Raw genomic sequence first — 57,671 nt, forward strand, 5'->3', positions numbered from 1 at the left:
AACTATTAATATAAAAATTCGGAGTCCAAAATAATGGCTTTTAAATATAAAATAACAATAATCATATTTTTGCTATCTTTTATTTTTTTTGTAGTGTATGAGTTTTTTATTCCCGTTAAAGTCATGGGAGTACATAAAGATACGTATACCACCTCTATTCTGGTTGAGGATTTTCCGATAACTGATTATGGAAAAATAATATGGTGGAAAAATAATCAAGATGTTTTAGATAAAAAGTATAATTTATTTAAAGCTAAAGATAGCTCCTTCTATATTTATATATGGAATTATGGTGATGGATATTTAGAAGAAGGAAAATACGATCGATTATGTTTTACTGAAATTAAAAGTAACAAAAAATGTATAGAAAAAGATAAAGTGATGTCAATAATGTATTCTTTAAATGAAGAGGAAATTAGGATCGGTAATTCTGCATATATTAAAGATAAAAATGGTTCTTTTATAAAGAAAGACAAGGATGCTAATACAACTATCACAGTAGTCCCTAATGCATAACTTGGTCACAAGTGGTGATAATAGCTTATTCACATTTTATGCTTAAAAATATATTTTGCTGTTTATATTAAAAATATAACGCTAAATCTTTGTGAAACAATGCGAAGTTATCGTGTTTCGTCTCCATGTTTGCCCAATAGCTTCTATGAGAATTTTTTATTAATTATTGAGTTAAGTAATATTATCCATTGCAACTGGGCGCTGTTTTTCATCTAAGTAGTAGTGAATGCCGGCCTCAATATTATCTTCACCTTCATAGAAAACGTTAAAGCGGGTGCGTTTTCCATCGTGATAGGCAATCACAGCACTACCGTCTTTTCCTAAGCAGAATTGCTGAAGATGCCCTGTTGAGATACACACGCTGTTATCCCCAGATACAGAGAGTGTGCAGTTATCTCCTGTGTTGATAGCAATGGCGTTATCGCCAGTAACAGTAATATGTGCTAAATCACCAGTATTGGTTATTTTTGTACGGGATTGAGTCGCATTAATAAAGTTTCTTATGCCACTATTGGCAATATGCGCCCCTTGACCAGAAGCGTAAATTTTAACATCGTTGCCACTATTACAAATACGAGAGCGTCCTCCTAAGCTACCAATACGACATTGATCTGCCGTATTACTGATCTTTCCAGCAAATCCGCTGTTGATTAATTGGTTACTATAACCAGTGTTAGCAATACTGTTTTCATCACCGGATAAGGCGACAATATTATCACGACCACATAATGCAAGGGCGGTGTTAAATTGTTGGCTTTTGACAATCAGTTGATGCCATTCGGTAGAAAACTGGATGTTTTCGTCGCTAGATTGCGGTTGGTGATAGGGTAAACGTTGTAATGTCACACCGGTTTGTTTTTCATTGCCTAACAGGGACAAGATGTTTTCTATCACTTCTTGTTCCTGTTTGGCAAAAGAGGACTGACTAAAATGACGCAGATAAATATATTGAATTAAGCTTTCTATCCATTGTGTTTGACGTTGTTTTATCAATTCATTATGGATAGCACGGTAAGTACCTCCATGGGGAAAATAACGCAAAAACCAACGATAAAGTGAACTTGAAACATGCAGTTGGCGTAAGTCTTCTTTGGTTAGTGTGATATTTTCCTGTGAAGGGACTGACATATAAGCTCCTTGATCCATCTATTTATTAGTGTCTATGGTAGCCGTCAACCATACTGCGAAAGGTTTGGAATGGCGTTCTTCCGGTGGTACACAGGTAAAGGTGACCAAAGATAAAAAAGACACTACACACGGCTAGTATTTGGTGAATTATTAATAACCAAGCTTTAAATAGCACAGCATCAGCAGGGATAAACATGGGATTTTGCAGTAAGATCCCAGTGATTAAAAGTAATGGTACTAATGCATACATCACACCTAAATAAGCCATTTGTTGCAGTGGATTAAATTTAACCTTGGGAGTGGCTGGAAAAGGATGATCTTCCCCCTTAATAATGCCGTAAAGATAAAAACGCGTTTGCATTAATACTCGTTGCAACCAGTTTTTACTGTCAATACGGTAAAATTTACCATTGCCACCAACAAGATTAATTAACACAAAGGACAACCAGCATACTAAGAGTAGATAACCACAAATTTCATGCACATTGACGAGTAACGCCGTGTCATGTGCCGAGAGTAGGGCGAAATGGTTAATCCCGCCACTGAGAAGGAGTAAGATAAATAAAGTTGCATTACTCCAATGCCATAAACGTACCGCTTTTGAGTAAAGATAGAGTTTCTCTTCTTGATGATGCTCTCCATGGGGTGTGGCAAAGCGGTAACGTAAAAAACCATGAAGTGCGAGTACAAGTAGCATGCCGACAAATAATACGCCGGCAACAATTAACCAAAGTGGCAAATAGTCCGGTGTATAGATTAAGACATACTGTTTGAGTGAGGCTTGAAATTGTGCTGCATTTGGCATGATATTTATTGCACTCATACGTTATCTCCCCCTTGTACATGAGGTCCAACACGTCGATAAAGATGCGGTTTTCCTACTCCATCAAGTTGATAGAGATAGTAGTCATGTGTTTTTAGCCATTGCTGAATTTGTGGGCTATCTTCTCTACCAAAGAGTAGGGCGTTTTGTGGGCAAGCGCTGACACAAATCGGTGGGAACCCTTTTTGTAATCGAGACTCAAGACAAAAGTCACATTTATCAGCAACATGTGTTACGGGATTAAGATAACGAACTTGGTAAGGACAGGCTGATATGCAATAACTACAGCCAATACATTTCTCTTTATTAACGCGAACAATACCATTGCTTTCATCGCGCCAAGATGCGCCCGTAGGACAAACCGAGATACAAGGAGCATCTTCACACTGCTGACATGAGTGTCTAAAAAAATGGTACTTATCGTTATCTTCTTTTAAGCTTAATGGAATGTGTGCAATATCCATTCGCGCCATTCCGGTTGGTACTTTATTTAATCGACGGCACGCTGTGGCACAAATATTACAGCCATTACAGCGTGTTTCGTCATGGATCATGGCATAGCGTATCGGTTTTTTATCTGTGGCTGCCGCTAAGGCACTCCCCAGTGGCGCACTGAAAAAGATCACAGAACCTATACCTGCTACAAATTTACGGCGAGAAACACGCATTATTTTTGCTCCTCAATCTGATGCTGTTGTAATACCCACAGAACATTTCGTCGACAGGGTAGAGCACTAAGGATTTTCATATTGTTCTACCTCCAGCCATTCTGTTAATCCTCTCGCCTTGCCATAACTCATTAGGGTGCTACTAAATAGGTAAGGGGCATTGTTAGAGGCGAATATTTGCTGAATATCTTGAAAATCAGGGTGAGTTTTCATCAGCGTCAATGCATCGTCTATTTCTGCAGCGGTGTAATAAAAAGGCTCCAACATCAACATGCTTTGCTTCAATGGTCGAGGGTAGGTTTCGCATTCAAAGCGAACTAAACCTGCAATGGCAGTACAAATATCGGTATATCTATTGAGAAGCTGTAATTGTGCATAGTTATCTGACATAACAGTGTCAGAATAGAAATAATCCTCACCATTATGTGTTAAATAAGTAATATCAACGAAAGCGTCCTCTTTCAACGCGACTCTTAATTGCATTACCTCTTCTTCAGAGAGTGAATAAGGCGCATCATACAGCGTGGAAATAGCTAATAGTTCACCTTCTTTTGAACATTGACGGATTGCATTGGCTAGGTGTTGTTCAGCCGATAATTGCGCGATATCTTCAATTTGTTCTTCTGTAGTATCCGTTAAGGTGTGAGTACCATGCCCAATACCTCTCTCTGATAACGGCAATAGCCAACGACGAAGAGAAATATCCGGTTGTTCTAAAGTAATATCAGCATCATGAGCAATATCAGGTGGTATAGAGGCTGATGCATTCTGTTTATTCATCATGATCTCCTTTACCTATTAATTGGGTAATAAGCCACGTGATGCTAAATCGTCAGCAACATCTTGTAATCCAAGGCGTACTAAAGTTGCTTTTGTTGGACAGCCTAATTGTGGATCCCAGCCCATTTCTTCATAAAATAGGGTGAGAGAGAGTTGCATATCTTCTCTATCCATTTTGTCTGTCCCTTCCGTAAAGACAGGAATATCAGGATCTTTATCAAATACCCATGAACAGATTTGGTCATGCTCATTACGCATATCCATTGTGTTCATTAACTTAACCGTGTAAGCACGATGTAAAGTGAAGATGCGTTCTGAGGCTAAATCAAGATCTTGAGAAGTGGTTGGTTCACCGGTAATGGCAGTGAAAAATTTTGCTTCCATATCTAAATCGCCACGATAGTTGCGGCTTTTATGAGGTGATACGGTCATTGGCCATACCCAGTTACATAATGTCACGGCATCATGTAGGCAACTACGCAAAATGGTCCATTTGGTATAGGCAATTTTTGCTTTATTAATCGGCGTGTAGTTTTTGGTTTCATCAAAAGCATCACCAGAGCCAAATAGTTCACCTGCAATCTCTTTTTGTAATTTTAGCGGTAAACCACTACCGATATAGTTGATATGAGTATGTGTCATCGCATCGCGGTTAAACATACAGTTGACGATGGAGCCTACTTGAGCAGAAGCTTCATTTGCATGGTGAATAGGGAAACCCATCGGTGACCAAAGTTTATTTTTCTTATTACCCCAATATTCCTCACCTAAATTCCAGCGTTGTGCAATTAAATAAGAGCCATCAGCAAGGTGACTAAATTCACCTTTACGATGGGCTAAGCGGTAATAGAAATCTTTGATAAATGCGGGATCACCTTCTTCAAGTTTATCCCAAGGAATATCGTTATACTCTTCTTCAGAAAGAACGCGTTTAAAAACGCCGTGGGTATAGCAATAAGTAAAGTCACGATGAAGCTGACCGTAGTTGCACCATAAGCCCATATCATCAAAAATATTGAGGCCGACAAGATTACCAACAACATTGGCATCGCCTTTTTTCTCAATATCTTTCGGGCCATTAGGGAAAATGGTGGTATGAACAAAGTTGGCGACACAAGTGTTTCCGCCTGTTTGAGGTACGCCAAATTTTTTCGCTTGCGGGACATTAAGTTGTGACATACAGCGAATAGGGCATGAGTGGCATCCCCCCATTTTTACCGTGTATTGTTCTGCTTCTGGGCCAAGATCGAAGGTTGATTTCATGGTTCTAAAGCCGACAGTATTGGCATTGCCCGGTGGGATCTCCCCTGTTTCAATGGGGCCACCTTCAGCCGCTCCCCAATAAAGCCCTTTACGTGCAGTCCAGCGTGAACCCGGATGTGAATACTCTGCCCAAGATTGCGGGGTACTTGGTACGACGTGATTATTATTTGCGCCAATGAGTTGTGTCATCATATAGTCGTTAAGCTCTTTTAACGCTTTACGATCGGCAACATTAACGCCACGGCTTCCTTCAACCACAATCGCTTTTAATTTTTTAGCACCAAGTACGGCACCAATTCCAGCACCACCACTGTGGTTACGACTATTGATAAGTCCTGAAAGAGGGACAAGGTTTTCACCTGCAGGGCCAATAGCAGCAACACACGCTTCAGGGCTTGTTTGAGCACAAAGTTCTTCTGTTGTTTGACGAGTTCCTTTTCCCCATAAAAAAGAGGCATCTTCAATGGAAACTTGGTCATCATCAATATGGATCCACACGGGTTTATCTGCTTGACCTTCAATGATCAACGCATCATAGCCGGCAAATTTCATCCATGCGGCAAAAAAGCCTCCCATATGGGCATCAACCACTAAATTACCGCGAGTAAAGGTTGAAAGAGAGGTGATATTGACGCGAGAGCTACAGGGTGCGCCTGATCCTGTTAGCGGGCCTACCGCAAATACCACTTTGTTTTCTTCATCAAAAGGTTTTACACCGGGTGCAACTTCTTCATACATAATTTTGTAGCCAAAGCCCATACCACCAATTAAGGATTTGTATTGGCTTGAGCTTTCGCGAGAGATGGCACCGGTAGTTAAATTAATTCTTAGTATATTGCCAGTCCAGCCGTTAATCATAATATTGCTTCCTAATCTAAAGAGGGGTCAATGAGGTGATTGCCAAGAAAAATCAAACGGTAATTTCTTTCCATTCAATAATGTGTAATGCCCCTGTTGGGCATGCTGAGGCGCATTCACCACATAAATTACATTTACCGGATTTTTTCGTTTGTGGATTGACGGTTGCCATCATCCACGGGCAAGCTGTTGTACAAGCGGCACAGCCGATACAACGACGAGTATCAACGACAATACAGCCAAACTCTTCTTGATAACGGATAGCTTTTACTGGGCAGACGTTCATACACTCGGGTGTTTTGCATTGGCGACAAGTATCAGTGGTAAAGTTTAAGTCGCCATATAAGCCCCCTCCAGAGCCAATGCCTTTATCACCAAAATAGAAATGACGATGGATTTTAGTACGGGAGAAGAAAGAGCCAACGCTACCATCATTCCATGTTGTACATGCTGTTTCACAACGATGACAGCCAGTGCAACGGGCACGATTAGTCACTAATACACCTTTAGGTGTGGTTGTCAGTTGAATAACGCCACTGTCTATTTCTTCTTGCTTACAACCTAAAAGAGAAAGTAGTGCGGGTGCTATGGTGATCCCTGCCAGCCCTTTACCGGATATTCGCAGAAACTCTAGTCTTGATAGTCCAATATCTAATATAGGACGATGATGTGTATCAGACATTAATATTTATCTCCGCTTAACTAATTTAAATAAGAAATAATTTGTGATGATAAATGTGTTCTTTTCTCTACTTGTTTTTCGTTGTATATAAAATATAATAACGATTGGTTTAGAATAGACATAATAGTTATCAACACTTTTTATTACTGAAAATAGCTTGTGGTGAATTGTTAAATATTTGTATTTACAATATGTTACATTCGGTTTTTACGTATTTTTCATTAACCATTATGATATTGTGGTTATTAAAAAATTTATTCTGTGACTGCAATCATAGAAATAAAATTAATTATCGTTAGTTAAAAAATTAAATTAAGTGATTATTGTTCTTATCTGTAATTACGAAGGATAATTAATATTGTTTATATATATTCTATTATTTAAATAGAATATAAAGATATTTGTTCTTATATTACGTTTGAAATTATTGTTTTAATGATGAATTGATATTTAATATTAATTATTTATTTAATGAAAAATGAATCTTGATTATTATTAATAAAAAAAGATATTAATAAATTGTAAAACAGTGACGAGATCATTTTTATAAAAAAAGAAACCTTGTCTAATAAAGAGAAGGTTTCTTTTGCCAATGGTATTATATGATTTTATGGTTAGTAGCCCACGGCTTTACCTGCTGGACGTCGAACATCATTTGAACCATAAAGATAACCTTCGCGTATCGCCCCTGAAACAGCAGAATCATTACCTGACGAAGCAGGGATCACTCCTTGTTCTCCTGGAAGGCCGACCATAATCAATTCAGCCGCGCCCCATGGCGTTTGTTCGACCATTTTATATCCCATGGCAGAAAGTTTTTCTAAGGTATCTTTTGATAATCCTCGTTGTTCATAATAAACCTCATCAGGTAGCCATTGATGATGAATTCGAGGGCTATTGACGGCTTCTTGGGGGGACATACCAAACTCAATAATATTAAGTGCCGTTTGTAAGGTGATTGAGATAATACGAGAGCCTCCCGGTGAGCCTAATACAAGAAAGGGTTTGCCATCTTTAGTCACAATGGTTGGACTCATTGAGGACAGTGGACGTTTTAATGGGGCAATACTATTTCGTTCACCTTGTACTAAGCCATAAAGATTTTTTTCGCCAACTTTAGTTGTAAAATCATCCATCTCATTATTGAGGAAAAAGCCAGTCCCCGGGGCGATAACGACAGCACCAAAACGACCATTGATGGTGTAAGTGGTTGAAACGGCATTACCATCTTTATCAATCACCGAATAATGCGTGGTTTCAGGGCTTTCATGAGGTGCAATACCGGGTTGTACCTTTTCTGATGGGGTGGCTTTATTCGGTGTAATTTGTTGGCGAAGCTCTGCGGCGTAGGCTTTACTTAATAACTTTTCTGTTGGATTGTTTATAAATTGCGGATCGCCAAGAAAGGTGTTTCTATCCATATAAGCATGACGCATAGCTTCTGTGAGCGTGTGAACATATTCGGCAGAGTTAAAACCCATCGATTTCAGATCGTAGCCTTCTAAAATATTCAGTGTTTGGCAAATAGTGACGCCCCCTGAACTGGGAGGAGGAGCAGAGATAAATTCATAACCTCGATAAGTACAGGTAATGGGAGGTGTTTCGGTAATAGTGAAGTTCGCAAAATCTTCTTTGGTTAATAACCCATTATGCTGTTTTGAAGCTTGTTCTACTTTTTTAGGGATTTCCCCTTGATAGAAAGCATCAGCACCTTGGTTGGCGATAAGTTCAAGTGTATTGGCTAAGTCTGTTTGAATGAGGCGATCGCCAGGCTGCCATGGTGTTCCATCAGGCTTTAAGAAAATTTTTGCTGATTCAGGATCTTGTTTAAATCGCTCTGTGGTGGTGTCTAATACGTCAGTATCAGCACGGGTTAAAATATAGCCTTCTCTGGCTAGTTTAATAGCGGGAGCCATCACTTCTTGGCGTGAAAGAGTGCCATATTTTTCTAATGCTGCATCAAGTCCTTTCACTGTACCCGGCACCCCTGAGGCAAGATAGCCGTATAGGCTTGCCTCTTTAATCAAGTTACCGTCTTTATCTAAATACATATTTTTAGATGCTGCCGTAGGCGCCGTTTCTCGAAAATTAATAAAGGTATTGGTGCCATCAGCAAGGTGTATAGTCATAAAACCACCACCGCCAATATTTCCACAACAAGCATTTACCACAGCTTGTGCATAGCCAACAGCAACAGCTGCATCAATGGCATTCCCTCCTTTTTGCAAAATATCTTTTCCTACTTGTGAGGCTAAATGTTGTGAAGAGACCACCATACCTTGTTGTGCTTCAACCGCTGGCTCATAGGCGGCATAGAGTGCAGGTGAAAAAAGTGTGGTAAGTAACAGCAGGTGCGTTTTTTTTATAGTAATCATGATTATATCCATTAATAACAGTGGGTTAGTTTCAATAGAGATAAGTGAAAGTAGGTGTGTATACGCTAGTATTAATGTGGTTAACAATTACGTAACAATAAGTATAGAGAGAAGTTATTAATGACGAGAATTTTTTTTGAAGAGATGATCACAAAATCATCTTTAAGTGAATAAATAATAATGTTATGTACAAATAGTAATCTTAATAAATTGAGTTGAAAGGCAAAAGAATAGATGGAGTATTAATAAAAAAGCCTGTTTTCACAGGCTTTTAGCAAATATTTGTTTAGCTTACTGGAATATTACAGTTTGCCTGAGTTCGCTTTCAGATATTTAGCAACACCGTCTGGAGATGCGCCCATACCTTCTTGGCCTTTTTCCCATTGTGCAGGGCAAACATCACCATGCTCTTCGTGGAATTGTAGTGCATCAACCATACGGATCATTTCGTCAATATTACGGCCTAATGGCAGGTCGTTTACCACTTGGTGACGAACGACACCTTCTTTGTCGATCAGGAATGAACCACGTAGTGCAACACCCGCTTCTGGATGTTCGATACCGTATGCTTTAATGATATCGTGTTTGATATCAGCAACCATTGGGTATCTTACTTCACCAATACCGCCATCATCGATAGCTGTTTTACGCCATGCGTTATGTACGAATTCTGAGTCCATAGAAACGCCGATGATTTCAACACCACGTTTTTGGAACTCTTCAAAACGGTGATCAAATGCAATCAGTTCTGAAGGGCAAACAAAAGTGAAGTCCATTGGCCAGAAGAAAATAACCGCAGGTTTGCCTTTGATAAATGAATGCAGGTTGAAATCATTAACAATTTCACCGTTACCTAAAACAGCAGCTGCTGTGAAATCTGGGGCTTTGCGAGTAACCAGAACCATAATGTACTCCTGTAAATTGAAAGAGTTTATACTCGTCATATTTCAAGTTGTCGCGTTGTTGACTGCGTTCATTCGCACTAGTCACATACCTTTGTATGCCCCTAGTGACTCATTCACTTGCCATCTAGCTACATCTCGAACTATTTAGAGTAATTTAAGGGGATGCCCTGTTTTTAAATTTAGGGTGATGCCCTGTTTTTAAATGATGCATACAGCATAAATAATCAATCGTTATTGATAAAATCATACAGAACAATCTATTTGATAGGTTATAACGATGAATTTTATACAACAAAAATGACTTATTTATGACTCCTTGTATAACTATCTATTCTAATCAACTTTATAAATGAATACTACGCTTGTTAACGGATCGTTACCAATAAAAAGATAAATTGACGTAGTCTCTGTTTGCTCGATTCAATGTAATGCTTAACCATGACAAACAGATGAATAAAAAGAGCCTTAATGTATCAGTCATCCAGCTGATGATGTTGTGCTCTTTCTAACAATTGTGGATAAAATTGCCAAAAAATCTCACTTAACTCTTTATAATGCGTTTCTAGTGCAATATAAGAGCCTGCAAGCGCACTTAAACGCGGTCTTCTTTTTGCCATGCCTTTTAACGTCTGTGCTATATAAGTTTTATCAGCATAACGAGTCAACCACGCTTGGGGCCATAAATATTCATTGAGCTCTTGAAATTTTTCCGGAGTTCGCCATAAATCCGGTTCAATGGTATTGCGCACATAAGTAACAAATTCCAAGAGCGGTATGTCAGGTTCAAATTTATCCCAATGTAGTGAGAGAAAATGATCCCAAAATATATCCAAAGTAATGGGTGCAACGCGGCGGTATTCATTCGGAAAAAGTTGTCGAGCTTGTTTAACTAATGGATGAGTATCAGTCAGCACATCAATACGCCTATGCATGTGAATGCCGTCAATTACCGCTTGGCTGTAATCGTTACTCGGCGTACCTTTTACATAGTCCGCCATCATATTGCCTAATAAGGAGCTTTTCGCTCTAAAGGCGAGGTGTAAGTGAGCAAGATAGTTCATTGTACTATCATAGCGCTTTTTAAATAAAAAAGTGCTTCTTTGTTGCACTGATTAACATGCAGCACTAGACTAGTGCGCCTGTTTTTTATGAAAGTAGTCGTTTAATTATGCGTGTATCCGATTTTAGATTTGACCTGCCTGAGTCCTTAATTGCTCATTATCCTCACCCCCAACGTAGTGGGTGCCGATTATTATCCCTAGAGGGGAAAACGGGCAATTTATCTCACGGTGTCTTTACGGATGTATTAGATAAACTCAATGCCGGTGATTTACTTGTATTTAATAATACTAGAGTGATCCCCGCGCGTATTTATGGTCGTAAAGCCTCCGGTGGCAAGATAGAAGTATTAGTGGAGCGTATGCTAGATGAACATCGTGTGTTAGCCCATGTTCGTGCATCAAAGTCACCCAAAGAGGGCGCATCACTGATTTTAGGGGAAGACGAAAGTGTACAAGCAACCATGATTGCACGCCATGATACACTATTTGAAATCCGTTTTGATGATGAAAGAGATGTGCTGACTATTTTAAATAGTATCGGTCATATGCCTCTTCCTCCTTATATTGATCGTCCAGATGAAGGATCCGATAAAGAGCTTTATCAAACGGTCTATAATGAGCGTCCCGGTGCAGTAGCTGCACCCACAGCCGGATTGCATTTTGATGAGCCGTTATTAGAAGCACTACGTAACAAAGGCGTTGAGATGGCCTTTGTCACTTTGCATGTTGGTGCTGGCACTTTCCAGCCTGTTCGTGTGGATAATATCGAAGAACACACTATGCATTCCGAGTATGCTGAAGTCCCTCAAGAGGTGGTAGATGCCGTGCTCGCTTGTAAGGCACGAGGTAATCGGGTGATTGCCGTGGGTACAACGTCTGTTCGCTCTTTAGAGAGTGCGGCTAAAGCTGCCAAAGATGCATTAATTGCTCCTTTTTTTGATGATACGCAAATTTTTATTTATCCAGGTTACCAATATCAAGTTATTGATGCTTTGATAACTAACTTCCATTTGCCAGAATCAACCTTAATTATGCTGGTTTCCGCATTTGCTGGTTATAAAAATACCATGAATGCTTATAACGTAGCGGTTGAGCAAAAGTATCGTTTTTTCAGTTATGGTGATGCGATGTTTATTACGCGTAATCCTTTAGCTATCAATGAAAAAGTGGGTGAAGAGTAGGGCTTTATTCTATTTTTTAACGTTTTTTTTCATTTTATGACCGGTTATGTCAATTTTGCTGCTTGATCTCTTTGACTAAGCACAGCTTTTGTTGATGTAACATATACAGCCGTCTAACAAATGATTAGAATGTGCTGTTTTTATTATGCATTGGACTGTTTTTCTGATGCTTGGAGGATGAGTGAAATACGAATTAGATAAAACAGATGGTCATGCCCGTCGTGGTCGTCTTAAGTTTGAACGCGGTGTCGTTGAAACACCTGCATTTATGCCTGTAGGGACATACGGTACAGTTAAAGGGATGACACCTGAAGAAGTTGAAGCCACAGGTGCACAAATCCTTTTAGGCAATACTTTCCATTTATGGTTACGTCCTGGTCAAGAGATCATGAAATTACACGGTGATTTGCATGACTTTATGCAGTGGAAAGGGCCAATTTTAACCGATTCAGGTGGTTTCCAAGTCTTTAGTTTAGGCGCAATGCGTAAAATTAAAGAAGAAGGTGTGCATTTCCGTAACCCAATTAATGGCGAAAAGATTTTCTTAAGCCCAGAAAAATCAATGGAAATTCAGTACGATCTTGGATCAGATATTGTGATGATCTTCGATGAGTGTACGCCATATCCATCAGATTGGGATTATGCTAAAAATTCCATGGAGATGTCATTACGCTGGGCTAAACGTAGTCGTCAACGCTTTGATGAATTAAACAACAAAAATGCATTATTCGGTATTATTCAAGGCGGCGTTTACGAAGATTTACGTGATATCTCAGTGAAAGGGCTAGTGGAAATCGGCTTTGACGGTTACGCTGTTGGGGGCCTAGCTGTTGGTGAACCTAAAGAAGATATGCACCGTATTTTAGAACATGTTTGTCCACAAATCCCTGCGGATAAACCTCGTTATTTAATGGGTGTAGGTAAACCTGAAGATTTAGTTGAAGGTGTTCGTCGTGGTATCGATATGTTTGACTGTGTGATGCCAACACGAAATGCACGTAATGGACATCTGTTTGTAACAAATGGTGTCATTAAAATTCGTAATGCTAAACATCGTTCAGATACATCAACTCTGGATGAACATTGTGATTGCTACACCTGTAAAAATTATAGTCGCGCTTACCTACATCATCTTGATCGCTGTAACGAAATTTTAGGTGCAAGGCTGAATACCATCCATAATTTACGCTATTATCAGCGTCTAATGGCTGAAATTCGTCAAGCAATTGATGAGTCACGTTTCGAAGATTTCGTGCATGAGTTCTACGAACGTATTGGTAAACCAGTTCCACCGCTAAACAGCAGTGCGAGTAAGTGCGATTAATGTATACGAGAAAGCCCAATTCTGTGTATGATATTGGGCTTATAACTTGAGTATCGTCGATATCGACAACAATGAGGAAAAAGTGAATGAGTTTTTTCATTTCTGATGCTGTTGCTTCTGCTGGACAAGCAGCACCTGAAGCAAGCTTTATGTCTATTTTACCGATGTTAGTGATCTTTATTTTAATTTTCTATTTTATGATCCTACGTCCTCAGCAAAAACGTACTAAAGAACACCGTAAACTGATGGAATCTATCGGTAAAGGTGATGAAGTGTTAACTACTGGTGGTTTAATCGGCCGCGTTGTTAAAGTTTCAGATAACGGCTATATCGTTGTTGCTCTGAATGAAACAACTGAAGTAACTATCAAACGTGACTTTGTTGCCGCTGTATTACCAAAAGGCACAATGAAAGCTATTTAATTTGATTTCCCCAAAGGGAAAAGGGAACTGCCGTGCTAAACCGTTATCCTTTGTGGAAGTATCTGATGTTGATATTCGCTATCCTCATCGGTCTGCTTTACGCACTTCCTAACCTATATGGTGAGGATCCGGCTGTTCAAATCACTGGCGCGCGGGGAACCGCCGCCAATGAGCAAACACTGGATCAAGTTCGATCTTTATTAGATAAAGAAAAAATTGAAGCGAAATCAATCGCCCTTGAAAATGGTGCGATTTTGGCTCGTTTCAGTAACCCTGACATTCAGTTACGTGCCCGTGAAGCGTTGTTACCTGCGTTAGGTGACAAGTTCGTTGTTGCACTTAACCTTGCACCAGCTACGCCAAAATGGTTAGAAGCCATTGGCGGTGAGCCGATGAAATTAGGGTTAGACTTACGTGGTGGTGTTCACTTCTTAATGGAAGTTGATATGGAAACCGCGTTAGGTAAACTTCAAGAACAAAATGTTGATAGTTTACGTACTTTATTACGTGACGAAGGCATTCCATATTCTTCTATCCGCAAAACGGATAATTATGGTGTTGAAATCCGTTTCCGCAACGCTGATGACCGTTCTAAAGCATCAGATTATCTTGCGCGTCGTAACCAAGATCTCATTTTTAGAAATGGGGATAATAACTCGTTAAAAGCTATTTTTACCGACGAGCGTTTACGTGATGCGCGTACTTATGCGGTACAACAAAATATCACCATCCTACGTAACCGTGTCAACCAATTAGGGGTTGCTGAGCCATTAGTTCAACGCCAAGGTGCTGACCGCATTGTTGTTGAATTACCGGGTATTCAAGATACGGCTCGTGCGAAAGAAATCCTAGGTGCAACAGCAACATTAGAATTCCGTTTAGTGAATACTAATGTTGATCCTTCCGCCTTAGAAACAGGACGCATCCCGGGTGACTCAGAAGTGAAATACACTCGAGATGGTAGACCAACCATTCTTTATAAACGTGTTGTATTGACGGGTGACCATATTACCGATTCAACGTCACAAGCCGATGAGTACGGCCAGCCTCAAGTAAGTATTTCACTTGATAGTGCTGGTGGCTCTATTATGTCTAACTTTACCAAAGATAACGTCGGTAAACCGATGGCTACTCTTTTTGTAGAGTATAAAGACAGCGGTAAACGTGATGAAAACGATCGCGCAATTTTGGTAAAAAATGAAGAAGTTATTAACGTGGCTAATATTCAAACCCGTTTAGGTAATAACTTCCGCATTACTGGTATCTCTAATGCGAATGAAGCACGTCAATTATCTCTGTTATTACGTGCTGGGGCATTGATTGCACCTATTCAAATCGTTGAAGAGAGAACCATTGGGCCAACATTAGGTCTTCAGAACATAACTCAAGGTTTAGAAGCTTGTTTATGGGGTCTGATAGCCTCTGTTGCCTTTATGATTATTTATTATCGTAAATTTGGTGTGATCGCGAGTACGGCGCTATTAGCAAACTTGGTGTTAATTGTGGGGGTCATGTCATTATTACCCGGTGCAACGTTAACCATGCCTGGTATTGCGGGTATTGTCTTAACCCTTGCGGTTGCGGTCGATGCTAACGTACTGATCAACGAGCGTATTAAAGAAGAGTTACGTAATGGTCGCTCAGTACAACAAGCTATCCATGAAGGTTATAAAGGTGCCTTCTCCAGTATTATTGATGCGAACTTAACCACGTTAATTACTGCCGTGATCCTTTATGCAGTCGGTACTGGCTCCATTAAAGGGTTTGCTATCACAACTGCTATCGGGGTTGCGACATCCATGTTTACCGCTATTGTGGGTACACGTGCGATTGTAAACCTGCTGTATGGCGGTAAACGCATCAAGAAACTGTCTATTTAAGGAGCACGTTGTGGCACAGGATTATACTGTTGAACAATTAAACCATGGTCGTAAAGTCATTGACTTTATGCGTTGGGACAACGTCGCCTTTACTATTTCGTTTCTGCTTTTGGTAGCATCCATCGCTATCATTTCCGTGAAAGGATTTAACTGGGGATTAGATTTTACTGGAGGAACGGTTATTGAGATCAATCTCAGTCAACCGGCCGATCTAGATAAAATGCGTGATAGCTTGGCAGCCGCCGGCTATAAAGATCCTCTGTTACAAAACTTTGGTAGCAGCCGCGATATTATGGTGCGTATGCCTCCTGTTGAAGGACAGGCTGGTCAAGAATTAGGTAAGAAAGTCATCGATATTATCAATGTTGAAATTGATAATGATGCAACAGTCAAACGTATTGAATTTGTTGGGCCAAGTGTCGGGAGTGAATTGGCTCAAACAGGGGCAATGGCGTTACTTTCTGCACTTATCTGTATTCTGATCTATGTTGGATTCCGTTTTGAGTGGCGTCTAGCATTAGGGGCTGTTATTTCACTTGCCCATGACGTGGTGATCACTTTGGGTATTTTATCACTCTTCCAAATTGAAGTTGATTTAACCATTGTGGCGTCATTGATGTCTGTTATCGGTTATTCCTTGAACGATAGTATCGTGGTATCAGATCGTATTCGTGAGAATTTCCGTAAAATTCGTCGTGGTACCTCTTATGAGATCATGAACGTTTCATTAACACAGACATTAAGCCGTACCATCATGACATCAGCAACAACATTATTAGTTGTGTTGATGCTCTATATCTTTGGTGGTTCAATGCTTAAAGGCTTCTCTTTAGTGATGTTAATCGGTGTTTCATTCGGTACTGTTTCATCTATTTATGTGGCTTCTGCATTAGCACTGAAAATGGGCATGAAACGCGAACACCTGATTGTTCAAAAAGTGGAAAAAGAGGGTGCAGATCAGACAACACTCTTACCTTAATAGAGCGTTTTTCTGACATAAACATCGCAAACACCCTGCCAGTTAATGACTGACAGGGTGTTTTTTGTTCACTGAACAGGTACACTGTTTAGGAGTTTTGTCAACAGTAGGAATAACTATGCATTGTCCATTTTGCACAGCCGTAGATACCAAAGTAATTGATTCGAGACTTGTTGGTGATGGCTCACAAGTGCGCCGTCGTCGTCAATGCCTTGTTTGCCATGAGCGCTTTACTACCTTTGAAGTCGCAGAGCTTGTGATGCCTCGTGTTGTGAAAAGTGATGAAATCCGTGAGCCTTTTGATGAAGAAAAGCTACGTAGAGGAATGCTCAAAGCATTAGAAAAACGCCCTGTGAGTTCTGATGATGTTGAAGCTGCTATTAATCATATCAAATCACAATTAAGGGCAACGGGCGAAAGAGAGATACCTTCCAAACAGATCGGTAATTTTGTTATGGAACAACTAAAGAAACTGGATAAAGTTGCTTATATCCGTTTTGCTTCGGTTTATCGCAGTTTTGAAGATGTGCGCGATTTTGGCGAAGAAATTGCAAAATTACAAGATTAATCATTCGCTTCACACGACTATTTGAAAATAACGATAAATAATAAATCTATGATGACAATTAACAACAGCAACAATCTTACGGGCAATGAGCCGGCTAATGATGAAACCTATATGCGTCGAGCGATAGAGTTAGCTGCATTAGGACGTTTTACAACATCACCTAACCCAAATGTGGGATGCGTGATTGTGAAAGAAGGGAAGATTATAGGTGAAGGTTATCACCATCATGCAGGTGGTCCACATGCCGAAGTGAATGCATTAAATATGGCGGGTGAAAATGCCAAAGGTGCTACCGTCTATGTTACGCTTGAGCCATGTAGCCACTTTGGTAAAACGCCTCCTTGTGCTGATGCTTTAATCAACGCCGGGGTAAAACGTGTTGTTGCTGCAATGCAAGATCCCAATCCTCAAGTGGCAGGACGTGGTTTACATAAATTAGTCGCTGCAGGTATTGATGTTTCTCATGGCGTATTAATGCAAGAAGCTGAAAAATTGAATATCGGCTTTTTTAAACGTATGAGAACAGGGTTTCCTTATATCCAATTAAAACTGGCCGCCTCTTTAGACGGTAAAACGGCATTAGCATCAGGGGAAAGTCAATGGATAACCTCTAACGCTTCGCGGCAAGATGTACAAAACTTTCGCGCGCAAGCTAGTGCTATTTTAACAACGAGTGCCACTGTTTTAGCCGATGATCCTGCAATGAATGTGCGTTGGGAAGCATTATCCGATGAAATAAAAGCGATTTATCCACTAGAGTCATTGCGCCAGCCTATTCGCATTATTACCGATAGCCAAAATAGGGTAACTCCCGACTATAAAATTACACAACTTGCAGGTGAGTGCTTGCTTGCTCGGACTCACTCTCAGCAAGAAGCTTGGCAAGGTGATGTCTCAGAAATTTTGCTTCCTACTAATGGCAAAAATAGTAGTGTCGATTTAGTGTTATTAATGATGCAGTTAGGTAAACGCAATATTAATAGTGTATGGGTTGAGAGTGGCGCACATTTTGCTGGCGCACTATTAGAGCTTGGTCTTGTTGATGAGCTTATCATTTATATTGCTCCGAAAATTTTAGGCAATGATGCTCGAGGTTTATTATCCATTTCACCACTGTCGTCATTATCTGAAGCCCCTGAATTTACAATAGATTCTCTTCAACAAATCGGTCCTGATATCCGCGTTTGTTTAAAACCTCGTTATTAATAGATGCAAATATGTGTGTCTATGGCGCTATTTGTAGTAAAATAGCGCCGTGTGTGTTATTCCCTGTCGTTACGACATTGTTATCAGCCAACTAACTACCTTGATTTATCAAGGATTTTTGGCTCCTTTGCTGTGTTATCATAAAACTGAGCGCAGTAAAGGAAAGAATGTGATAAAATCCGCGCCCCGCGGATAGGAGAAAAAGGTAACCTATGAACGTAATCAAAGGTGTTGTCGCGGCGCCAAACGCACGTGTAGCGATTGCAATTGCCCGTTTTAATAATTTTATTAATGATAGCTTGTTAGAAGGTGCCGTTGATGCACTTGAGCGTATCGGACAAGTTTCCTCAGAAAATATTACCGTCGTTTGGGTTCCTGGCGCTTATGAGTTGCCATTAACTGTAAAAGCATTAGCAGAAAGCGACAAATATGATGCAGTTATCGCGTTAGGTACTGTTATCCGTGGTGGAACCGCACATTTTGAATACGTTGCTGGCGAATGCAGCTCTGGCCTTTCTCATGTTGCAATGCAAAGTGAGATCCCTGTGACTTTTGGTGTATTAACCACTGAAAGCATTGAGCAGGCAATTGAACGAGCTGGTACTAAAGCGGGCAATAAAGGTGCTGAAGCTGCAATGACAGCACTTGAAATGATCAATGTACTTAAAGCCATTAAAGGCTAATCATCTGTTTTAACTAAAGGGGAATTTTGTGAAACCTGCTGCTCGTCGTCGTGCTCGTGAGTGTGCTGTACAAGCTATCTACTCATGGCAATTATCCGGAAATGACATCGCGGATGTGGAATTGGAGTTTTTATCCGAGCAGGATACCCAAGGTGTAGATATTGCTTATTTCCGTGAGCTTTTAGTGGGTGTTGCAATCAATGCAGCACGTTTAGATAAGGCGATGGAGCCTTATTTATCACGTCAACTGGAAGAGCTAGGCCAAGTTGAAAAAGCGATTTTACGTTTAGCTATGTTTGAACTCAGCTTCCGTGAAGATGTTCCTTATAAAGTAGCCATTAACGAAGCGATTGAATTGGCTAAGGTGTTTGGTGCTGATGATAGCCATAAATTTGTCAATGGCGTGTTAGATAAAGCTGCACCAACTGTACGTAAAAAATAACGTTCTTCACGTTTCCTCTATGGTAAATTAATAATCCAAGGCCGGTTACTCCGGCCTTTTATTTAATAAGCATTGCTTCATAGGAAATTGATAATGCCTTGTGGTGAATTCTCCCTCATTAAACAATATTTCACTTCTCAGCCAGTTAAACGCAAAGATGTGAGTACGGGAATTGGGGATGACTGTGCAATATTGACTGTACCTGAAAAGCAACAAGTGGCAATTAGTACTGATACCTTAGTCAGTGGAATACACTTCCTACCAACCATTTCCCCTGAAGATTTAGCGTATAAAGCATTAGCGGTCAATATTAGTGATTTAGCCGCGGTGGGGGCAGATCCTGCTTGGGCTTCATTAGCTTTAACATTGCCAAAAGTCGATAATGATTGGCTTGAGGCCTTTAGTCGCTCTCTATTTGCATTAGCAGAGTATTATTCTATTCAATTGATTGGTGGGGATACAACCAAAGGGCCATTGAGCTTAACTATCACAATACAAGGCTTGGTTCCTCAAGGTATGGCACTATTACGCTCAGGGGCAAAAATTGGTGACTGGATCTATGTTACAGGCTTTTTAGGGGATAGCGCGGCAGGACTCGCGGTTTTACAAAATAGATTACAACCTAGTCAACCAGAAAGCCGAGACTATTTTATTACTAGGCATTTGCGTCCACAGCCTCGTCTTTTACAGGGGCAAGCATTAAGATCTTTAGCAAGTGCTGCTATTGATATTTCTGATGGTCTTATTTCAGATCTAAACCATATTTTAACGGCAAGTGGTTGTGGTGCTCGTATTAACTTAGATGCGTTGCCTTATTCTACGGCAATGAAATCACAGGTGAGTAAAGAGCAAGCTGAAATTTGGGCATTAAGTGGTGGCGAAGACTATGAGCTATGCTTTACCGTGCCTGAAATAAATCGTGGGGCTTTAGATATTGCTTTAGCCCATACGGGAGCTGACTTTCATTGCATAGGGCAAATTATGCCAATTGCAGAAGGTATACGTTATTTACGTGAAGGTAAAGAAGTGCACCCTAATCTGAAAGGGTTTGATCACTTTGGTGATAATAAATAAATCATATCGCTATAAACAAAAGGCGCTTAATGAGCGCCTCTGAAATCAAAATAATGTTATTAATCATTTTAATGATAATTCAAGATTAGCTTTTCTTCACAAATTCAGATTTTAATTTCATTTGTCCAAAGCCATCAATTTTACAATCAATATTATGATCGCCTTCCACTAAACGTATCCCTTTAACTTTTGTACCAATTTTGAGCGGCGTTGAGCTACCTTTTACTTTTAGATCTTTAATGACTGTCACTGAATCCCCATCGGCTAATAAATTACCATGGGCATCTTTAACAATCAGCTCATCGCTATCAGTTGTTGGCTCAGCATCGTTCCATTCGTGGGCACATTCAGGGCAGACATACATTGCCCCATCTTCATAGGTATACTCTGAGTTGCATTTAGGACAAGAAGGTAATGACATAATAATACTCTCAAATTTTTTCAAAATGGGAAGTGATTAATCGTCACAAAGAGGATAACACTTGCCCGATAAACAAAAGGACACATTATCGTTTTAGCGTAAAAAGTCTAATATGATGACCCAAATGACCAAAAATAGTATTGCCACAGATAATGCGAAAGGATAAGAGTATAATAGATCTGATAGAGTTTTGCATCTTTCATGGATTATTGGATAAAAGATGAGAAAAAGTAGATTAAATATAGAAGGTAATACACAAAATAATAAGAAATAATATCATTTAAAAACATAAATTAACTTATTGATTTTATAATTATTTATTTTGTTAACTTAGATAAAATAACTACTCTCTCTTTAAAAGAGAGTATCAGTAATAATAGTGTTAATCTTCTTGTTGTTATTTTATAAAATTTATCACCGGCCTCGTTCAATCAGTTTGGGGGTCTGAGTTAATAACGGTCCAATCCTCAATTCTTAAACCATTAACTCTTTCAAATTCTCGAGTATTATTGGTAACGACTATTAGCCCCTTACTTCTAGTATGTGCTGCTATATGTAAGTGGTTATCACCAACGTGTTTTCCCTGTTTTTCTAGTGTTGCTCTAATGTCTCCATAATGAAAAGCTGCTAAGTCATCGTAAGATAAAACAGTCAGTCGAGAAACAAAGTCGTTAACCGTAGCTAAGTTTTTGGCTGGATTTACACTTTTTTCAGCACCAAAAATGAGCTCAGCGAGTGTAATTGTAGAAATAGCTAATTGTTCAGCATGTTGGTTGAATTTTGGTAATAAAAACTCAGGCTTGCGTTTAATAGTGAATATAACAATAATTTGTATCTAATAGGTATTTAATCATCAAAGGATCCTCTTTCACTTGTGGCTTGATCAGGCCTTTCAGATAAGAAATCATCTGTTACAGACTTTTCTGATAAGAAAAAGCTATCCCATGCATTTTGTATAGGTGTGATTATTCTCTCTTTGCCTTTGACGCGAACAAAAACTTCTTTTACATTATCCGGAAATCGAGTCTCAGCGGGTAATCGAACATTTTGTGTTCTATTGCTCATAAATACTTTGCCATACTGGATCATAGTAATAGCTCCTATAAAAACTGCCATATAGCAGTTTTTATAGGATACCAAATAGGTTGTGTGAAATATATACACAACCTATTAACCTATTAATGTAAAAGATTATTTCCTATGAGCTATCACCGAGCCTCGTTCAATCAGTTTGGGTGTTAACACTAATAGATTGGCTTGTGCTTCAATATCTTCCATACGACGTAATAATTGGCTTACAGCAAGTTTGCCCAATTCATCTTTGGGTTGATGAATAGTCGTTAAAGGGGGGATCATATAAGAGGCTAAATCGATGTCATCATAACCGACGATAGAAATATCATCAGGCACACGTAGTCCTTTTTGATAAATCGCTTGGTAAGCACCGACCGCCATTGCATCATTACAGGTAAATACGGCCTGTGGTTGTATAGGGAGTGAGAGCAGTGTTTGCATTGCACTAAAGCCACCCGCAAACTCAAAATCACTGGTTAAAACCAGCTCTTTACGAATGGGTAACCCAGCTTGTTGCATCGCATTATAGTAGCCTTGTAGGCGATGTTTAGCGGGAAGTTTATCTTGGGGACCCGCAATACAGGCGATGTCAGTAAAACCTTTTTCAATTAAATAATTCGTGGCTAATTCTCCCCCTAATAGGGAGTTATCTTGAATAATATCGCTACTGTATTCAAATGGAGACCAATCCATCATCACCATGGGTAACCGTGGATAACGATTTAATACTTCACTTGATGGTGCGCGGGCTTCAGTACACATTAATAACAGCCCATCGACACGCTTTTGTAGCAAGGTTTCCAGGCTAGTATCCATGCGCTCATAGTCGCCTTCGGTGTTGCATAAAATGAGGCTATAGCCTTGTTCATAGCAACTTCGTTCAACACCTCGAACGACTTCAGCATAAAAGGGGTTATTACTGGCGGTAACTAACATCCCTATGGTACGTGTGCAGTTCATTTTTAAACTACGAGCTAATGCTGAAGGGGCGTAATTTAAGGTTGCTATTGCATGATTAACCTTTGCGCGGATACCTTCACTCACATAACGATTGTTATTGATAACATGGGAAACGGTGGATGTTGAAACACCCGCTAAACGGGCGACATCTTTCATTGTTGCCAAAATATTATGCTCGCTCTGCTAAAAATGACTTAATTTCATCACGCCAAGGGACGGAGGATTGCGCGCCATGACGTGTCACTGCAATTGCCGCGGCTGCATGGGCAAAACGGATCGCATCATGAGCTGATTTACCTTCTAATATCGCTGTAACAAATGCACCGTTAAAGGTATCACCTGCGGCAATAGTATCAACTGCTTCAACACGAAAACCGGGAATGATCATACCGGTGCCTTGTTCACTAAACCATACTCCACGACTGCCTAAAGTGATTAAAACGTGTTTTATGCCTTTGCTGTGCAAAATATTAGCCGCTTTAGCTGCACCCACTTCATCATGCACAGAAATACCGGTTAATATTTCGGCTTCTGTCTCATTTGGCGTAATAATATCAATAAAACTCAGAAATTCATCAGATAACGGCTGTGCAGGAGCGGGATTTAAAATCACTTTTGTTTGATGTGCTTTGGCTTGTTTTGCTGCCTCAAAGACAGTGTCTAGAGGGGATTCTAATTGCATTAATAAAGCATCTGCTTGTTCAATAATATGACGATACTGATGCAAATGGCTTGGAGTGAGTGCACTATTTGCTCCGGCAACAATGCTAATGACATTTTCGCCTTGTTCATTAACTAGGATCATTGCTACACCTGTAGGTGTCTTGGGAATAATACGAATTGCATCAGTATCAATATTATCTGTTTTTAATTGAGCGATGATTTCGCGACCAATAGCATCATCTCCCACACAGGCTATAAACGTGATATCGGCACCACTACGTCCACAAGCGACGGCTTGATTTGCCCCTTTACCACCAAATGCTATTTTATAGTCATGACCAATCACGGTTTCTCCGGGCTTGGGAAATTGTGCAATATTCATAATATGGTCAACATTGATGCTACCTAAAACAGCAAGGCGGGGAGTTGTCATAGCCTTTTATCCTTTGAAAGCCTAGTTTATAACGAAACTAACCACGCAGCGAAAGTACTACGTGGTTAGATGGGTGATTATTTTTGAGTGACTAATTCAAGCTCAACAGGAATAGTGGGATCCACTTTTTCCCCTTTCAGAATTTTATCAGCGGTTTGAATACCAATAATACCAATTTGATCGGGGCGTTGTGCAATAGTCGCACCTAAAACACCTCGGTTAACCGCTTTAATGCCATCATTTGTGCCATCGAAGCCAACAACTAAGACATCGGTACGACCTGCAGTTTGTAATGCACGCAATGCCCCTAATGCCATTTCATCGTTTTGAGCAAATACCGCTTGCACTGAAGGATTAGCGGTTAATAGATTTTGCATAACATTAAGGCCTTTAGTACGGTCAAAGTCAGCAGGTTGGCTTGCTAATATATTAAGTTTGTGAGCATCAACAGCTTGTTTAAAGCCTTCTCCACGCTCACGAGAAGCGGAGGTTCCGGCGATCCCTTCTAGTTGGATCACTTTGGCATCATTACCCACTTTTTCCGCAATATAATCTCCCGCCATTTTTCCTCCTAGGCGGTTATCAGAAGCAACATGGCTAACAACCTCACCTTTATTGGCTACTCTATCTAGGGTTACTACAGGAATTTTAGCTTTATTTGCCATTAACACGGCATTACCTACAGCATCAGAATCCGTTGGATTAATGAGCATTAAACGGGTGCCTTTTACGGTTAAGTCCTGCACATTTGCCAATTCTTTGGCTGGATTATCCATTGAATCAAGCACGACTAAGTCATAACCTAATTTATCCGCCTCTTTTTGTGCACTGTCTTTCATGGTGACAAAGAAAGGATTATTGAGCGTTGAAATAACGAGGGCGATAGACTCTTTTGCTAATGCATTGGCACTTATGGTAGCGCTTAGAGCAACCACTGAGAGAAGCGTTGCTATTTTTTTTAGTTTCATAATATATTCCTGTCGGGGTTCGGATTAAGAGAAAGCGTATTATTTTTTGTTATCAACCAGCACGGCAAGTAAGATGACAACAGCTTTGACTATCATTTGATAATTGGATGATATGCCTAATAAATTGAGTGCATTATTGAGAAAGCCTAAAATTAACGCACCAATAAGTGTGCCCATTATGCGTCCTTTACCGCCAGCAAGACTGGTACCACCTAAGACGACAGCGGCGATAGCATCCAGTTCATAACCATTGCCAGCCATTGGTTGGGCGGAAGAAAGACGAGCAACTTCAATGACACTGGCAAGGGCCGCTAATAAACCGCAAAGCGCATAAACAATAATTTTGATTTTATCGACACTAATACCAGATAAACGGGTTGCTGCTTCGTTTCCTCCAAGGGCATAGATATAGCGACCCAAGCGTGTGTGATGCAATACATACCACGCGCTTAAAAAGACAATCATCATCAGCCAAATAGGGGTGGGGATCCCAAAGGGGCGTCCAATACCAAACCAGCTAAACAGGTCGGCATTATCGCTAAATCCTGTATTTATTGGACTGCCATCAGTATAAACACGCGTGACACCACGCAATAACAGCATCATCACTAATGTGGCAATAAATGCCTGCACTTTACCTTTAGCGATAATGACACCTGTAACGCCACCAATAGCGGCTCCTAATGCTAAAGCACCGACAACAGCCACTAACGCATTAACATCAGCCCCTACCATAGAAGCAGCAACAGCACCGGTTAAAGCGAGTAATGAACCTACCGATAAATCGATACCAGAGGTTAAAATGACTAATGTCATACCTACAGCCATAATTGCGTTAACAGAGGTTTGTTGTAGAATGTTAAAAATATTATTTAAGGTAAAAAAATTCGGGCTGAGTGTTGAAACCACGACAATAAGCAACAATAAGGCAATGAGTGATTTTTGTTCTAATAACCAAGCCTTAGAGAACCATCGTTTTGACGCTGGTATTGATTTTGTACTCATCTCAAACTCCTACTGTAGCACCATATTGTTTACCAACAGCCGCCGCCATTAGCATCTCTTGTGTGACATTATTGGCAGAAAACTCACCGCTGATACGACCTTCATGCATAACTAAAATGCGGTCACTCATTCCCATTACCTCTGGCATTTCTGAAGAGATCAAAATGATGCTTAATCCCTCTTGTTTAAACTTATTAATTAATTGGTAAATCTCTTTTTTCGCCCCCACATCAACACCGCGGGTAGGCTCATCAAGAATAAGTACTTTAGGACGGGTCATTAGTCCGCGAGCAATAGCGACTTTTTGTTGATTACCGCCTGATAAAAAACCAATGATCTGATTGATGGACGGGGTTTTTATGTTGAACAATTTAATAAAGTCACTGACAGTTAATTGCTCTTCTTTATGATTTAAGATCCCCATAGTGCGACTAAAATAAGGTAGCGCCGTCAGTGACATATTCTCTTTTACTGACATTCCTAGCACTAAACCATCGCGTTTTCTGTCTTCAGAGATATAAACAATACCTTGGGCAAGTGCATCTGCAGGCTTTTTGATCTGACAAATTTTACCTTCTAACGCCACGCTACCTTGTGTTTTTGGCAATGCACCGTAAATCATTTTCATTAATTCAGTACGGCCTGCGCCCATTAACCCTGAAATACCTAAAATTTCATTTTCATATAGGGAGAAGCTGACATCATGTATATCTGCACCACTTAAGTGAGAGACATTAAGTTTAGTTTTTCCTGCAGGAATATGGATGCGAGGGTATTGATCTTCTAATTTACGGCCTACCATCATTTCAATAAGTGTCTCTTCTTGTAATGAAGAAACGGGCTTTTCGCCAATAAATTGACCATCGCGCAACACAGTTACATCATCACAAATATCAAAAATTTCTTTTAATCGATGTGAGATATAGACAATGCCACAACCTTGATTTCTTAATTCAGTTATCACACTAAACAGAGAGCGAGTTTCGGTGTCTGTCAATGCATCTGTCGGTTCATCCATAATAATCACTTTAGAGCCAAAACTGAGTACTTTGGCAATTTCAACCATTTGCTGATCACCAATGGATAATTCAGAAACTAAGCGATGACTGCGATAAGGAAGGTTTAAGCGAGCAAGTAATTTATCCGCTTCTGCATACATTTTTTTCCAATCAATGGCACCAAATGCACGGGTAAACTCGCGACCTAAAAAGATATTTTCTGCAATGGTTAATTCAGGGATAAGATTGAGTTCTTGATGGATAATACCTATTCCGGCTTCTTGAGAAGACTTAGGACCATTAAAAGAGCAACGTTCCCCTTGATAAATAATTTCACCTGCGTCTTTTTGGTAGATACCTGTTAGCACTTTCATTAGTGTGGATTTACCTGCGCCATTTTCACCAACAAGTGCCATCACTCGGCCAGGATAAATTCGTAACGTCGCACCAGATAATGCTTTTACGCCTGGAAATGATTTATCAATATTTTTTAATTCAAGTAATGCTTCCATATTGGCCTCAGAAAGTCACACCAGAAAACAGCACGATATTGGCATAAGGAGAGCATTCACCTGTTCTTATCACCGCTTTATTATCTGGAAGTTGTGTTTTAAATTCTTCATGAGTGACATAAATGATCTCGATAGGTTTTTTTTGTTGTTGTTCTAATAAATGCAAATAACGGGTTATCTCACTAAAAAGAAGTGGGTTTATATTTTTAATTTCTATGGCAAGCATAACGGCTTCGACTTGCATTTCATGGGTGATCGTTTGTAACACTGACATAAAGTCAGGGATCCCCTGAGTTAAAGCAAGATCGATACGCTCAACAGAGGAGGGTATGGGTAATCCAGCATCTGCAATCGTTATTTTATCAGTATGTCCTAAACGTGCAATTACGCTAGAAATTGAACTATTAAGTAATACACCTTTTTTCATCTTTGCCTCCTCAGCGAAACGTTTCGCTGTTCTACATAGTAGGAAATGAAAATAGGAAAACAAGTTGGATTTATTTATATTGTGAAGGTGATCGAAACGTTTCGTTAAAGGAAAGAAAAAAGGAAAAATCTAACTGATTGAATCAATTAACGCTGAATGGATTCAATTTTAAAATTGATAAATTACAGTTAATTTCATTAAAAAGTGATCTTTAACAAGATTTGAAAATAATTAAAAAAGAAAAGAAATAAGGGCAGTTTTTACAAGAAAATAAAGTCAGAATTTATTAACCTTATCAATAGTCTCTCCGGCTTTACAAGCAAGAGAGACTTTTGAAATATTAGCTCAAAGAATGAGCCTGATAAGCTTTAATCGATTTTTCAATGCCTGTTGCATCAAGTCCTAAATCGGCTCTGATCTCTTCTTGTCCACCTTGTGGCACAAAAAGATCAGGTAACCCTAAATTAAGTACGGGCACTAAACAACGCTCTTGCATTAATAACTCGTTAACGCCGCTACCTGCGCCACCCATAATGGCATTTTCTTCTAAGGTGACCAGTATGTCGTGTTGTTTGGCAAGAGAAAGGATCAGTTCTTTATCTAGTGGTTTGATAAAGCGCATGTCTGCAACTGTTGCATCCAGTTTTTCTGCAACATCTAAGGCTTCGGGTAATAAGGTTCCGAAGTTTAAAATTGCAATACTTTTACCTTGGCGACGAATAATACCTTTTCCTATAGGAAGTTCGATCAGCGGTTGTAATGGCGCACCAACCCCTGATCCTCTAGGATAACGTACAGCGACAGGCCCTTCTTGATAATGGTAACCTGTGTGCAACATTTGGCGACACTCATTTTCATCGCTAGGTGCCATAATAATCATATTAGGGATACAGCGTAAGAAAGAGAGATCAAAAGCTCCTTGGTGGGTCTGACCATCCGCACCAACAATGCCACCACGATCGATAGCAAAGAGTACCGGGAGTTTTTGGATAGCCACATCGTGGATCACTTGATCATAAGCGCGTTGTAAGAAGGTAGAGTAAATAGCCACGATCGGCTTATAACCACCAATGGCTAATCCAGCAGCGAAGGTGACGGCGTGTTGCTCCGCAATTGCGACATCAAAGTATTGTGCGGGGTACTCTTTAGAAAAGCGCACCATACCAGAGCCTTCACGCATAGCAGGGGTGATTGCCATTAACTTTTCATCAGTGGCGGCTTCTTCACATAACCAGTCCCCAAAAATTTTTGAAAACGTCGGGCGTGCATTCGGGCTTTTAGGTAAAGTACCTGTCTTCGGATCAAATTTAGGTACCGCATGCCAACTGATTGGATCTTGCTCTGCGGGAGCGTAACCCCGACCTTTTTTGGTCATAATATGTAAAAGTTGCGGCCCTTTTAGATCGCGCATATTCGTGAGCGTTTGTACTAAAGCAATAACATCGTGACCATCAACTGGACCAATATAGTTAAAACCTAACTCTTCAAACATGGTGCCGGGCACAACCATGCCTTTAATATGTTCTTCTGTCTTTTTCAGTAATTCTTTAATTGGGGGAATACCAGAAAAGACTTTTTTGCCACCTTCACGTAGCGTGGTATACAGTTTGCCAGATAGAAGTTGTGCAAGGTGGTTATTTAGTGCCCCGACATTTTCTGAAATCGACATTTCATTATCGTTAAGTACCACTAGCATATCTGGATTAATATCACCAGCATGATTCATGGCTTCAAATGCCATTCCTGCCGTAATTGCACCGTCACCAATCACACAAACAGTCTTTCTGCCTAGGTTTTCTTGCTCTGCAGCAACAGCCATACCCAGTCCAGCACTGATAGAGGTGGATGAATGACCAACACAGAGTTTGTCATATTCACTCTCATCACGCCAAGGGAAGGGATGTAAGCCGTTTTTTTGACGAATAGTATCAATGCGATCACGACGACCCGTTAATATTTTATGAGGGTAAGCCTGATGGCCCACATCCCAAATCAGATTGTCAAAGGGAGTTTTATAAACGTAATGAAGCGCAACCGTTAACTCAATAGCACCTAAACCTGAGGCGAAGTGACCACTTGAGCGGCTGACACTGTTAAGAAGATATAGCCTTAGCTCATCACAGAGTTTAGGTAAACTCTCTTTTGGTAATAGGCGTAAATCTTCGGGTGTTTCAACCAACGCCAATGTGGGATATTTTTCGATATCAATGCTCATGTGATGCCTATTAATTAATGACTTGTAATAGGGAAAGAGCAGGTAAGCTGCTCTTTTTATTTTTTATTAGTTTTTCCGTTCTACGATAAAATTCGCTAATTGTTTTAGCGTAGAGGTATCGTACTCGTATTGTTCAAGAAACGCTAAGGCATCCAATGCTTCGTTATACAATTCCTGTGCTTTCTTTTGTGCTTGTGCTAAACCAAGTAGAGCCGGATAAGTACTTTTTCCAGCTTCTTGATCACTTCCCTGTCGCTTTCCAGTCTCTTCAGTGCTCCCAATAACATCTAAAATGTCATCCTGAACTTGGAAAGCCAAGCCTATAGAGTGGGCATATTTATCCAGTGCAGGTAACACATCGTGCCCTTTTTGCCCTGCGCTAAGTGCCCCTAGGCGAACCGCTGCACGAATTAACGCACCTGTTTTATGTAAATGAATTTTCTCAAGAGCGACAAGATCAATTGATTTATCTTCGGCATCAAGATCAAGTGCCTGTCCACCACACATACCCGCTAAACCACTGGCTGTGGCTAATTCAGCAATCATGGCTACGCGATCGGCAATGGCGACATCAGGCATCGCATTTTTGGCTAAAATTTCAAAGGCCAAGGTTTGTAATGCATCACCCGCTAAAATGGCATTGGCTTCGCCAAACTCAATATGACAAGTGGGTTTTCCTCGACGTAAATCATCATTGTCCATTGCAGGTAAGTCGTCATGGATCAGTGAATATGCATGAATGCACTCAATAGCGGCTGCTGGCACATCAAGATTAGCAACAGGTACGTTAAACATTTCTCCTACCGCATAAACAAGAAATGGGCGTAAACGTTTCCCCCCCAAGAGTGCTCCGTAGCGCATTGCTTGGCTGAGTGGCATATCAGAAAAAGGCAACGTTTGTAGCGCTTGGTTGAGTGCTTCATCAACACGCTGATGTGCAGAATGTAATTTTTGACGGAACGCATCCGTACATAAAGTTGCGTTACTCAATTATTCAGCCTCTTGGATAAAATCATCAGGTGTAGCGTCATCATCCTCTTTGAGTAAGATGCGAACACGTTGTTCAGCATCTTGTAATGTTTTTTGTCCCACACGAGCTAAACGAACACCATGTTCGAACTCATTAAGGGCCTCTTCTAAAGGTAATTCACCTGATTCTAAGCGGTTAACTATTTGCTCAAGTTCTTGCATCGAAGCTTCAAAACTTGGAGTTTGCGTGGTGTCTTGGTTAATTGATGTCGTTTTTTTAGCCATAATATTTTTGATGATAAAGCATGTTAGCTGAATAATAGTGATCATCTTACTACAATTGAGAAGAAAATTTCTTATTCAGTCAGCGATTTTTGCGGGTGAGGCCTAAATATTGGTGATATACTTTGTGACTTTTATAAACTCCAGTCAATTAATATCACTGTAGTTTATGTCTCTACTTAATAACCTATGACCATTGACTATGAAGTTTATTATTAAATTATTCCCCGAAATCACGATCAAAAGCCAATCTGTTCGTATACGTTTTATCAAAATTCTGACCAGTAATATTCGCAATGTATTAAGTACATTAGGTGATGATATCACGGTTGTTCGCCACTGGGACAACATTGTGGTTGTCAGTAAAGACGAAAGTAAAAGCGAAGCGGTGTGTGATGCGCTAACTCGTATCCCAGGTATTCATCACTTTTTACAAGTTGAAGAGCATAGCTATACCGATTTACATAATATTTTTGAACAGACCTTTGCTGCCTTTGGTCATTTAGTTGAAAACAAAACGTTTTGCGTAAGAGCTAAACGCCGTGGTAAACACAGTTTTACTTCTAATGAAGTAGAGCGTTATGTGGGTGGTGGTTTTAACCAACACGTTGAAAGTGCAAAAGTAAAATTAACTCGTCCGGATGTGACCATTAATCTAGAAATTGAAGATGATAAGCTGATCCTAGTTAATGCTCGCTATGAAGGTATTGGTGGTTTCCCTATTGGTACACAAGAAGATGTATTATCACTTATCTCTGGTGGTTATGATTCTGGTGTATCAAGTTATATGTTGATGCGCCGCGGTAGTCGTGTTCATTACTGCTTTTTTAATCTTGGTGGTTCAGCCCACGAAATTGGCGTTAAACAAGTTGCACATTATCTTTGGAACCGCTTTGGACGCTCTCATAAAGTACATTTTGTTGCCGTTGATTTTGAACCCGTTGTGGCAGAAATTTTAGAGAAAATTGATGATGGCCAGATGGGGGTTGTTCTGAAACGTATGATGGTGCGTGCGGCATCTCGTGTTGCTGAACGTTATGGCGTACAAGCTATTGTAACAGGTGAAGCATTAGGGCAGGTTTCTAGCCAAACATTAACCAATCTACGTTTAATTGATAATGCGACGGATACCTTAATTCTGCGTCCTCTTATCACACACGATAAAGAAAATATCATTAATATCGCTCGCCAAATTGGTACGGAAGATTTTGCTCGTACTATGCCAGAGTTTTGTGGTGTTATCTCCAAGAATCCTACAGTAAAAGCGGTTAAAGCCAAAATCGAAGCTGAAGAAGAAAAATTTGATTTTTCTATTCTCGATAGTGTTGTTGAAAATGCTAAGAATATGGATATTCGCCGTATTGCTGAAGAGACGGTACAGCAAGTAACAGAAGTTGAAATGGTCTCTGAGTTTGCAACGAATGACGTTGTACTGGATATCCGCTCTCCAGAAGAACAAGAAAACTCACCATTAAAATTAGAGGGTGTAGATGTTAAAGAATTACCATTTTATAAATTAAGTACACAATTTGGTGATTTAGATAACAGCAAAACTTATTTGCTCTATTGTGAGCGAGGTATGATGAGTCGTTTACAAGCACTATATTTACGTGAACAAGGCTTTAATAACGTAAAGGTGTATCGTAAGAAGTAACATATTGGCAGACTGTGCTTTATTAATAAAAAAGCCACTAATTTTAACTACTTAGTATGCAAAGTAGTTAAAATTAGTGGCTTTTATTTTTTATACAACAATAATGTTGGGGAATGTCGCTGCCATTCTCCAGATGATTACTTTGCTCTTATAGCTAGACCATCATCAAGGTGCTTGCGCGAACCCACATCTTTTACAAAATGCTTCATATTTATAGAGCTAAGGGTGTATGTTAGCTCTTAGATCTAAAACTATCATCTAGATCTTATCCTATAAATATATAGTAATAGAAAAAAATAGCAATTTCAAAGATTACTTAGAAGACATATTGCAGTAGAACAGGTAAATCCTAAATTATTTAGTTCGATAGTTGCCATATTTAATGTTGTTCCTGTTGAAAGCAAATCATCAATTAAAATAATATTGTAATTATTTAATTTTCTAATATTAAAGTTTGGATCTATTTTCCAAGGAGAGAAATAATGCCTAATTTTATTAGGGATGTGCTTCATTTTGAAAATCGTATTGGGAGGTAAAGATTGTAATTCAGATAACGTTCTGTTTAGTAATTTTATATGATTTTCTTTTTTATTTACTGTGCTGTTAGCATAACGATTTATAACTTCTTCTACTGTACATTTTATAAATATCTCATTATAGAGTGTTGACTTGAAATGACGAGAAACCCTCCTAGCCAATAGGTATGGAACTGTACTAGATGAAGGCATAGCGATAAATATAATATTTTGATTTACTATTTTATCTCTTATTTTATTTAATATAGCTAAAAAAGAAGGTTTGAATTTATATAGTTCATTGATTGTTATTGTATAGTTAAAAATACCTTTTAATGAATATATTAGAGGATTACCATCTCGTTCATAATCACCAAATTTAGTTCGTTGATAAATACTATATATTGTTATTTTATTTTTTTTACCTATTATACTAATTTTTGGATTTTTATTAATGGAAGTAATTACTCTTCGTTCATGATGAGCGTTAAAACTAATAGTTTTATTTTCAGAAATATCAATGCCCAGAATATTATACCTTTCTATTACTAAAATAACTAAATTCTATTATTGTAGTAATGTTATCATTCTTAAAATAGATCCAATATAAAGAATATCTGAATAAAAATGAGCAAAAATATTATTTTTTTGCTCAATATAATATGTTAGCAATTATTATTTACCTATCCCCAAACCCAGTAAATTCATCTTGATAATTATAAATACCTGGTGGTAATACAAGTTGTTTAGCGACATCAGCTGCAACTGCTTTACCTTTTAGGCGCTCAATAATTTTAAGTGCGAAATCTATAGTGGTAGCAGGGGCTTGGCTAGTAATCAGATTGACTCTTTCGTCAAAGTAAACCCGATAATCAACCCATTTTTTAGGTTCGATTTTATCTTTTAAGCCGGGGAAACCTGTCATATTGCCTATTGGAAAGAGGTTATGAGACTCTAAGATGATCGCAGGAGCTGCGCAAATAGCGGCAACTAGTCTATTTTCACTGTGCATGCGGCGTACTTTTTCAACAACAAGAGGACTATCTCGTAAGGTTTCTGCACCTATTAATCCTCCGGGTAAAATAATGGCATCATAATGGTGATCAACAACACGAACTAATGGGACATCAGCAATTAATTTGATCCCTCGTGAGCAGGTGATCACTAAGTCATCAACATCATCTTCAGCACTAGCAAGTATGACCTTAATTCCAGCTCTAACGAGTAAATCAGCGGTGGTAACAACCTCTGTTTCTTCACTACCATTAGCTAGACAGATGAGTGCGGATATGGTCATAATTGCCTTCCTTCTGTTTTATAAATTGAAAAAGTCGCTTATTTTCGGGTAACACGAGTCCTTGCTCTGATGCCCTACGTAATAGATAGCCTGTAATATAATCGATTTCGGTATGGCGTTGATATTTCACATCTTGATACATAGATGAGTAATTATTAGCAGTTTGCTCTATGGTATCGATAATATAACCATGTAAATGTGATCTAGAGGTAGGTATAACACCTTCTCGCTCCATTACCTGATAAACTTCATCACAGACTTTCTGGATATGCTCAGGGTATTTTAATAAATCACCATTGCGACATTGATAAAACACCGTTAAAGGGTTGATAACACAATTTACGGCTAATTTTAGCCAGCTAATAGTATGAATATCATTGTGCCAAGCTACATCCGGTAAAGCTTGATGTAAAATTTCAGCTAAATAACCGTATTGACGTGCTGTTGTATTTAGTGGGCCAATGTGGGTGATCCCTTCTGCTGTATGGAGCACTTTTTGATCTTGTTGATAAGCACCATGAGTGATTATACCTTGTAATATCGCTCTTTTAGTCGGTGTTTCAGGTAGGGTGAGTTCATCTAGTGTTCCCATACCATTATGGATCAGTAAAATCGGGCAATCAGCAGAGAGGTGAGGGATAAGTGCATTAACCGCGTCTGAAACTTGCCAAGACTTTAAGCAAACAAGCAGTAACTCACTGTGTTGTAGCCATGTTTTTTGGTTGGCTATAATGCGTTGTTGAAATGGGATACCATTAATGGAGTCAACGTTAACGTCAAAATCAGGTTGAGGTATTCTTAACCATCCTTGTACTTCATGGGCTTGTTGCGTTAATCCTGCAATCCAAAGTTTACCAATTGAACCACATCCTAATACGGTTATTTTCATCATTTTTCTCCTGCTAAATGGTAAACAGGCGCTCCATATTATTCATCTAACATTAACCTAATATTATTAACAGTTCGGTAATTTTATCAATGCAAATTGAGAGCTATATCAAATTATAACATCGTTTATCTTCACTTGCTGAAGCTATCTCTGCTTTGTTATATGGAAAGTCAAGAGTAATGACATGAGTATGGCTTTTTTGCTGAGTGAAAAACAGCTATTATTCAGGTTGTTTTTATTTATTGAGGAAGAACGAATGCCATCTTTTGATATCGTATCTGAAGTTGACTTGCATGAAGTGCGCAATGCGGTAGAGAACGCACAACGTGAACTGACTACTCGTTGGGATTTTCGTAATGTTGAAGCAAGTTTTGAATTAAACGAAAAAACTGAGTCAGTAAAAACAACTAGTGTATCTGAATTTCAGGTGCAGCAGTTATTAGATATTCTGCGTGAGAAAATGGCAAAAAGAGGGATTGATGGTGCTGTTTTAAATATCCCTGAAGAGATGACTCACAGCGGAAAAACATACAGTGTAGAAGCGACCTTAAAACAAGGTATTGATACTCCTTTAGCGAAAAAAATCGTTAAAATGATCAAAGACAGCAAATTAAAAGTACAAGCACAGATCCAAGGTGAGCAAGTACGAGTAACAGGTAAATCACGTGATGATTTGCAAGCTGTGATGAAATTAGTTAGAGAGGGTGAATTAGGTCAGCCTTTCCAATTTACCAATTTTCGTGATTAATGACGAAAGTATAAAAAAATGCGCTGTTTGGTTTATTCAGCGCATTTACAGGGTATATGAGGTTTAAACGCCGAGTACTAACGATTCTAATGTCGCTCTTGGTGTCTGCTTGGTATCCACTTTGATATAAGCACTTTGTTCTTGTGCCATAATTACCACTTCATTAACACCAGGTTGTTGCTTAAATTTCTGCTCTAATTGTTGTTGTTGAGCATTTGATAAATGTGCCGGCAATTCTATACGTAAGCTACTAACATAAGGTGGTTGACGTAATGTTAAGCTAATGGCAAACCAAACTAAGCCAATCAATAAACATCCAGCAAAGACTGCTTGAGCATCGTAATGTTGGTAGAGCCATCCACCTAAAATACCACCTAATGCTACACCTAGAAATTGGCTGGTGGAATAAATCCCCATTGCCGTGCCTTTATAACCTGCTGGTGCTTCTTTACTAATTAATGAAGGTAGCAGTGCCTCCATAATATTAAAACCAATAAAGAATATCTGAATACCTAAAATAATTAGCCACAAGCTGGTTCCTGAAATCATAAAAATAGCTTGGGCAATAATCAGCAGAAAGATACACAGTAAGAACACTTGTTTCATTTTACGTTTTTTTTCTGCATAGATAATAAAGGGTAATACTGAAATAAAGGCAATCAGCATAGTGACTAGATAGACAACCCAATGTTTCTCATTAACTAATCCGGCATTATGCATGATCAAAGGAAGTGCGACAAAAGCGGCCATCAATAAAGTGTGTAGTGAAAAAATCCCGACATTAAGCTTTAATAATTGCGCATCAAATAAAACTTTTTTGACACTTCCTCGTACAAAACTTGATTCTCGATTAAGTATATGATGTTCGCTATTCGGTACGGTAATGAGGGTGAGCATAATCCCGCCGAAAGCGAGTAGGGCAATGCCCCAAAATAGACCTTGTAAGCCAAAAATATGTGTGAGTATTGGCCCTAAAACAAGGGCTAAGGCAAACGTAATACCAAAGCTAATGCCAATAAAGGCCATTGCTTTGGTTCTATTTTGTTCGCGGGTCAGATCAGATAATAGAGCCATCACTGCGGCAGATATAGCTCCAGCACCTTGTAATGCTCGCCCGATAATAATGCCATAAATGCTGTCACTTAAAGCAGCAGTAAGGCTACCAACAATAAAAATAATTAAGCCGAAAACAATCATTGATTTTCGGCCAAATTTGTCTGAGAAAAATCCAAAAGGAATTTGGAAGATTGCTTGAGTTAATCCATAAATACCAATAGCTAATCCAATTAGCGATTCTGTCGCATGTTGTAGTTGCAGTCCGTAGGTGGTTAAAACGGGAAGTACCATAAACATGCCAAGCATGCGAAGAGAGAAAACAGCTCCTAGTCCCCATGTCGCTTTGCGCTCTAATGGAGTCATTTTATTATCATTCATGGATTACCTCGTATTACTGATACCTCATTGTAATAGTATTTTGTCACGAGGTTAATCAATAAATGGGATACAAAAAAAGACGAAATTGTACTGATAAGGCTGAATGTGGCATTTAAACTAAAAATGCCAGTCATGATTGACTGGCATTAGCATTTTTTGCAATTGAAATTACATTATCTCAGATAAGCGAGAACCGTTTCTGTTGAACTGGTGGGATCAACAGACATCATTACACTTAATGATGTAATGGCAATGATAGAAAATATAAATAATTTTCTTGCCCACACTTTATCATTGGTTGCTTTATAACCAGATAATGCCATGCCCAACCACCAGATACTGACTGCAGAGGCAACAATCAGGTATTTATACCCTGCATATCCCACTAAAGTTAGCATCAGCGTTGCAATCATAAAGGCCAGAATATAGAGAATAATATGGCGCTTAGCGACTGAGATCCCTTTAATAACAGGTAATACGGGGATATTGGCTGCTTGGTAGTCTTTAAAACGGAAAATCGCAATGGCATAAGAGTGAGGCATTTGCCACAAACTAAAGATAAGTAATAAAATTGCTGCACCCGCATCAAATTCACCGCTAACAGCACAGTAGCCGATAACCGGTGGTGCAGAGCCTGATAAACTACCGATCAGTGTGCCATAAACAGATTTACGTTTCATATAGAGGCTATAAACCCCAACATAAATAATAAAGCCGAATACAGCGATAAACATTGCAAGTGGGTTGGCTGCTACATAGAGCAGCACAACACCTGCAATACCTAATACTGAGGCATAAATAAGGCTAATTTGCGGGTCGATTAATCCTTGAACTAATGGACGATTCTTCGTTCTTTCCATGATACGGTCAATATCACGGTCAATATAGTTGTTAAAAACACAACCAGAAGCAACGACCAGAGACACCCCAAGTAGAGTCGCGAAAAATAGGGGGTAGTCAATCTCGCCTTTTGAGGCGAGAAGGAAACCACCTATCACAGAAATTAAATTTCCGAAAATAATTCCTGGTTTGGTGACTTGTAGGTATTGCTTAATCATAGCGACAACTCTTAATCCATCATCATATTGATGTTCAGGTTGTACATAATCCACAGTGAGCCAATCACAACAATGCCGATAATCAACAAGGTGAATAGGAATGCGATAACGTTCCAGCGCTCTTCTGAGGACGTGTTCATATGTAAGAAACAGACTAAATGAACAACAATCTGTACGACGGCCATACCAACGACTGTCCATAAGATAGTTGAGGTTGTAGCTGTTCCTTCCATCACCATCCAAAATGGGATCACGGTGAGGATAACGGACAGAATAAAGCCAATCAGATAGGACTTCATGCTGCCGTGGCTTGCGCCTGAAGGAGAAGTATTTGGATGACTCATTACATCGCTCCCATCAGATAAACTACGGTGAACACACAGATCCAGACAACATCAAGGAAGTGCCAGAACAGGCTTAAGCAACTTAAACGGGTGCGATTAACATCAGTTAAACCACGGCGTGATACTTGGATCATCATAATAATAATCCAAACTAATCCCGCTGTTACGTGCAGACCGTGTGTTGATACTAAGGCAAAGAATGCCGATAAGAATGCACTGCGATCTGGGCCATAACCTTCAGCGATAAGTTCATGGAACTCATACACTTCCATTACCACGAAGCCTAAACCGAATAAGAAGGTAACGAATAGCCACAGATTGACTTGGCTAACACTACCTTTATTCATGCTAAGCATGGCGAAACCAAAAGTGATACTACTAAACAGTAGTAAGAAGGTTTCAACTAAAACAAAAGGCAGGCTAAAGATTTCTTTACCAGAAGGACCATCAGCAATCCCGTTAACAAGCACCGCATAAGTGGCGAATAAGCTGGCAAACAGGATAAGGTCGCTCATTAGATAGATCCAGAAGCCGAAAACTTTCGTCGCTCCTGCATCGTGGTGCCCATGATGCTCATGGGCGTTTGCGTTATTTAAAGTTTGAGTTGACATTATTTCACACCTGCTTTTTTCAGTTCTTCATAATGCTTATTCTCGATAGTTTCAATTTCAGGTACTTGGACATAGTAATCAACATCTGTATCGAAGCTTTTCGCGATCCAAGTGACTATCATTCCTGCGAAACCAACAATCGCTAACCACCAGATATGCCAGATCATGGCAAAGCCAAACACTAAGCTAAATGCAGAGATAATGACGCCTGCTGCGGTATTTTTTGGCATATGGATAGGTTCATATTTTGCAGGGCGCTGATAAGCAGTACCTTTTTCTTTCTGATCCCACCACTCATCACGAGCTTTCACTTGCGGTTCAACGGCAAAGTTATAGAAAGGTGCAGGAGAAGAAATTGACCATTCCAGAGTACGTCCACCCCATGGATCACCTGTTAAATCACGGTTTAAGTGGCGGTCGCGGATACTGACGTAAATTTGGATAACTTGGCAAACAATACCAAGAGCAATCAGAGCGGCACCACCAGCAGCAACCATCAGCATTGGGTGGAATTCTGGGTTGATATTTTGGCTTAAACGGCGAGTCATACCCATAAAGCCAAGGATATACAGTGGCATAAAGGCCATAAAGAAACCGATAAACCAGAACCAGAATGCGCGGATACCCCATTTTTCATTAAGCGTGAAGCCAAATGCTTTAGGGAACCAGTAAGTCATACCAGCAAAACAACCGAACACCACACCACCGATAATGACGTTGTGGAAGTGAGCGATTAAGAACAAGCTGTTATGTAATACAAAGTTTGCGCCAGGAACCGCTAATAGTACCCCAGTCATTCCCCCTACTGAGAAGGTGACTAAGAAACCGATTGTCCATAGCATAGGGCTTTTATACTCGATACGGCCCTGATACATGGTAAACAGCCAGTTAAAGATTTTAACCCCTGTGGGTATAGCGATGATCATGGTGGCTATACCGAAGAAGGCATTAACGTTGGCACCTGAGCCCATGGTAAAGAAGTGGTGTAACCAAACGATAAATGATAAGACGGTGATAACAACGGTCGCACCGACTAAAGAGGTATAACCGAATAGACGTTTTTTAGAGAACGTCGCGGTAACTTCAGAGAACACACCAAAGACTGGCAGAATAAGAATATAAACTTCTGGATGACCCCAAGCCCAAACAAGGTTGATGTACATCATCATGTTACCGCCCATATCATTGGTAAAGAAGTGTGTACCAAGATAGCGGTCTAACGTCAGTAGTGTGATAGTGACAGTTAAAATTGGGAATGCAGCGATAATCAGTACGTTAGTACATAATGCAGCCCATGAGAACACTGGCATTTTCATCATTGTCATGCCTGGTGCACGCATACGCAGGATAGTGGCGAAGAAGTTAACCCCCGTCAGAAGCGTACCAATACCGGATATCTGTAAACTCCATATCCAATAGTCGACCCCGACCCCAGGATTGTACTCCAAGCCCGAAAGTGGTGGGTAAGCTAACCAACCTGTTTGTGCGAATTCACCAATACCTAAAGAGATATTGATAAGCAGTACACCGACGACAAAGAACCAGAAACTCAGTGAGTTTAGGAATGGGAATGCCACATCACGCGCACCAATTTGTAAAGGTACAACAAGGTTCATCAGACCGACAACGAAAGGTGTTGCCATGAAGAAAATCATGATAACGCCGTGTGCGGTAAAAATCTGATCGTAGTGATGAGGTGGTAAGAAACCGGCTTCACCCGCTGAGGCGAGTGCCTGTTGGCTTCTCATCATAATGGCATCGGCAAAGCCACGGAACATCATGACCATTGCAACGATGATATACATAATACCAATTTTTTTATGGTCAACACTGGTTAACCATTCGCTCCATAGCCATTTCCACTTACGGAAATAGGTTAAAGCGCCAACAACAGCAAGACCGCCAAGAATGATGCCGATTAGGGTTACGACAACAATGGGTTCTTGTAGCGGGATTGCATCGAGAGTTAATTTTCCGAACATGCCTTTATTCCTCTGCTCCTGCATGTGCCGCGTGGCTCATGTTCATATTCATTGTTGCATCAGAGTGTTCAGTCTGATTGCTACCGGTGTGAGCGCCATGACCTGTATGACCAAATTTAGAGATGGTCTCTTGGAATAACATCGGCTTCACGCTTGAATAGTAGGTCACTGGATTTTTCTGGCTTGGTTTAGCAAGTTCATCAAATGCAGCGGTGGTATTTAACGTATCTGATGACTGTTTTACTTTTGCAACCCATGCATCAAAGCCTGCACGATCAGGTGTCGCAATGGCGGTAAACTTCATGTCAGAGAAACCGTGTCCGCTATAACTTGCTGACATACCTTGGTATTCACCTGGTTCATTAGCAATTAAGTGAAGTTTGGTTTGCATTCCAGCCATGGCATAGATTTGTCCACCTAAGCGCGGGATAAAGAATGAGTTCATGACAGAATCAGAGGTAATTTTGAAATTAACAGGAACATTGGTTGGGAAAGCCAGTTCGTTAACGGTTGCAATACCTTGTTCTGGATAGATAAACAACCATTTCCAGTCCATTGAAACCACTTCAATGGTAACCGGTTTCTCATCTGAAACTAGTGGTTTATAGGGATCAAGTTCATGGGTTGTTTTCCATGTGATGGTTGCCAATATCACGATAATGATAATCGGCACGGTCCACACGACAAGCTCAATTTTATTTGAGTGAGCCCAATTAGGGCGATAAGTTGCTTTAGTATTGGATTCACGGTAGCGATAAGCGAAAACAATCACCATCAGAATTACCGGTATCACAACAATCAACATTAAACCAAGCGCAATGAGGATTAATGTTTTTTGCTCAGCGCCGATAGCGCCTTTGGGATTCATTAACGCCATATCGCAACCACTTAAAAGAACAGCGGCTGCTAATAGCGAGAGTGTCCCAATACTTTTTATGTATTTCATAAGTCTCATCCAACGACCCAAATGATAAAGGTTCTATTGTTGTTTCATCAGTATCAGTAAGGACATTTTACGGTAAGGTTGCGACAGTGTAAACAATTGTAATGGTAAGTAAGTGATTGGTTAGTCTTTTGTGTTAATGTGATCACAAGTAATTAAACTATTAAATAAATGTTAATTTAATTATTGTGAATTAACTATAATTTCATAAAGTAGCATGTTTTTAAAATAAATACATATTTTTACAAAAAAAATTACAGCAAAAAGTGTAAGAAAATGTTTTTTGTCTAAAAAGTAAACACAATACAGGTCTGAGGAGTATTAGAAAGCAAATTTCGTTTTATCTTGATGTTTCGTATCTTTATTTAATCGCTATATGATTTTTTATATCGCAGATTGATTGTTTGTTGAATATTTCTATTATAGAAGAAATTTTTTTATTAACTGCTAAAAATGACAAACAGCGAATAAAAAGTGATTCGCTGCCACAAAAATTAACAATTAGCCATCAGAAGTTATATTTTAAGCTATAGATCACACCATCTTGTAAAAAGTTTTCTCCTAACTTTTTATAAGCATAGCGGTATTGAATGCCTGTAGTAATGGAAGCCGTGGGGTGCCACCAAATAGCGACAGCTCCATTAAAGCCATTTTTTCCGCCATTGCCATAACGTTTATTACGATCAAACTCCATCTCATGCCAATTTGTGATGCTAAATTTTTGATTTACCAGGTTAAAATCGTAACCGGCAACCCAACCAACCACATAGCCATTATTTCCTGAATAATAAGTTTGATCGACATAATGTAAAGCTATAAAAGGTTTAAACCAGATATCTGCTAATTGTGTGTTATACCCAATACCATAAAGTGTATTAACCTCATGGAAATTACCGCCATATTCTTTTCCGGGCAGTGACCAAGTACCATATACATGGCCATAAAGGTTTAATCCACTGTCAGCTAAATAAATACGACTAGTTCCTTTGACGGTATAGCGCTGATTATCGCCGGGCTGTGTTTGTCGATTATTAAAAGGATTTTCTAAGTCAAAAAAGCCATAAAACTCACCCCATGAAAAGTGGGCTCCCCCTTCAAGTTCTAAATAAGCAAAATCATCTTTATGGGAAGTTTGGCCTGTTTTATGGGTGGTATGTGTCGTCCAGTCAAGATAATTGATACTGATATTAGCAAATCCACCGAGATAATTAGCCTGTGCAGGTAAAGTGCATGTTGTTGTAATAAACAATAAAATTGATTTTCTTATCATAATGTATAATTAGTTTTTCTGTTGTATTGTTTGTGGTGTGAATTATTCTCACTGTTTGTTTTGATACTATAATTTATAAAGTGTTTTTTTATAGTGTTTTGTATCTAAAATATGATCACATTCTAGAATATTGATCTGGGTTTTCTTTATCGGAAGTTTAGTATTGATTAGTTTGTTTTTATTATTTTGGTATGTTAATGAAAAGAATATAGAGTGAGAGAAGAAGAATAATGATGGCAATAAGTTTTAATTAACAGAAATGACGAAGATGAGGTGAAATATCTCACGACACCGTAAAAAAGGGATAGTATCATGACAGATAACTGTTTTTTTCTTATTAATTCGGAATTTTATTGTGACCTCATTTGCTGATCTTCATGCACTTCCTGCTGAGCAACTTACTAATCTTAATGAGCTTGGCTATTTAACGATGACTCCCGTCCAAGAAGCGTCTTTACCTGCTATTCTTGCCGGGAAAGATGTTCGAGCCCAAGCAAAAACCGGAAGTGGCAAAACAGCAGCTTTTGGCTTAGGTTTATTGCAACGTATTGATGCAAAACAATTTAATACTCAATCATTAGTATTATGTCCAACACGAGAATTAGCTGACCAAGTCGCTAATGAGTTACGTCGACTGGCTCGTTTTCTGCCTAACATGAAAATTCTGACTCTGTGTGGTGGGGTGCCTTTTAGCATTCAACGGGATTCATTAATTCATGCTGCTCATATTATTGTCGCGACTCCGGGGCGTTTGTTAGATCATTTAAACAAGCAGACTGTCACACTTGCTGATGTAAAAACATTAGTACTTGATGAAGCAGATAGAATGCTGGATATGGGATTTTTTGATGATATTAGCGACATCATTTCTAAAATGTCGACACAACGTCAAACTTTGCTCTTTTCTGCAACTTGGCCGGATGAAATCGCTAAAATTAGTCGAAAAATTCAACAAGATCCTGTCACTATTGAGATTAATTCACCGGATGAATTGCCAGCGGTTGAACAACAATTTTATGAGATCTCCCGTTATGGTAAATTGGGATTATTACAAAAGCTTTTGAGTCATCATCAACCTAATTCTTGTGTGGTATTTTGTAATACCAAAAGAGATTGCCAAGATGTGTATGAAGCTTTGACCGAAAGCAACCAAAGTGTCCTTGCGTTACATGGCGATATGGAGCAAAAAGAGCGCGACCAAACATTGATCCGTTTTGCTAATGGTAGCTGTCGAGTGTTAGTCGCCACAGATGTCGCTGCGCGAGGCTTAGATATCAAAGCGCTAGAAATGGTGATTAATTATGAATTATCACACGATCCGGAAGTTCATATACATCGAATTGGACGAACAGCCAGAGCGGGAGAAAGTGGTTTAGCGATTAGTTTTTGCGCACCAGAAGAGATCCCTCGCGCCAATGCTCTGGAAGAAATGTTGAATATAAAACTGGATTGGCAATCAGCCCCTTCAGGTTTATCAATCACACCATTGGTTGCGACAATGGCAACACTATGTATTGATGGCGGTAAAAAAGCAAAAATGCGTCCAGGGGACATCCTTGGTGCATTAACTGGAGATTTAGGGTTTAGTGGAGAAGATATTGGTAAGATAAATATCCATCCAACTCATGCCTATGTAGCGGTAAAACAGTCCATTGCTAAACAGGTATGGAAAAGCCTTCAACAAGGTAAAATTAAAGGTAAATCAGTAAAAGTCAGACTGTTTAGATAATTTGTTATATCACCTATCATTTTCTGTTTGAGCATAAAGAGATAACATAGAAAAAGGACAGCCTAGGCTGTCCTTGAATAGATAATAGATTGAGGCAACTTAATTAGCCGTTTTTTTCAGTGCCAAGTAATCTAAAATAGTCCCGATAATTAAGCTAACGGCGCCAATAATGACACCATATAAGAAGAGTGTAGAAGTAAGCTCGCTTAATAATTCACTATTAATAGATTGTATAAAATCAACTGACTGAAACATCTCTAAATTTGGTAACGAATTAATAATAAGTAATATTAAGCTACACAAAAATAGTAATACGGCAAAGAGTAAACCATAAATCGCTAAACGGTATTGTTTAATAAATAATGTTCGTTGTAAAAATTCGCCAGTTTTTTGCGTATAAGTGAGTGTATTTTTAGCGATCATCAGCAAAAGAATACCGGGAACAGAGGCAACAATAGAGAACAGATAGAACGCTTCCCAGCCATGGGATTCTACATACCAGCCTGCAACAGGACCGACATAGACTCGGCCGATAGCCGCTAAGGCGGAAAGAAGGGCAAATTGTGTTGCTGAAAAAGATTGATGGCATAGTGTCATTAGTAGAGCAACGAAAGCCGCCGTTCCCATACCACCACAAATATTTTCGAAAGCGATTACCGCTCCCATGCTATAAATATTTTGCTCAGAGATAGCTAAATACCAATAGCCGATATTTGACCCCCCTTGCAAAATACCAAAGATCATCAGCGCTTTGAATAAAGTCCAACGGCGCATTAATAAACCGCCTAATAAGGCTCCGACAATGGTTGCTGCCAATCCAAGCGTTTTATTGACTAATCCCACTTCACCTGCATCAAATCCGGCGCCACGAATAAGGAATGTGGTACTTAAGCTTAACGCAAAGGCATCGCCCATTTTGTATAGCACAATAAGTAGTAAAATTAACCATGCATTATTACGAGAGAAAAACTCATATAAAGGCTCTATAACGGCTTCATAGAGTGTACGTGGAGGTTTGACGGCGGTTTCTGGCTCCTGAGCTAATAGCGTGGCGATAATACCAATACCCATTAAGGCAGCCATTAGCCAGTACATGTTTTGCCAGCCAATATATTTATCTGCAAGCCATAGCGCCATGCCCCCAGAAACCAGCATCGCTATTCGATAGCCCAGCACAGAGACTGCTGCACCTGTGCCTCGTTCATCGGCTTTTAAGATATCGGTTTTATAGGCATCAAAGACGATGTCTTGTGAGGCAGAACAGAAAGCGACGATGACGGCTAACGAGGCTAACCACCATAAATGATGGCTAGGGTTTAAAAAGCCCATACCCGCAATACCTAACACAAGACCGATTTGTGTTAATAACATCCATCCTCGGCGGCGGCCTAAGAATGAAGGTGTATAGCGATCCATAAACGGCGACCAGAGGAATTTAAACACGTAAGCTTGGCCAACCAATGAGAAAAAACCAATCGTTTTTAAATCGATATTTTCTACTGTCATCCATGCTTGTAAGGTTCCTGCTGTTAATGCAAGGGGTAAGCCCGAAGTGAAACCAAGTAACAGTAAAATAAAAGATTTATACCAAGTGGTCTGTTTAAAGGCGGCTTGAAGCATGCAAAATTCCTTTTAACGGCTTGTTTCTTGCTATCTTTACAAGCCGTTTTTTTATTAATTAACGAGCGTTAGATTTGATGTATTGGCTGACGGAAGGATCTTTTGCCATATCACTGACAAGCTCAGATAAAACATTATTAATCGCTGCTGCTATTTTATCATTGGATGCGCCAAATGGGCCTTGTACATTGTAGCTAGTACGATAGGTTTTGGTGTTTGTACTGCCATTAGGCATGCTGACAACAACGGAAATATCTGCTTTAGCACTAATATTATGGCGTAGACTTCCTTCACTAATATCTGCGTTCAGTTTATTTATCACCACAATTACGTCAGCTGCGGCTGGAGAGCCAAAAGTATAGCCACGTGCCATCATCTGTTTTTGAACGATTTCTTGCATTAGAAAAGCTAAATCACGTGTAGGTACTAAAACCTCTAACTTACCATTACGACTCATTTCCGCTAAGTTTTTCGAAGGTCGTTTATCTTGGCTGGTGATACTAAGTGTAATTGGGCGCATAGTTGGATCTGATGGTGGTACAGACATCACTGGCTCAATCGATAATTTATTGCTTGGTGTTGCACATCCTGCTAGCAGTGTCAGCGCAAACACGGCACAAAGTAAATTTTTTATCATGATAGTGTCTCGATTAAGTAATTCTGCCGTTTTCTCAGCAGATAAGGGTGGCTATTTTGCCTATCATACCACTGCAAAAGCGTAGCTAATATCCCTTTAATGAACGAAATTATCTGATTTTTATCAATGCGTTTTATTGCGATAAGAACAGATTTATAACTCACTCCATTTCTCTTGTTAAGGTGAGCATTTTACTCAAGAGAAAAAATAAGCGATTATCATAGGTAATGTTTAAGACAAGAAAGCCATTTATCTGTATTACGAAAAGTTATTTATTCACTTAACTAACAGATAACTTCTTTTTTTGATTGTTATGTTATAAGGACTGAGATGATCCGTGATGATATTGAGAATAAGCTGATTTCACGCTTTTCTCCCCATTTTTTGCAAGTCATTAACGAAAGCCATCGTCATAATGTACCTGCAGGCTCGGAGAGCCATTTTAAAGTCGTTATTGTGAGTGACTTATTTAATGATAAACGCAGTGTGTCACGTCATCGTGATGTTTATCAAACGTTATCTCATGAATTAGATAATGGCGTTCATGCTTTAGCTCTGCACACTTTTACCTTGAGCGAGTGGGATGAACAACAAGATAAAGCATTACACTCTCCAGGATGTCGTGGTGGAAGCCAGCAAGATTAATAAGAAGATTGTTAATCGTGAGTAAATGATGACTAAGATGCGTATTTTTTGTTCTTTATGGGGCTAAAAAGCAGTGTTAACCTTGTTTTTATGAAAAAATTGAGGAATAAAACGGCTCTTTCTCGACTCAACCCCTCTAGATCGTTATAATGTCGCGTCTAATTTTCAGTAAGGTTTCGGGATGCTTCTGATATCAGGGATCCTCGTTTTTTTAAATGTGGCGGCCCCGGTTCTGAAAGGAGTATTAAGTCTAATACTACTTGCCGTAGATTAGCTTCCTTTAAAGTAGACCGAGCACTAAAACTTATTTTGAGGTAACAAGATGCAAGTTTCTGTTGAAACGACTCAAGGCCTAGGGCGTCGTGTCACAATCACCGTACCAGCCGCTGATATCCAAAAAGCTGTAGACAGCGAACTGAAAAAAGCTGCTAAAACTGTTCGCATTGATGGTTTCCGTAAAGGACACGTACCAATGTCTATGGTTAAACAACGTTACGGTATGTCTGTTCTGAATGATGTTCTGGGTGATCTGATGCAGCGTAATTTCATCAACGCTATCATCGAAAACAAAGTTAACCCAGTAGGTGCACCTGATTACAAACCAGAGCAATACAAAGAAGGTGAAGACTTTGTATACTCTGTAGAATTCGAAGTTTTCCCAGAAATCGAACTGAAAGATCTGGAAAGCATTGAAGTGGTAAAACCTATCGTGACAGTTAAAGACGAAGACGTTGATAACATGTTAGAAACTCTGCGTAAACAACAAGCCGAGTGGAAAGATAAAGAAGGTGAAGTTGCGGCAGAAGATCGTGTAACTGTTGATTTTAATGGTTCTATTGACGGTGAAGAATTTGAAGGCGGAAAAGCTGAAGATTTCGTACTGGCAATGGGTCAAGGCCGTATGATCCCAGGTTTTGAAGAAGGTCTTATCGGTCATAAAGCAGGTGAAGAATTCACTATCGATGTGACTTTCCCAGAAGATTACCACGCTGAAAACCTAAAAGGTAAAAAAGCACAATTTGCTATCAACCTGAAAAAAGTGGAAGAGCGTGAACTGCCAGAATTAACTGAAGAGTTCATCAAACGCTTCGGTATTGCAGATGGTTCAGTTGATGGTTTACGTGCCGAAGTACGTAAAAACATGGAACGTGAGCTGAAAAATGCGATCCGTACACGTGTTAAATCACAAGTTATCGATGGCTTAGTGAAAGCTAACGAAGTTGACGTACCTGCGGCTGCAGTAGATAGCGAAATTGAAGTTCTGCAACGTCAAGCAGCACAACGTTTCGGTGGTGATGAAAAACAAGCTCTGCAATTACCACGTGAATTGTTCGAAGAACAAGCAAAACGTCGTGTTATCGTTGGATTACTGTTAGGTGAAGTGATCAATAGTAATGAACTGAAAGCAGAAGACGAGCGTGTGAAAGCGTTGATCGACGAAATGGCTTCAGCTTATGAAGATCCGTCAGAAGTTGTTGAGTTCTACAATAAGAACGAACAACTGATGAATAACATCCGTAATTTAGCATTAGAAGAGCAAGCGGTAGAAAAAATCTTAGCAACTGCTAAAGTAACGGAAAAAGAAACTAACTTCACTGAACTAATGAACGAAGTTCAGATGGGTTAATTTTTAACCGCGATATCGGTTTTAAGCAAAAACCCGTGGTAAAAACCACGGGTTTTTTTCAGTTTGTGTATATTTATCAAATTTTGTCTTGAAATTTGAGCGATTATCTCCAGATAATTCTATAGTCATTTTATCACTCCTCGCGAGGCGCCTTGAATGTCTTGTGAGAGATTGGATCATTTGCAATGGTCATGATCAATTATCTCAAGTAAAATTGTTGTCATTGGCACCAATAAGAATGCAATAGGAGACAGATATGTCATTTAACGACACCCAGGAACAATTCGCACCTAATATGGCTTTGGTGCCGATGGTTATAGAGCAGACTTCACGAGGTGAGCGCTCTTACGATATTTATTCACGTTTATTAAAAGAACGTATCATTTTCCTGACTGGCCAAGTTGAAGATCATATGGCCAATCTCATTGTTGCTCAGATGTTGTTTTTAGAAGCTGAGAACCCAGAAAAAGATATTAACCTGTACATTAATTCACCGGGTGGTGTGATCACAGCAGGTATGTCGATTTATGACACAATGCAATATATCAAAGCGGATGTTAGCACTATTTGTATGGGACAAGCTTGTTCAATGGGTGCATTTTTATTATCTGCAGGTGCAAAAGGTAAACGTATTTGTCTACCTAACTCACGTGTCATGATCCACCAACCTTTAGGTGGATACCAAGGCCAAGCGACAGATATTCAAATCCACGCTCAAGAAATTTTGAAAGTGAAATCGCGTATGAATGAGTTAATGGCTCAACATACGGGGAAATCTATTGAAGAAATAGAAAGAGATACTGAGCGTGATCGTTTCTTATCCGCTAACGAAGCGTTAGAATATGGTTTAGTTGATAAAGTTTATACACAACGCAGCTAGTCATATTCCGTTGTAATAGCTATGGAGTTAACAGGTTTTCTTTGTTATAGATTGATATAAAGAAAGCTGCTATTAATCTCTAGATAAAAAAGTCTTTCTTCCTCTTATTCGCTGATAAGAGGAATAACTAAGTGAGGTTAACTGATGACAGATAAGCGCAAAGATAGCTCTGGGAAGCTTCTGTATTGCTCTTTCTGCGGTAAAAGCCAGCATGAAGTAAAGAAATTAATCGCTGGCCCGTCGGTTTATATTTGTGATGAATGTGTCGACCTTTGTGTTGATATTATTCGTGAAGAAATAAAAGATTTAGCACCTCATCATGAACGCAGTGAATTGCCAACGCCACATGAAATCCGTAAACATCTTGATGATTATGTTATCGGTCAGGAGCTGGCGAAAAAAGTATTGGCAGTTGCCGTTTATAATCACTATAAACGTCTGCGTAATGGCGATAAAGCCGATGGTGTTGAGCTAGGGAAAAGTAATATCCTGCTGATTGGCCCGACAGGTAGTGGTAAAACATTATTAGCAGAAACGTTAGCACGTTATCTTGATGTACCTTTTACCATGGCCGATGCGACAACGCTAACAGAAGCGGGCTATGTAGGGGAAGATGTTGAAAACATCATTCAAAAACTACTACAAAAATGCGATTACGATGTGCAAAAAGCACAACGTGGTATTGTTTATATTGATGAAATTGACAAAATCACTCGTAAATCTGAAAACCCATCAATTACACGTGATGTTTCTGGCGAAGGTGTACAGCAAGCATTATTGAAATTAGTTGAAGGGACAGTAGCTTCTGTACCTCCTCAAGGCGGGCGTAAACATCCACAGCAAGAATTCTTACAAGTAGATACTTCGAAGATCCTCTTTATTTGTGGTGGTGCTTTTGCCGGACTGGATAAAGTAGTTGCGCAACGTCTAAATACCCATTCAGGTATTGGTTTTGGTGCAGAAGTGAAAAGCCAAAATGAGAAAGCGAGTGAAGGGGAGTTATTAGCGCAAGTTGAACCAGAAGATCTGATTAAATTTGGTCTGATCCCTGAATTTATTGGTCGTTTACCTGTTGTTGCAACATTAGGTGAGCTCAATGAAGATGCGTTAATTCAAATTCTGCAAGAGCCTAAAAATGCCCTGACTAAACAGTATCAAGCATTGTTTAAATTAGAAGGTGTAGATTTAGAGTTCCGTAAAGATGCGTTAACCGCGATTGCTAAAAAAGCGATGTCGCGTAAAACAGGGGCGCGTGGTTTACGTTCCATTGTAGAAGCTGCATTACTTGATACAATGTACGATCTTCCTTCATTTGAAAATGCGGAGAAAGTGGTCATTGATGAAAATGTAATCAATGGGAAATCTGAACCGCTGATTATATATAGTCAACCTGAAAATCAGGCATCGGGTGAATAATATAGCGAAAATCAGCAATACCTCTTGTCTGATATTATCTATTTTCTCCCTTTTAGGGCAAAAAAATAGGATAACGCGTGCCAACGCAATAAAAATGAGGGAATTTTCCCTCATTTTGTTTTTTTAATAGGGAATGCTATTGAATGTCGGAAAACTGCCCTTATATATTTTGACAATCCGTAGAATTAATTTTATTTGGTGAGATGCGAATAAAATTACCTGTAAAAGCGTTAAGCTAAAAACGAAGAGAGAGCTCTATGAATCCTGAGCGTCCAGAACGTATTGAAATACCTGTATTGCCATTACGTGATGTCGTTGTATATCCACATATGGTGATCCCGTTGTTTGTTGGTCGTGAAAAATCTATTCATTGCTTAGAAGCTGCGATGAACGACAACAAACAAATTATGCTGGTTGCGCAGAAAGATGCATCTACTGACGAACCAGGTGTTAATGATCTTTTTTCTGTGGGGACAGTGGCTTCTGTTTTACAGATGCTGAAACTGCCTGACGGAACCGTAAAAGTGCTTGTTGAAGGTATTCGCCGCGCAAAAATTACCACATTATCTGATAATGGTGAGTATTTCCAAGCTAAAGCGGAATATCTAGACACGCCCGTTGTTGATGAGCGTGAACAAGAGGTACTAAATCGCACGGCGATCAATCAGTTTGAAGGTTATATCAAGCTGAATAAAAAAATTCCGCCAGAGGTATTAGCCTCATTGCATGCGATTGAAGAATCTGCGAAGTTAGCTGATACCATTGCTTCGCATATGCCTTTGAAATTAAAAGATAAGCAAGCTGTGCTTGAAATGTCTGATGTAACAGAACGCCTAGAGTATTTAATGGCGATGATGGAATCAGAAATTGATCTGCTACAAGTTGAAAAACGCATTCGTAACCGCGTTAAAAAGCAGATGGAAAAAAGCCAGCGTGAGTACTACCTCAATGAGCAGATGAAAGCGATCCAAAAAGAATTAGGTGAGATGGATGATGCACCTGATGAAATGGAGTCGTTAAAACGCAAAATTGAAGCGGCGAAAATGCCCAAAGAGGCGAGAGAAAAGACAGAAGCTGAACTTCAGAAATTAAAAATGATGTCGCCAATGTCTGCTGAGGCAACAGTAGTCCGTAGCTATATTGATTGGATGGTACAAGTTCCTTGGAATAGCCGTAGCAAAGTGAAAAAAGACTTAGTGAAAGCGCAGGAAGTACTTGATACGGATCATTATGGCTTAGAACGTGTGAAAGAGCGTATTCTTGAATATCTCGCGGTTCAGTCTCGTGTCAGCAAAATTAAAGGGCCAATCCTGTGTTTAGTAGGGCCTCCTGGGGTAGGTAAAACATCACTAGGTCAATCTATCGCGAAAGCGACAGGGCGTAAATATGTGCGTATGGCATTAGGTGGGGTGCGTGATGAAGCTGAAATCCGTGGTCACCGTCGTACTTACATTGGATCGATGCCTGGTAAGTTAATCCAAAAAATGGCCAAAGTTGGTGTTAAAAACCCGCTATTTTTATTAGATGAAATCGACAAGATGTCATCAGATATGCGCGGTGATCCAGCTTCAGCACTGTTAGAGGTGTTAGATCCAGAACAAAATATTGCCTTTAATGACCATTATCTTGAAGTGGACTACGACTTATCCGATGTTATGTTTGTGGCGACATCTAACTCCATGAACATTCCGGCGCCATTACTCGATCGTATGGAAGTGATCCGCTTATCGGGTTATACCGAAGATGAAAAACTCAACATTGCAAAACAGCATCTGTTACCAAAACAGATTGAACGTAATGCACTGAAAGAGAATGAGCTAACAATCCACGACAGCGCGATTATGGGCATTATTCGCTATTATACGCGTGAAGCGGGTGTACGTAGCTTAGAGCGTGAAATTTCTAAATTATGTCGTAAAGCGGTTAAACAACTGCTGATGGATAGTACTATCAAGCATATTGAAATCGATGAAAATAATCTGAAAGATTATTTAGGTGTACGTAAAGTCGATTATGGTCGTGCTGATACAGAAAATCGTATTGGTATGGTAACAGGGCTTGCTTGGACAGAAGTTGGTGGTGACCTACTGACGATTGAAACGGCAAGTGTACCGGGTAAAGGTAAACTGACCTTCACTGGCTCGTTAGGTGAAGTTATGCAAGAGTCGATTCAAGCAGCGATGACTGTGGTTCGTGCTCGAGCTGACAAACTGGGCATTAATGGCGACTTCTATGAAAAACGTGATATTCATGTACACGTACCAGAAGGCGCGACGCCAAAAGATGGTCCAAGTGCGGGTATTGCAATGTGTACCGCGTTGGTTTCCAGTTTAACGGGTAATCCAGTTCGTTCAGATGTTGCAATGACGGGAGAAATTACCTTACGTGGTCAAGTATTGCCAATCGGTGGATTAAAAGAAAAGTTACTTGCGGCACATCGTGGCGGAATTAAGACAGTTCTTATCCCTGATGAAAATAAACGTGATTTAGAAGAAATTCCTGAAAACATTGTTGCTGATCTGGATATTCACCCAGTGAAAACAATTGAGGAAGTTTTAACGTTAGCCCTAGAGAAATCGCCATTTGGCATCGAAGTAGTGACTAACAAATAACACTAAATCGTGATGTGAATCATAATATTTCACTAAAAAAAAGGCTGGATAAGCAATAAAAGCTTGCCAGTCTTTTTTTGTGTCGTTAATTTAATGGGGTTTATTAATTAATAGTCCTGTTTTATCAGTCTTGCTATATATAAAAAGGCTTGATATAACGACGTTTGCAAAATTTGCCATTAATGGTAAAAAATAACGCATAAATTATGGGGATGAAAAGCGTGAATAAAACTCAACTGATCGACAAAATTGCTGCGAATGCAGATATCACTAAAGCGGCAGCGGGTCGTGTTGTAGATGCAATGGTAGCTTCAATCACTGAATCTTTACAAAAAGGTGATGACGTTGCATTAGTGGGCTTCGGTACATTTACCGTACGTGATCGCGCAGCACGTACTGGCCGTAATCCACAAACAGGTAAAGAGATTCAAATTGCTGCTGCCAAAGTGCCTGCATTCCGTGCGGGTAAAGGTCTAAAAGACGCAGTAAATCAATAATTGAGTAAATCGTTTTTCTGCCTAATGTGTTATTGGGTTGACGTTATGGATAAACAGAAAACGAATCGATTAAGAAATAAAGCGCATCTTTAAAGGATGCGCTTTTCTTTTTTACCACAGAAAAGGGGATTAAACCGAGTATTCTCTGGTGATAAGACGTGAAACTAAAGTAGTCATTTGATAGAATAGCGCGTTGTTCTATAACTGAAATAGACAACATGAAAGCATCTCATGGTTAGCTAAAGACTTAACTGACCAATGAGTCAATTAGAGCTGTTTATTTTGTATCTGTAAGATGTGTGTTAAGACTCAAATTTTATACGGGATTGGCTATTTCTAAGGATTGTCGCGTGTTGCGACATTTTGATATTAAGCCAGCGATGAGCATGTTAAATTAGCTGTGCTCAAAATAGTCGTGTAACACCAATAAAAAATAATTTTTTCACCAAACGGAGCCTAGTCTCGTTATGATGGACAACATTCGTTCAACTGCTAATAATCCTTTTATTAAGATACTATTAGCTGTGATCATCCTCTCTTTCGTCCTAACTGGTGTGGGCGGATATCTCTTTAGTTCTGGTGTTAATGATGCCGCTGAAGTTAACGGTTATAAAATAAGTCGTGCTCAGTTAGAGCAAGCTTATCAACAACGCCGAGCACAACTACAAAAAGATATGGGTGACAATTTTGCTTCCCTCGCATCATCAGATGAGGGACAAAAAATGATCCGCCAACAAGCATTGAATGTGCTGATTAACCAAGCTTTGCTGGATCAATTTGCTCAAGAGTTAGGTATTTCTGCTGGTGACCAGCAAATCAGAGACGCGATTTTTGCGCTACCTTATTTCCAAACTGATGGTAAATTTGATAACAAAAAATACGTTGAGTTATTAACGGCGAATAATATTGACGCTGATGCCTTTGCTGAAGGAATTCGTCAAAATTTGATTAATCAACAATTACGTTATTCTATTCAAGGCACTGACTTTGCTTTAGAGAGTGAAGTTAAAGACTTTGCCGGCTTAATGCTGCAAAGCCGTAATGTGCGTCTCGCTTCATTAGATATTCAGCCATTCCTTGAAAAAGAGACGGTATCAGATGAAGAATTAAAAGCCTTTTATGACCAAAATACCTCTATGTTTATCGCTCCAGCACAAGTTAAAGTGAGCTATATTCAGTTAGAAGCCCAAAAAGATTTAAGCAACATCACTATTTCAGATGATGAAGTTAAAGCTTATTACGATAGTAATATCAGTGAATTTACTGTCCCCGGACAAAAAAAATACAGTCTACTTGTCTTAGCAGATGAAACCGCTGCGAAAGAAGCTGAAGATGCGTTGAAAAATGGCGCTGACTTTGTCACCTTAGTAAAAGAAAAATCCATTGATACTTTTTCTGCTAAACAAGATGGTTCATTAGGCTGGATCACTATTGGTCAAGAGCTACCAGAATTAGCAAATGCGAGTTTGACTGAGAAGGGGCAAATTTCACAGCCAGTTAAAATCAGCAACGGTTATG

General features: G+C 39.5%; 52 protein-coding genes and 1 pseudogene (1 of these 53 running past the window's edge). 21 read left to right on the forward strand and 32 right to left on the reverse strand.

The window, feature by feature from the left end; all coding sequences use genetic code 11:
- The first annotated feature begins 33 nt into the window (after positions 1 to 33).
- On the forward strand, positions 34 to 516 hold the full coding sequence (locus AACV00_RS04440) for a DUF943 family protein (RefSeq protein ID WP_161737331.1): 483 nt from the start codon (positions 34 to 36) through the stop codon (positions 514 to 516).
- Positions 517 to 687: 171 nt separating this feature from the next.
- Here AACV00_RS04440 and ydhT read toward each other — a convergent pair whose 3' ends face one another.
- The 9 genes from ydhT to AACV00_RS04485 form a co-directional block, all read right to left on the reverse strand.
- Complete coding sequence (ydhT, locus tag AACV00_RS04445) at positions 688 to 1,662, reverse strand: protein YdhT (protein ID WP_110706758.1); 975 nt, start codon at positions 1,660 to 1,662, stop codon at positions 688 to 690.
- Positions 1,663 to 1,669: 7 nt separating this feature from the next.
- On the reverse strand, positions 1,670 to 2,467 hold the full coding sequence (gene phsC / locus AACV00_RS04450) for a thiosulfate reductase cytochrome B subunit (protein WP_004245153.1): 798 nt from the start codon (positions 2,465 to 2,467) through the stop codon (positions 1,670 to 1,672).
- Complete coding sequence (locus tag AACV00_RS04455; protein ID WP_004252595.1) at positions 2,464 to 3,135, reverse strand: 4Fe-4S dicluster domain-containing protein; 672 nt, start codon at positions 3,133 to 3,135, stop codon at positions 2,464 to 2,466. Before AACV00_RS04455 ends, phsC begins: the two co-directional genes overlap by 4 nt.
- Positions 3,136 to 3,201: 66 nt before the next feature.
- Positions 3,202 to 3,915: a YdhW family putative oxidoreductase system protein gene (locus AACV00_RS04460; RefSeq protein WP_230458783.1), complete on the reverse strand. Its 714-nt coding sequence runs from the start codon at positions 3,913 to 3,915 to the stop codon at positions 3,202 to 3,204.
- 18 nt (positions 3,916 to 3,933) lie between these two features.
- Complete coding sequence (locus AACV00_RS04465) at positions 3,934 to 6,036, reverse strand: aldehyde ferredoxin oxidoreductase (RefSeq protein WP_017827756.1); 2,103 nt, start codon at positions 6,034 to 6,036, stop codon at positions 3,934 to 3,936.
- Between the two features lie 52 nt (positions 6,037 to 6,088).
- Positions 6,089 to 6,718 carry a ferredoxin-like protein gene (locus tag AACV00_RS04470; protein ID WP_004245149.1) on the reverse strand — a complete coding sequence of 210 codons (630 nt, stop codon included), beginning with the start codon at positions 6,716 to 6,718 and terminating at the stop codon, positions 6,089 to 6,091.
- 614 nt (positions 6,719 to 7,332) lie between these two features.
- Positions 7,333 to 9,093 carry a gamma-glutamyltransferase gene (ggt, locus tag AACV00_RS04475; RefSeq protein WP_036894229.1) on the reverse strand — a complete coding sequence of 587 codons (1,761 nt, stop codon included), beginning with the start codon at positions 9,091 to 9,093 and terminating at the stop codon, positions 7,333 to 7,335.
- A gap of 302 nt (positions 9,094 to 9,395) precedes the next feature.
- Complete coding sequence (locus AACV00_RS04480; protein WP_004247207.1) at positions 9,396 to 9,998, reverse strand: peroxiredoxin C; 603 nt, start codon at positions 9,996 to 9,998, stop codon at positions 9,396 to 9,398.
- Between the two features lie 473 nt (positions 9,999 to 10,471).
- Positions 10,472 to 11,059, reverse strand: a complete 588-nt coding sequence (locus tag AACV00_RS04485) for an acyl carrier protein phosphodiesterase (RefSeq protein WP_036920158.1) — start codon at positions 11,057 to 11,059, stop codon at positions 10,472 to 10,474.
- Between the two features lie 107 nt (positions 11,060 to 11,166).
- Between AACV00_RS04485 and queA the strand changes: the two genes are divergently transcribed.
- The 10 genes from queA (at position 11,167) to thiL (ending at position 20,818) form a co-directional block, all read left to right on the forward strand.
- Positions 11,167 to 12,240, forward strand: a complete 1,074-nt coding sequence (gene queA, locus AACV00_RS04490) for a tRNA preQ1(34) S-adenosylmethionine ribosyltransferase-isomerase QueA (protein WP_004252586.1) — start codon at positions 11,167 to 11,169, stop codon at positions 12,238 to 12,240.
- Between the two features lie 181 nt (positions 12,241 to 12,421).
- On the forward strand, positions 12,422 to 13,564 hold the full coding sequence (gene tgt / locus AACV00_RS04495) for a tRNA guanosine(34) transglycosylase Tgt (protein ID WP_004245143.1): 1,143 nt from the start codon (positions 12,422 to 12,424) through the stop codon (positions 13,562 to 13,564).
- A gap of 86 nt (positions 13,565 to 13,650) precedes the next feature.
- On the forward strand, positions 13,651 to 13,986 hold the full coding sequence (gene yajC / locus AACV00_RS04500) for a preprotein translocase subunit YajC (protein ID WP_004245142.1): 336 nt from the start codon (positions 13,651 to 13,653) through the stop codon (positions 13,984 to 13,986).
- Positions 13,987 to 14,018: 32 nt separating this feature from the next.
- Positions 14,019 to 15,866 carry a protein translocase subunit SecD gene (gene secD / locus AACV00_RS04505; protein WP_012367466.1) on the forward strand — a complete coding sequence of 616 codons (1,848 nt, stop codon included), beginning with the start codon at positions 14,019 to 14,021 and terminating at the stop codon, positions 15,864 to 15,866.
- A 10-nt stretch (positions 15,867 to 15,876) separates the two neighbouring features.
- Positions 15,877 to 16,845: a protein translocase subunit SecF gene (gene secF, locus AACV00_RS04510; protein WP_004247209.1), complete on the forward strand. Its 969-nt coding sequence runs from the start codon at positions 15,877 to 15,879 to the stop codon at positions 16,843 to 16,845.
- Between the two features lie 118 nt (positions 16,846 to 16,963).
- Positions 16,964 to 17,413 carry a transcriptional regulator NrdR gene (gene nrdR / locus AACV00_RS04515; protein ID WP_004245139.1) on the forward strand — a complete coding sequence of 150 codons (450 nt, stop codon included), beginning with the start codon at positions 16,964 to 16,966 and terminating at the stop codon, positions 17,411 to 17,413.
- A 48-nt stretch (positions 17,414 to 17,461) separates the two neighbouring features.
- Positions 17,462 to 18,619 carry a bifunctional diaminohydroxyphosphoribosylaminopyrimidine deaminase/5-amino-6-(5-phosphoribosylamino)uracil reductase RibD gene (ribD, locus tag AACV00_RS04520; protein ID WP_012367467.1) on the forward strand — a complete coding sequence of 386 codons (1,158 nt, stop codon included), beginning with the start codon at positions 17,462 to 17,464 and terminating at the stop codon, positions 18,617 to 18,619.
- Between the two features lie 212 nt (positions 18,620 to 18,831).
- The gene (gene ribH, locus AACV00_RS04525) at positions 18,832 to 19,302 is read left to right on the forward strand and encodes a 6,7-dimethyl-8-ribityllumazine synthase (protein WP_004245137.1); all 471 of its coding nucleotides are present in this window, start codon (positions 18,832 to 18,834) and stop codon (positions 19,300 to 19,302) included.
- 28 nt (positions 19,303 to 19,330) lie between these two features.
- Positions 19,331 to 19,744 (forward strand): transcription antitermination factor NusB, encoded by a 414-nt coding sequence (gene nusB, locus AACV00_RS04530; protein ID WP_004245136.1) that lies wholly within the window; start codon positions 19,331 to 19,333, stop codon positions 19,742 to 19,744.
- Between the two features lie 93 nt (positions 19,745 to 19,837).
- The gene (gene thiL, locus AACV00_RS04535) at positions 19,838 to 20,818 is read left to right on the forward strand and encodes a thiamine-phosphate kinase (RefSeq protein ID WP_004252576.1); all 981 of its coding nucleotides are present in this window, start codon (positions 19,838 to 19,840) and stop codon (positions 20,816 to 20,818) included.
- Between the two features lie 85 nt (positions 20,819 to 20,903).
- On the opposite strand, the gene AACV00_RS04540 is transcribed toward thiL, so the two are convergent.
- From AACV00_RS04540 to xseB, 12 genes and pseudogenes are all read right to left on the reverse strand, one after another.
- The gene (locus AACV00_RS04540) at positions 20,904 to 21,239 is read right to left on the reverse strand and encodes a zinc ribbon domain-containing protein YjdM (RefSeq protein ID WP_004245134.1); all 336 of its coding nucleotides are present in this window, start codon (positions 21,237 to 21,239) and stop codon (positions 20,904 to 20,906) included.
- Between the two features lie 427 nt (positions 21,240 to 21,666).
- Positions 21,667 to 22,093 (reverse strand): annotated as a pseudogene (vapC, locus tag AACV00_RS04545) (type II toxin-antitoxin system tRNA(fMet)-specific endonuclease VapC).
- Positions 22,086 to 22,328, reverse strand: a complete 243-nt coding sequence (vapB, locus tag AACV00_RS04550) for a type II toxin-antitoxin system VapB family antitoxin (protein WP_110706756.1) — start codon at positions 22,326 to 22,328, stop codon at positions 22,086 to 22,088. The pseudogene vapC and the gene vapB overlap by 8 nt, the downstream one beginning before the upstream one ends.
- A 102-nt stretch (positions 22,329 to 22,430) precedes the next feature.
- The gene (gene rbsR / locus AACV00_RS04555) at positions 22,431 to 23,438 is read right to left on the reverse strand and encodes a ribose operon transcriptional repressor RbsR (RefSeq protein ID WP_012367471.1); all 1,008 of its coding nucleotides are present in this window, start codon (positions 23,436 to 23,438) and stop codon (positions 22,431 to 22,433) included.
- A 4-nt stretch (positions 23,439 to 23,442) separates the two neighbouring features.
- Positions 23,443 to 24,369 carry a ribokinase gene (gene rbsK, locus AACV00_RS04560; RefSeq protein ID WP_004245126.1) on the reverse strand — a complete coding sequence of 309 codons (927 nt, stop codon included), beginning with the start codon at positions 24,367 to 24,369 and terminating at the stop codon, positions 23,443 to 23,445.
- 77 nt (positions 24,370 to 24,446) lie between these two features.
- A complete protein-coding gene (gene rbsB / locus AACV00_RS04565; RefSeq protein WP_004247214.1) occupies positions 24,447 to 25,337 on the reverse strand; it encodes a ribose ABC transporter substrate-binding protein RbsB in 891 nt (296 codons plus the stop codon).
- A 39-nt stretch (positions 25,338 to 25,376) separates the two neighbouring features.
- The gene (rbsC, locus tag AACV00_RS04570; RefSeq protein WP_004245124.1) at positions 25,377 to 26,342 is read right to left on the reverse strand and encodes a ribose ABC transporter permease; all 966 of its coding nucleotides are present in this window, start codon (positions 26,340 to 26,342) and stop codon (positions 25,377 to 25,379) included.
- Position 26,343: 1 nt separating this feature from the next.
- Positions 26,344 to 27,852: a ribose ABC transporter ATP-binding protein RbsA gene (rbsA, locus tag AACV00_RS04575; RefSeq protein WP_004245123.1), complete on the reverse strand. Its 1,509-nt coding sequence runs from the start codon at positions 27,850 to 27,852 to the stop codon at positions 26,344 to 26,346.
- Positions 27,853 to 27,859: 7 nt separating this feature from the next.
- Positions 27,860 to 28,279, reverse strand: coding sequence for a D-ribose pyranase (gene rbsD / locus AACV00_RS04580; protein WP_004245122.1), 420 nt, complete (start codon positions 28,277 to 28,279; stop codon positions 27,860 to 27,862).
- A 340-nt stretch (positions 28,280 to 28,619) separates the two neighbouring features.
- Positions 28,620 to 30,494, reverse strand: coding sequence for a 1-deoxy-D-xylulose-5-phosphate synthase (dxs, locus tag AACV00_RS04585; protein ID WP_110706755.1), 1,875 nt, complete (start codon positions 30,492 to 30,494; stop codon positions 28,620 to 28,622).
- Positions 30,495 to 30,560: 66 nt separating this feature from the next.
- Positions 30,561 to 31,484, reverse strand: coding sequence for a (2E,6E)-farnesyl diphosphate synthase (gene ispA / locus AACV00_RS04590; RefSeq protein ID WP_004245120.1), 924 nt, complete (start codon positions 31,482 to 31,484; stop codon positions 30,561 to 30,563).
- Complete coding sequence (gene xseB / locus AACV00_RS04595; RefSeq protein ID WP_004247215.1) at positions 31,485 to 31,748, reverse strand: exodeoxyribonuclease VII small subunit; 264 nt, start codon at positions 31,746 to 31,748, stop codon at positions 31,485 to 31,487. It lies immediately after the preceding gene.
- A 199-nt stretch (positions 31,749 to 31,947) separates the two neighbouring features.
- On the opposite strand from xseB, the gene thiI reads away from it, so the two are divergent.
- Positions 31,948 to 33,399, forward strand: coding sequence for a tRNA uracil 4-sulfurtransferase ThiI (gene thiI / locus AACV00_RS04600; protein WP_004245118.1), 1,452 nt, complete (start codon positions 31,948 to 31,950; stop codon positions 33,397 to 33,399).
- Positions 33,400 to 34,593: 1,194 nt separating this feature from the next.
- Here the strand turns inward: thiI and yajL are convergent.
- Both yajL and panE read right to left on the reverse strand, forming a co-directional pair.
- Positions 34,594 to 35,211 (reverse strand): protein deglycase YajL, encoded by a 618-nt coding sequence (gene yajL / locus AACV00_RS04605; RefSeq protein ID WP_004252560.1) that lies wholly within the window; start codon positions 35,209 to 35,211, stop codon positions 34,594 to 34,596.
- On the reverse strand, positions 35,180 to 36,100 hold the full coding sequence (gene panE / locus AACV00_RS04610) for a 2-dehydropantoate 2-reductase (RefSeq protein WP_004247218.1): 921 nt from the start codon (positions 36,098 to 36,100) through the stop codon (positions 35,180 to 35,182). The genes yajL and panE overlap by 32 nt, the downstream gene beginning before the upstream one ends.
- Positions 36,101 to 36,356: 256 nt before the next feature.
- Here panE and AACV00_RS04615 point away from each other — a divergent pair, with 256 nt between their 5' ends.
- Positions 36,357 to 36,848, forward strand: coding sequence for a YajQ family cyclic di-GMP-binding protein (locus AACV00_RS04615; protein WP_004245110.1), 492 nt, complete (start codon positions 36,357 to 36,359; stop codon positions 36,846 to 36,848).
- Between the two features lie 63 nt (positions 36,849 to 36,911).
- Here the strand turns inward: AACV00_RS04615 and AACV00_RS04620 are convergent, their stop codons facing one another.
- The 7 genes from AACV00_RS04620 to AACV00_RS04650 all read right to left on the reverse strand — a co-directional run bounded on the left by AACV00_RS04620 (position 36,912) and on the right by AACV00_RS04650 (position 44,490).
- The gene (locus AACV00_RS04620) at positions 36,912 to 38,282 is read right to left on the reverse strand and encodes an MFS transporter (protein WP_049199347.1); all 1,371 of its coding nucleotides are present in this window, start codon (positions 38,280 to 38,282) and stop codon (positions 36,912 to 36,914) included.
- A gap of 173 nt (positions 38,283 to 38,455) precedes the next feature.
- A complete protein-coding gene (gene cyoE / locus AACV00_RS04625) occupies positions 38,456 to 39,340 on the reverse strand; it encodes a heme o synthase (RefSeq protein ID WP_017827760.1) in 885 nt (294 codons plus the stop codon).
- 11 nt (positions 39,341 to 39,351) lie between these two features.
- Positions 39,352 to 39,684 (reverse strand): cytochrome o ubiquinol oxidase subunit IV, encoded by a 333-nt coding sequence (locus tag AACV00_RS04630; protein WP_004245105.1) that lies wholly within the window; start codon positions 39,682 to 39,684, stop codon positions 39,352 to 39,354.
- Positions 39,684 to 40,295, reverse strand: coding sequence for a cytochrome o ubiquinol oxidase subunit III (locus tag AACV00_RS04635; protein ID WP_004245104.1), 612 nt, complete (start codon positions 40,293 to 40,295; stop codon positions 39,684 to 39,686). Before AACV00_RS04635 ends, AACV00_RS04630 begins: the two co-directional genes overlap by 1 nt.
- The gene (cyoB, locus tag AACV00_RS04640) at positions 40,295 to 42,277 is read right to left on the reverse strand and encodes a cytochrome o ubiquinol oxidase subunit I (protein ID WP_012367478.1); all 1,983 of its coding nucleotides are present in this window, start codon (positions 42,275 to 42,277) and stop codon (positions 40,295 to 40,297) included. The genes AACV00_RS04635 and cyoB overlap by 1 nt, the downstream gene beginning before the upstream one ends.
- Before the next feature lie 4 nt (positions 42,278 to 42,281).
- Positions 42,282 to 43,232 (reverse strand): cytochrome o ubiquinol oxidase subunit II, encoded by a 951-nt coding sequence (gene cyoA / locus AACV00_RS04645; protein ID WP_004245101.1) that lies wholly within the window; start codon positions 43,230 to 43,232, stop codon positions 42,282 to 42,284.
- A gap of 496 nt (positions 43,233 to 43,728) precedes the next feature.
- The gene (locus tag AACV00_RS04650; protein WP_004247224.1) at positions 43,729 to 44,490 is read right to left on the reverse strand and encodes a nucleoside-specific channel-forming Tsx family protein; all 762 of its coding nucleotides are present in this window, start codon (positions 44,488 to 44,490) and stop codon (positions 43,729 to 43,731) included.
- 355 nt (positions 44,491 to 44,845) lie between these two features.
- Between AACV00_RS04650 and dbpA the strand changes: the two genes are divergently transcribed.
- Positions 44,846 to 46,219, forward strand: a complete 1,374-nt coding sequence (gene dbpA / locus AACV00_RS04655) for an ATP-dependent RNA helicase DbpA (protein WP_110706754.1) — start codon at positions 44,846 to 44,848, stop codon at positions 46,217 to 46,219.
- Between the two features lie 99 nt (positions 46,220 to 46,318).
- On the opposite strand, the gene ampG is transcribed toward dbpA, so the two are convergent.
- Both ampG and AACV00_RS04665 read right to left on the reverse strand, forming a co-directional pair.
- Entirely contained in the window at positions 46,319 to 47,839 is a 1,521-nt protein-coding gene (ampG, locus tag AACV00_RS04660; protein ID WP_036919780.1) for a muropeptide MFS transporter AmpG, read from the reverse strand.
- Positions 47,840 to 47,897: 58 nt separating this feature from the next.
- A complete protein-coding gene (locus AACV00_RS04665) occupies positions 47,898 to 48,476 on the reverse strand; it encodes a YajG family lipoprotein (protein WP_004245091.1) in 579 nt (192 codons plus the stop codon).
- A gap of 330 nt (positions 48,477 to 48,806) precedes the next feature.
- Between AACV00_RS04665 and bolA the strand changes: the two genes are divergently transcribed.
- The 7 genes from bolA to ppiD all read left to right on the forward strand — a co-directional run.
- Positions 48,807 to 49,121 (forward strand): transcriptional regulator BolA, encoded by a 315-nt coding sequence (gene bolA / locus AACV00_RS04670; RefSeq protein ID WP_004245090.1) that lies wholly within the window; start codon positions 48,807 to 48,809, stop codon positions 49,119 to 49,121.
- A 322-nt stretch (positions 49,122 to 49,443) separates the two neighbouring features.
- Complete coding sequence (gene tig, locus AACV00_RS04675; RefSeq protein WP_004245089.1) at positions 49,444 to 50,748, forward strand: trigger factor; 1,305 nt, start codon at positions 49,444 to 49,446, stop codon at positions 50,746 to 50,748.
- Between the two features lie 256 nt (positions 50,749 to 51,004).
- Complete coding sequence (gene clpP / locus AACV00_RS04680; protein WP_004245088.1) at positions 51,005 to 51,628, forward strand: ATP-dependent Clp endopeptidase proteolytic subunit ClpP; 624 nt, start codon at positions 51,005 to 51,007, stop codon at positions 51,626 to 51,628.
- Positions 51,629 to 51,772: 144 nt separating this feature from the next.
- On the forward strand, positions 51,773 to 53,044 hold the full coding sequence (gene clpX / locus AACV00_RS04685) for an ATP-dependent protease ATP-binding subunit ClpX (protein WP_161679932.1): 1,272 nt from the start codon (positions 51,773 to 51,775) through the stop codon (positions 53,042 to 53,044).
- A 257-nt stretch (positions 53,045 to 53,301) separates the two neighbouring features.
- Positions 53,302 to 55,656, forward strand: coding sequence for an endopeptidase La (lon, locus tag AACV00_RS04690; protein WP_004245086.1), 2,355 nt, complete (start codon positions 53,302 to 53,304; stop codon positions 55,654 to 55,656).
- Positions 55,657 to 55,877: 221 nt separating this feature from the next.
- Positions 55,878 to 56,153: a nucleoid-associated protein HU-beta gene (gene hupB, locus AACV00_RS04695; RefSeq protein ID WP_004247229.1), complete on the forward strand. Its 276-nt coding sequence runs from the start codon at positions 55,878 to 55,880 to the stop codon at positions 56,151 to 56,153.
- Positions 56,154 to 56,620: 467 nt separating this feature from the next.
- Positions 56,621 to 57,671, forward strand: the 5' portion of a protein-coding gene (gene ppiD, locus AACV00_RS04700) for a peptidylprolyl isomerase (RefSeq protein WP_161679930.1). Its footprint extends 827 nt past the window's final position; only the first 1,051 of its 1,878 coding nucleotides appear in the window; it begins with the start codon at positions 56,621 to 56,623; its stop codon lies beyond the right edge, outside the window.

Source organism: Proteus sp. G3927, assembly GCF_963894685.1.
Taxonomy (GTDB): Bacteria; Pseudomonadota; Gammaproteobacteria; order Enterobacterales; family Enterobacteriaceae; genus Proteus; species Proteus mirabilis.

What these genes read in the sequence shown, in the direction of transcription:
- phsC (WP_004245153.1), bottom strand. Translation starts at nt 2,467, where the DNA reads ATGAGTGCAATAAATATCATGCCAAATGCAGCACAATTTCAAGCCTCA.
- rbsC (WP_004245124.1), bottom strand. Translation starts at nt 26,342, where the DNA reads ATGAGTACAAAATCAATACCAGCGTCAAAACGATGGTTCTCTAAGGCT.
- rbsB (WP_004247214.1), bottom strand. Translation starts at nt 25,337, where the DNA reads ATGAAACTAAAAAAAATAGCAACGCTTCTCTCAGTGGTTGCTCTAAGC.
- panE (WP_004247218.1), bottom strand. Translation starts at nt 36,100, where the DNA reads ATGAAAATAACCGTATTAGGATGTGGTTCAATTGGTAAACTTTGGATT.
- AACV00_RS04650 (WP_004247224.1), bottom strand. Translation starts at nt 44,490, where the DNA reads ATGATAAGAAAATCAATTTTATTGTTTATTACAACAACATGCACTTTA.
- yajC (WP_004245142.1), top strand. Translation starts at nt 13,651, where the DNA reads ATGAGTTTTTTCATTTCTGATGCTGTTGCTTCTGCTGGACAAGCAGCA.
- ggt (WP_036894229.1), bottom strand. Translation starts at nt 9,093, where the DNA reads ATGATTACTATAAAAAAAACGCACCTGCTGTTACTTACCACACTTTTT.
- cyoB (WP_012367478.1), bottom strand. Translation starts at nt 42,277, where the DNA reads ATGTTCGGAAAATTAACTCTCGATGCAATCCCGCTACAAGAACCCATT.
- AACV00_RS04620 (WP_049199347.1), bottom strand. Translation starts at nt 38,282, where the DNA reads ATGAATGATAATAAAATGACTCCATTAGAGCGCAAAGCGACATGGGGA.
- nrdR (WP_004245139.1), top strand. Translation starts at nt 16,964, where the DNA reads ATGCATTGTCCATTTTGCACAGCCGTAGATACCAAAGTAATTGATTCG.
- AACV00_RS04440 (WP_161737331.1), top strand. Translation starts at nt 34, where the DNA reads ATGGCTTTTAAATATAAAATAACAATAATCATATTTTTGCTATCTTTT.
- ampG (WP_036919780.1), bottom strand. Translation starts at nt 47,839, where the DNA reads ATGCTTCAAGCCGCCTTTAAACAGACCACTTGGTATAAATCTTTTATT.
- xseB (WP_004247215.1), bottom strand. Translation starts at nt 31,748, where the DNA reads ATGGCTAAAAAAACGACATCAATTAACCAAGACACCACGCAAACTCCA.
- AACV00_RS04615 (WP_004245110.1), top strand. Translation starts at nt 36,357, where the DNA reads ATGCCATCTTTTGATATCGTATCTGAAGTTGACTTGCATGAAGTGCGC.
- thiL (WP_004252576.1), top strand. Translation starts at nt 19,838, where the DNA reads ATGCCTTGTGGTGAATTCTCCCTCATTAAACAATATTTCACTTCTCAG.
- AACV00_RS04465 (WP_017827756.1), bottom strand. Translation starts at nt 6,036, where the DNA reads ATGATTAACGGCTGGACTGGCAATATACTAAGAATTAATTTAACTACC.
- rbsK (WP_004245126.1), bottom strand. Translation starts at nt 24,369, where the DNA reads ATGACAACTCCCCGCCTTGCTGTTTTAGGTAGCATCAATGTTGACCAT.
- rbsA (WP_004245123.1), bottom strand. Translation starts at nt 27,852, where the DNA reads ATGGAAGCATTACTTGAATTAAAAAATATTGATAAATCATTTCCAGGC.
- ribD (WP_012367467.1), top strand. Translation starts at nt 17,462, where the DNA reads ATGATGACAATTAACAACAGCAACAATCTTACGGGCAATGAGCCGGCT.
- vapB (WP_110706756.1), bottom strand. Translation starts at nt 22,328, where the DNA reads ATGATCCAGTATGGCAAAGTATTTATGAGCAATAGAACACAAAATGTT.
- AACV00_RS04470 (WP_004245149.1), bottom strand. Translation starts at nt 6,718, where the DNA reads ATGTCTGATACACATCATCGTCCTATATTAGATATTGGACTATCAAGA.
- AACV00_RS04485 (WP_036920158.1), bottom strand. Translation starts at nt 11,059, where the DNA reads ATGAACTATCTTGCTCACTTACACCTCGCCTTTAGAGCGAAAAGCTCC.
- queA (WP_004252586.1), top strand. Translation starts at nt 11,167, where the DNA reads ATGCGTGTATCCGATTTTAGATTTGACCTGCCTGAGTCCTTAATTGCT.
- lon (WP_004245086.1), top strand. Translation starts at nt 53,302, where the DNA reads ATGAATCCTGAGCGTCCAGAACGTATTGAAATACCTGTATTGCCATTA.
- ribH (WP_004245137.1), top strand. Translation starts at nt 18,832, where the DNA reads ATGAACGTAATCAAAGGTGTTGTCGCGGCGCCAAACGCACGTGTAGCG.
- AACV00_RS04630 (WP_004245105.1), bottom strand. Translation starts at nt 39,684, where the DNA reads ATGAGTCATCCAAATACTTCTCCTTCAGGCGCAAGCCACGGCAGCATG.
- ydhT (WP_110706758.1), bottom strand. Translation starts at nt 1,662, where the DNA reads ATGGATCAAGGAGCTTATATGTCAGTCCCTTCACAGGAAAATATCACA.
- thiI (WP_004245118.1), top strand. Translation starts at nt 31,948, where the DNA reads ATGAAGTTTATTATTAAATTATTCCCCGAAATCACGATCAAAAGCCAA.
- bolA (WP_004245090.1), top strand. Translation starts at nt 48,807, where the DNA reads ATGATCCGTGATGATATTGAGAATAAGCTGATTTCACGCTTTTCTCCC.
- AACV00_RS04540 (WP_004245134.1), bottom strand. Translation starts at nt 21,239, where the DNA reads ATGTCATTACCTTCTTGTCCTAAATGCAACTCAGAGTATACCTATGAA.
- clpX (WP_161679932.1), top strand. Translation starts at nt 51,773, where the DNA reads ATGACAGATAAGCGCAAAGATAGCTCTGGGAAGCTTCTGTATTGCTCT.
- dxs (WP_110706755.1), bottom strand. Translation starts at nt 30,494, where the DNA reads ATGAGCATTGATATCGAAAAATATCCCACATTGGCGTTGGTTGAAACA.
- AACV00_RS04455 (WP_004252595.1), bottom strand. Translation starts at nt 3,135, where the DNA reads ATGCGTGTTTCTCGCCGTAAATTTGTAGCAGGTATAGGTTCTGTGATC.
- AACV00_RS04480 (WP_004247207.1), bottom strand. Translation starts at nt 9,998, where the DNA reads ATGGTTCTGGTTACTCGCAAAGCCCCAGATTTCACAGCAGCTGCTGTT.
- tig (WP_004245089.1), top strand. Translation starts at nt 49,444, where the DNA reads ATGCAAGTTTCTGTTGAAACGACTCAAGGCCTAGGGCGTCGTGTCACA.
- yajL (WP_004252560.1), bottom strand. Translation starts at nt 35,211, where the DNA reads ATGACCATATCCGCACTCATCTGTCTAGCTAATGGTAGTGAAGAAACA.
- rbsD (WP_004245122.1), bottom strand. Translation starts at nt 28,279, where the DNA reads ATGAAAAAAGGTGTATTACTTAATAGTTCAATTTCTAGCGTAATTGCA.
- AACV00_RS04635 (WP_004245104.1), bottom strand. Translation starts at nt 40,295, where the DNA reads ATGTCAACTCAAACTTTAAATAACGCAAACGCCCATGAGCATCATGGG.
- AACV00_RS04460 (WP_230458783.1), bottom strand. Translation starts at nt 3,915, where the DNA reads ATGAATAAACAGAATGCATCAGCCTCTATACCACCTGATATTGCTCAT.
- AACV00_RS04665 (WP_004245091.1), bottom strand. Translation starts at nt 48,476, where the DNA reads ATGATAAAAAATTTACTTTGTGCCGTGTTTGCGCTGACACTGCTAGCA.
- cyoA (WP_004245101.1), bottom strand. Translation starts at nt 43,232, where the DNA reads ATGAGACTTATGAAATACATAAAAAGTATTGGGACACTCTCGCTATTA.
- clpP (WP_004245088.1), top strand. Translation starts at nt 51,005, where the DNA reads ATGTCATTTAACGACACCCAGGAACAATTCGCACCTAATATGGCTTTG.
- cyoE (WP_017827760.1), bottom strand. Translation starts at nt 39,340, where the DNA reads ATGATTAAGCAATACCTACAAGTCACCAAACCAGGAATTATTTTCGGA.